This window comes from Chryseobacterium salviniae, from assembly GCF_035819015.1.
In the GTDB taxonomy this organism is placed as follows: domain Bacteria; phylum Bacteroidota; class Bacteroidia; order Flavobacteriales; family Weeksellaceae; genus Chryseobacterium; species Chryseobacterium salviniae.
Map to the genome: position 1 here is coordinate 1 of NZ_JAYLAA010000034.1, position 57,671 is coordinate 57,671.

Genomic DNA, 57,671 nt, shown 5'->3' on the forward strand with positions numbered 1-57,671 from the left:
GGGCACCAATAGCAAAGGCATTGGTCGATACATTCTGAGTATACACCGTACTCAACACTTCTGTCGCTGCATTATGGGAAAGATAAGCCCTTGTTCCGTCATATCCTGTTCTGGTTATGCTCGGAATATTTACCGTATATGCATTGGTTTGGGATGCAAAAGCAGAACCTCCTCCCTGTTTGGTAGTAAAGGTTCCCGCAGGTCCTGCCTGGAAGCTTGCCGTACCCGAAGTCGCCCCATATCCAAACGCATATCTTGAAGTATTGGATGCGGTAGGGCGATCTACAAAATAGAACGTTGAGGCGGTTGCTCCCTGAGGCAACCCTGAAATATTGTTTAACAAATCATCATTTGATCCGTCAAATGTAATGGTTGAGTTAAAATTAATAAGATTAGCCGTGGTGTTATATACAGGCTGGTTGGCTGCCGTAGCCTGGCTGATGGTCGTTGCCGAACTCTGGTCTACCCAGGCGGAAACACCCGTAGCGGTAGTAACTCCTGCATCTGCTTTGTGCCAACGGGTTAAGCCATTTAATACTCCACCCGGAGCGGCACATCCTGAAATAGACGCCGTTTGAGAAGCCCCTATTCCCTGTCCTGTAGTATTGCTGTAATTATACGGTACGGAGACCAGCTGAGGAATACCATTCGCATTCACAGTATTACCCAGATTCTGGTTAGATGCTGTTGAACCTGTTCCTACTGTTACCGTACCTACTGCTGTTACCAGCTGTGAAGCAATTACTGAAGCATCCCCGTCTATGGCATCTAAACAGCCGTCGTTGTCGCTATCCAGATCCAGACGGTTTGGTACCCCATCGCTATCGGTATCGCAGAAATCGTTTACGATGTACATGTTTTTAATGTAAACATCATCTCCATCTGCTCCATTGGTATTGGAAGATACGGAAACAAGCATGTTTCCTGAAATCCCTGAAGAAGGAATAGTGAATATGAGTTTCTGGAAAGTCGTTGTGCTTGGCCCAGGTGGAAATGAAGTTACATTAACAGTTGCCCCGTTATAAGTAGTTACATCAACAGTAGTACCTGCTGCACTTGTTACCAAGGCATACAATACGCCGTTGATTCTGAATTCATTTTCCTGAAAAGCTCCAAAATTTACATTGGTATAATCCAGGCTCCAGATAAAGTTGGATCCTGAGACCGGAGTACCGAAGTTTACGGTCTGGCTAACCGTTTGACCTGTTGAAGCTGTTCCCTGTAATATTGTATTTGGAATGCTGGCTCTGTATTCCCAAGGAGAATTTATAGTCCACCCTGTGGTTCCTCCATTAAATGTACCATTGGTAAACAAGTTGGCGCAGGTTACTTCATCTACATCCTGTATCCCATCATTGTCATCATCCAGGTCATCAACATTTAGTACCCCATCTCCGTCACTGTCGATACCAACCGCCTGTAGTGATAAGAACCCTGACCCCGGTGCTGATGCTAAGGTAATCTGCCCATTGCTGTTCAGTGTTCCCAGCGTGGTAGAACCGGCAGTAAAATTGGCATCTGCCGCTTTGTACACCAGATTCCAGGTAAAGTTAGAAGTATCTAGCCCATTGAATTGAAGGCTTACCGCCTGGGTATAGTTGGTTGCCTGCACCCTCCAGATGCGGGTTATTCTTGTATTGAACCCAGATGCCAGATTGGTAGTAACCCTTGTTACAGTACCATTATCATCCCCGATCACCAAAGAACTTAAGTCGTTGGTGATATTGGTTCTGGTACCTGCACTGTTCGCAGAAGCAAAATCTGCATTGGTAGCAATGGTTAAGATGGTACCACTGTTAACAGAACGAGAAACTTTTTGGTGTAATGCTGAAGCATTATCCCTCATAATACCTGCGATATTATTGTTATACCCTGTATTAGCAGTGGCATCCCAGATAACAGCCGAAGAGGAGTTTTGATAGTCTCCTGTTTTGGTTATACCATATTTGATGGCTAAATAAGATTCTATCCGAATCAGCTCTGAAGCAGTGCTTTTACCTCCGTAGGCAATAACTTCCGGAATGTCTCCCGTAAAGAAATTGGCGGCACCGTCTGAACGGGCACCAATAGCAAAGGCATTGGTCGATACATTCTGAGTATACACCGTACTCAACACTTCTGTCGCTGCATTATGGGAAAGATAAGCCCTTGTTCCGTCATATCCTGTTCTGGTTATGCTCGGAATATTTACCGTATATGCATTGGTTTGGGATGCAAAAGCAGAACCTCCTCCCTGTTTGGTAGTAAAGGTTCCCGCAGGACCTGCCTGGAAGCTGGCCGTACCCGAAGTCGCTCCATATCCAAACGCATATCTTGAAGTATTGGATGCGGTAGGGCGATCTACAAAATAGAAGGTAGAAGCTGCTGCTCCCTGAGGTAAGCCGGTAATGCTATTCGTTAAATTATCATTTGATCCGTCAAATGTAATGGTTGAGTTAAAATTAATAAGATTAGCCGTGGTGTTATATACAGGCTGGTTGGCTGCCGTAGCCTGGCTGATGGTCGTTGCCGAGCTCTGGTCTACCCAGACGGAAACACCCGTAGCGGTAGTAACTCCTGCATCTGCTTTGTGCCAACGGGTTAAGCCATTTAATACTCCACCCGGTGATGCTACGAAACCGGCAAAGGTAAAATACTGACCGGAAGTAAAATTTACTGTAGCGGTATAATACTGCACGCTGCCTAAGGTCTCCAGTGTCATCAGAGTTCTTGTATCGGAGCCGTCAAATATGGCATCGGCACTCACCACTAGATTAAGCGGTGAAATATTTCCACTAATCTGGCTTGCCGGTATAGCAACTTTTACAATTCCTACCGTTCCGGTTTGCTGTACTCTCCAGATGCGGGTCATCCTGTTATTCAGCCCTCCGAAAACAAAAGATGTTGCGAAGTTTGTGCTTCCGGTGTCGGAACCCCAAACCAAGGCAGATTTGTCAACCGTAAAATTATTGGTGTTATTGGCATTCGTATCGGTAATATTAATGTTTCCGATTACCGGCTGAATACCACTGTTCACACTCTGCGACTGCTTCTGGTTCAATGCCGAAGCATCATCCTTAGCAATCCCTGCAATGTTGTTATTGTATCCTGCGTTGGTAGCAGAATCCCACCAAATGGTAGTTCCATCACTTGCAAGGTAATTCTGGGGATCTAATGTAACCCCATACTTAATGGCAAGGTAGCTGTTCACCCGTTGCTGCTGAAGAGCAGTAAGGGATGCATTGCCGTATACAATCAATTCGTTGATGTTTCCGTTGAAAGGCAGGGCATTGTTAGAAGTATTCCCTACATAAGCCGTGGTTCCGGTAGCAAAACTTACTGAATTTGTTGAAGAGCCATCTGATCCGCCATCAAAATTATTAGCAAACGCAGTACCTGCCCTATTAGTTCCTAAAATATGTATTTTGCCATCGGTTACTGTTTTAGTTCCCGTGACTATAGCGCTTGCCGCAAAAGTTGATAAGGTATGCACTGCCCCGTTATTCCAGAACTGCGGTGCACTTCCACTGTTAGCAGCCTGAAGATAAGTCCTGCCATTCGTTGATGTTTTGGTCGTGGCAAACACATTAAAGCTGTTAGTACCGCCCATACCAAACGAGGTAGTGGTAGGATACTGGAATGAATTGGTTCCGCTGCCGCCAAATAAAATTCCCGGGTTGAAATTGTCTCCCAACGATTGGTACGTTGCACCGGTACCGCTGGAAGAGGCAAGCCCGTTGGCATCCGTCCAGCTTGTTACGGAAGCGTTATTGGTAGTGGTATTTGTGCCTGCATCTGCCTTGAGCCATAAGCTTGTTCCCAAAACCCCACCCGGAGCTGTTTGCGTACCCGTAAATGAGAAGAACTGCATATTGGCAATCTGCCCTGCAGGAACGGTAAAGATGTAATGAACGACTCCGTTGATGCTTGTAGTTCCGCTTTGGGCGATGGTCAAAGCTGTACCGTTGCTGAGCGAAGCAGCTGAGCTGCCGTATAATAAACTTACGGTGGAAGCCTGTGCGTTACCGAAGGCGCTTACCGGGTAATATACCGTGATGTCTTGCGCAAAGCTGTTTGTGTTCTGCGTTTTCCACACGCGGGTAAAGCGGTATGGATAGTTGCTATTGCCTGTCGAAGCCAAGGTAGTTAACGAGCCGTTGTTATCGCTCCAGATAAAGAATTGCTTATCCGAAGCGAAGGTGTTGGCATTGGCCTGGTTGGTGGCCGCTGCCGTACCCAGAGCCATGACCACTTGTGACGTACTTGCATTTACACTGCAGCTTTGTTTTTGATTAAGCGCCGTGAGATTATCACGTCCTATACCGGCTATGTTGTTTGCATAGCCGCTGTTAGTGGTGGCATTCCACGTAACTGTAGTTCCATCTGATGCCAGATAATTTTGTGCAGTGGTTTGATCTAATGTAATACCGTATTTAATCGCCAGGTAGCTATTTACCTGTTGCAACTGAACGGAAGTAAGGTTGGTGGTATAAGCGATTACCTCGGGTATATTGCCTGCAGTTGTAGCCTCGTTACCTCCAGCCCACAGAACAGATCCGATGACCATTGGCCCCAAGTTAGTTTCATAGTCGTTGGTGAGCATATTGTACGCACTACCATTTTGTGCAATTCCGTATGATGTACCACCTACCAGGGTACCGGAAGCTATCCGAGAAGTTCCAAATGGTGCTGTTGGAACCGGAAGGCCTGGCACCAAAGTTGTACCCCCTACTTTTCTGGCGGCAAGTCCAACAGGCAATAAGGCAGGATAATTATACTTCTGGGAATTGAACGGCTCTGCGTTATTACTTACCCTTAATAAGTAACCATTTGTCTGGTCTGTGAGCCCGAACAATGTAGCACCTGATGCGCCAGCCCCGGAAAACAACGAACTGGCTGAACTTAATGCCGTTGTACTGGTACTGATATACAAGGATGGATTAAAATTAAATTTGCTATTGCCTACCGCAGTCTGGTAAATTGTAGTACCACTGGCATTAGCGAAATTTTTGTTATTGCCACTTTGATCGTTCCATGCAGTGATGGTTCCGCCGTTGGTTGTAGTGTTGGTACCCGCATCGGCTCTGAGCCATAGAGAAGCTCCGGTTACCCCGCCGGGGCTTTGTGCCCATACCCAAGAAATGGATAATAAACTTAATAAAATTAAATAAATATATTTTTTCATTGTTGTTATGTATATTGTAAGAATTTGTTTTCTTCACTTGCTTTTATTCAGAATTGAATAGTATGTATTTAATACATTGTACTGTCTGATCAGTATGGCGACTCCCCCTTATGACACAGGATATTACTATCTTGCACACCGGGGAAAAGCACCGTAGATCGTGAGTTTCTGATAAAAGTTTTAACAATGAAAAGGTGGCGGCCTTATGCCTCCTGCGCCTATGCAGTTTGATGAAAACGCAGAGAAGAGAAAGTAATAATTTTCAGGAATATATTCATCAGGCTGCCCTGCTGACATATGCCGTATTTGCTGATAATATATTAAATTCTGATGATGATTTCCCGGAGCTGCGCATACAGCCTGCCCTGATACAGAAATATAATGTACCGCATTTTGTTCGGGAAAAGCAGAGATAGATTTACGGGAAGTTAAAGAATTGCCGGTAACATTTTTTTTGCGGACTGATTTATTTTCGGCGATAGATCTTTTTTGCGGAAGAGAAGCAGCCGTTTCTTTTTTTACTGATGTATTAACCGGAGCCTTATCCAATGTGTATACAACAGTTCCTTCTGCAATATACAGGTATTCTTCACCAGTTAGAATTAGAGATTCAGAAGTGTCTTTCTGCTTCTCTCCTGCTGCCATAGCTTCTGATTCGTAGTTTGTTGCAACCAGGGTTCCTTCTTTTATATATATTGCAGGGCTATCTGTAGAAAAGGATTGGCCGGAGTAAAGAACTGAAGCAATGACCATGATAAAGCACAGCAGTCTTTCGGAAAAACGAAAGACCTGCGGCATCACAGATTTCATCACTTTTTGTTTCATCATTTGTATTTCCTAATCAAATTAGGTAGCAGTAAAGTAGACATATTAGAAATAAGTCTACTATCTGTGTATTTTTTTATCAGTTAAATGCACTAATGCATCACCTTTATTTTTGTAAAAAATTTTATAATCTGAATACTGCAGATTTATTTATTACAAAATGGTTTAAACAAATCTATTCCAATTTTCTTTTTTGGAATTATCTTTATTATTTTATCATATCCGGTTATTTCGTGATATAATAACTCTAATAAATAGCATTTATATTTATATTGCAAATTTAAACCCAAATAACTGATATACAATCTGATAAATTGTAATAAAATAATTATACAATTGTAATTTTTTAATTACAAAATAATGGAAAATCTTCGCTATCCGGATGACAATCATGATTGTTAAACGCCATGAGAATGTTTATTGGAACAAATAATTCAGCTAAATTTGATAAGCTAATCATGATAGTAGTTGCGTACACTAAAAAAGCCATGGGATTAGTATGAATTTAAAATATATTTTTTAATTTTACTGTTATTTTGTTTACACCGAAAGCGCACAGGAAGGTATGGGAAACACACTCTTTTAAAGCTAACTTTCCAATGTAAGCAGAACTGAAGTCATTCTGTTTAAGTATGATATAAGTCTGCATAGTTCTCATCATGAGCTATTGCACAAAAGAAACACAATATAAAACCAAATGTATGAACAAAAGAATACTTATTGCTGATGATTATTCCGTCATTAGGACAGGCATTAAAATGATTCTGAAAAATTACTTTAAAAACCTTACTATCGAATACGCTGAAAGTTACGATGAGATTGCAGAAAAATTATCCCAAAATCAGGAGTACACATTGCTTATTTTAGATACAAATATTCAGGGAAACAAACAGGGAATGATTTCTGAATTTAAGAATAAATCCCCTGAAATGAAGATCCTTGTGTTTTCGGTATACCAGCCGTTCGGAGTAATACAGAGTATCAAGGGAGGAGCAGACGGTTACCTCAATAAACTTTCTCGCGAAGATGAAATTGCCAGAGCCGTTTCAGAAGTTTTAAATACTGGTAAATATTATTCGCCAGAAACTACCGATGCGCTGATTCAGCATTCTATTTTCAGAAAAAAAACCAATCCGCTGGAAAATCTTTCCGAAAGAGAAAAAACGGTTTATCATTTTTTGATTAAGGGTTATGGTAATCTGGAAATTGCCAACGAACTCAAAATACATGTAGCTACCATCAGTACCTATAAAAGGCGGATTTTCCAGAAACTGGGAACCAGCAATCTTATTGATATTTTAGAAATAGACAGAAGGTACTCAATGGAGTGAATACCCTTATACCATGAATAACCTGATTTCAAATAAATCAGCCCTGTTATATTAGCTAAACTTTATCGGAAATCAGGTCAAAAAAATTAAAATCTTAATTTTAAAACTCCAAAGCAATTTATTTCCACTTGATATTGCAGCCCATGCTTGGCCTCTGAATTTCTTCCTGAGGCTCTCCTGCCAGAAGGTTTTCGAAAGCAATAATCAAATCTTCCCCTGTTACATCCTTATTATTTCCCGGCCTTGAATCATCCATCTGCCCCCGGTAGATAAGATCCAGCTTATCATCAAAGAAAAAGAAATCCGGTGTACATGCTGCATTATAGGCTTTCGCAATAGCCTGGCTTTCATCATATAAATAAGGAAAATCAAAATTCTTTTCAATCTGGAATTCGATCATCTTTTCAGGAGAATCTGCAGGATACTTTTTTACATCATTCGAATTGATGGCTATAAACTCAATTCCCCTTTCGTAATAATCTTCATACAGTTCATTTAATTTATCTATGATATGAAGAACAAACGGACAATGGTTGCACATGAAAATCACCAAAGTGCCTTTTTCTCCTTTCAGATCATCCAGCGACTGAATTTCATTACTTTTTGACGGATTCGGCAGTTCAAAAAAAGGTGCTTTGGTTCCGAGTTCAATCATATTTGATGGCGTATTCATAACTATTTATTTAGCCACAAAGATAAAGATTTTCTTGAGTAAAACGTGTCAGTAAGAAGTTAAAGGCTTGATCATTGCATTAAAATTGAATTGAACAATTCACTTCATTCATTTTTACAATAATCGGGAAAATTCCTAAGCTAAATCTCCTCCAGCTCCCATGCATCCGGTCTCCGTCCGATTTTAATATTATTTAAAGAAGGTATGTTAAAAGTTAAACTCTAAAATTTGTTTGGAAGTAATATCAAAAAGTTTGTAGTTTTGCTAACACTGTTAGTAATATAAAATCATGGGGTTACATGAACGCCGACAAAGAGAAAAGGAAAATATACGTGCCAGTATTCTGGATGCGGCTTTTTCTTTGGCTAAAACCGAAGGCTGGGCTTCACTTTCCATGAGAAAAATTGCCGATGCGATTGAGTATAGCGCACCGGTAGTTTACGATCACTTTGAAAACAAAGAAGCGATTCTGTATGAAATTTCATTGAATGGTTTCCACTGTTTACATATTGAATTGCTTAAAGCTCAGAGAGAACATGACAATCCCGAAGATCAGTTGAAAGCTATTGTTGATGCTTACTGGAAGTTTGCATTCAGGAACAAAGAGTATTACCAGCTGATGTTTGGTTTGGGGATGCAATGCAGCGGAAAAGGAATGATGAAAGAAGAATTTTCTTCCTTTCAGGATATGCTGTACGACTGCACGTATGAAATTATTAAGAAAAACGGATCAAAAACGGAAAATGCCTGTCACATGTCTCACGCATTATTTTCTGCGGTGCACGGACTGATTTCCATCATGATGATGCGTAATGACGATATCCCTTCAACGATGAACAAAACGACTTTAGATGAAACTGTATCAGCTTTCATTAAGTCATTGTAATTTTTTTTTGAATTAAAAATTAACACCGTTAGGAATATTAACACCTAATTAATAAATTATTCATTTAAAAACATTTAAAAATTAAAAACATCATGTAAAATTAAGAATTAACCTAAAGCTATTTACCCTTCTGTATTAACGCCGTTAGAAAAATTAACACTTAAATTCCAGATAAACTTATAGTATTATGGAAACATCTATTTAGACCCAATATTAAAAATTCTGTATATTTTTTTAAACAAATTGTTAACACCGTTAGGAAATATAACAGATATTAAATTAAAACAATATTATTTTATTTAACACTTCATTAAAAATTTAAACTCAAAATGAAAATATTTGGAAAAACGAGAATCGTCGTACTTATCGCAAGTATTATTCTTTTACAAAACTGCACCAAAGCAGCAGAAGGATCCAACGCAGCTCCGCCGCCTCCGCAACTTCCTGTTTACACGGTTATCACTTCACCAGCTACTGTTTATCAGGAATTTCCGACAGCCCTGGAAGGAAAGAACAATGTAGAAATCAGATCCCAGGTTGATGGATATTTAGATAAGATCTACGTGGAAGAAGGTGCTTACGTAAGAGCCGGACAGCCATTATTTAAAATAGATTCAAGAAGCTACGGCGAACAGATGAACATGGCAACAGCCAATTTACAGGTTGCCAATGCCAATATCCAGAAAGCAAAAGTTGAGGTAGACCGCCTTGAACCTCTTGTTGCCGCAAAAGTAGTTTCTGAAGTACAGCTGAGAACCGCAAAAGCCAACTACGCAGCCGCAGTGGCAGCCGCTTCACAGGCAAGAGCATCCGTCGGAAGCGCAAAAATTAACGTAGGATTCACCACGATTACAGCTCCGGTAAGCGGGTACATCGGAAGAATTCCTTACAAAAAAGGAAGCCTGATCTCAAGAACAGATCCCAATCCATTAACCTTATTGTCTGACATCAGCGAAATTTATGCCTACTTTTCTTTAAGCGAGCTGGATTTCATTGCTTTTCAAAATAAATATCCGGGTGCTACTTTAAATGAAAAACTGAAAAATATGCCGCTGGTAGATTTGGTAATCGCCGATAACAGCATCTATACAGAAAAAGGCAGAATGAGCATTGTTGACGGACAGTTCGACAAAACTACAGGAGCCATTAGTGTTCGTGCCGTATTCCCGAATCCAAACGGGGTATTACGGACAGGGAATACCGGTAGGGTGCGTATGCCGCAATTATTTGATAAAACATTGGTGATTCCGCAGGAGTCTACTTTTGAAATTCAGGATAAAACGTATGTTTATGTAGTTGGGAAGGATAAAAAAGTTACGGGAAAACCGGTAACCATATCCGGAAAAACAGACAATTACTATTTTATTTCTGAAGGATTATCTAAAGGAGACAAAATCGTATACACCGGAATCGGCGTCTTGAAAGATGGTGTTGCCATACAACCGAAAGCTATTTCTTCTGATAGCTTATTGAAAGCAAGACCATTATAACTGTTTGGAGTCAGATAATATTCTGATTTAAACATTAAGGGATTCTAAGTTAGTAAGATTAATTAAAAAATATCAAAGATACATTGTAAGGCATAAGATCAATTATTTAACCTGTCAAATCTTATAATTCTTTGTTTAAAAGTTTAGTTATTAAATCCTTAATGTTAAAAAATCAGTTTAGAAATTAGCTCAGACAACATTAAAAAATAAACTTCTTATGTTAAAACAATTTATAGAAAGACCGGTACTTTCAACGGTCATCTCCATCATACTTCTATTATTGGGTGCCTTGTCGCTCTTTAATTTACCCATTGCCCTCTTTCCGGATATTGCGCCGCCAAGTGTTCAGGTGACGGCTTTCTATCCGGGAGCCAACGCGGAAGTAGTCGCCCGTTCGGTAGCAACTCCTATAGAAGAAGCGGTAAACGGAGTGGAAAATATGACCTACATGACCTCCAACTCCAGTAACGACGGTACCATGACCCTGAGCGTATTTTTCAAGCAGGGTTCCGATCCCGATAACGCTGCCGTAAACGTTCAGAACCGTGTATCGAAAGCCATGAGCCAGCTTCCGCAGGAGGTAGTACAGGCGGGAATTTCCACGCAGAAAGTTCAGAACAGTATGATTATGTTCATGGGATTAACCAGTAATGACCCCAAACAATATGATGAACTTTTCTTACAGAATTATTTAAAAATCAACATTATTCCGCAAATCCAGCGTATTCCGGGTGTTGCCCAGGCGCAGGTTTTCGGAACAAGGGATTATTCCATGAGGCTCTGGCTGAAGCCGGATCGATTAGCTGCCAACGGACTTTCTCCACAGGAAGTTTTGAATGCCGTAAAAGATCACAACTTAGAGGCTGCGCCGGGACGTTTGGGACAGGGAAGCAAGGAAACGTATGAATATATTTTAAAGTATAAAGGTAAATTAAACAAGAATGAAGACTACGAAAACATTGCCATCAAAGCCAACAGCGACGGCTCGTTCCTGAGACTGAAAGATGTGGCAAGAGTAGAATTCGGTTCATATACGTATACAGCAGCCAACAGAGTGGATGGTAAGCCGGTTTCAGGTTTTGCAATTATGCAGACGGCAGGATCGAACGCCAATGAAATTTTAACTGAAATTGAAAAGCAGGTTGATCAGTTTAAAACGACCCTTCCAAAAGGCGTTGAACCCATCATCATGTACAATTCCAAAGACTTTTTGGATGCGTCAATTCATCAGGTAGTTGAGACATTGATAATAGCATTCATCCTGGTATTTATTGTCGTATATATTTTCCTTCAGGATTTCAGATCAACGTTAATTCCTGCGATTGCCGTTCCGGTGGCGATTATTGGTACATTCTTTTTCCTGCAATTATTTGGGTTCAGTATCAATATGTTAACATTATTCGCATTGGTACTCGCCATTGGTATTGTGGTGGATGATGCCATCGTGGTGGTAGAAGCCGTCCATTCCAAAATGGAACATACGGGAATGCCTGTAGAACAAGCTACGATGAACTCCATGAATGAGATTTCAGGTGCAATTATTTCCATTACCCTGGTGATGTGTGCCGTGTTTATTCCGGTTGGTTTCATGCAGGGTCCGGCGGGAGTTTTCTACAGACAGTTTGCCTTCACATTGGCAATTGCAATTATGATTTCTGCGGTGAATGCATTAACGTTAAGTCCGGCTTTATGCGCCATGTTCTTAAATGATCCTCAGGGTGACCACGGAGAACACGGCAAAAAAACAGGCTTTGGCGCAAGATTTTTCAATGCATTTAATGTAAGCTTTAATAATTTAACTAAAAAATACATTTACAGCCTTAAATTTTTAATTAAAAATAAATGGGTTGCCGTAGGAGGATTGGTCTTAATTACTGCCGCAAGCATTTTCTTAATTAAAAAAGCACCATCCGGATTTATTCCTACAGAAGACCAAGGGTTTATTTTATACGCAGTGAATACGCCTCCCGGAAGTTCATTAGACAGAACCCACAGAGCAACTGAGCAGATTGACCAGATCATCAACGGCGAAAAAGCCAAAAATCACCTTTGGGTGGCAGATGGTCTGAACTTCATCAGTAACGCCAACGCATCGCCTTATTCTGCCGGCTTCATTAAATTAAAAGACCACGACCAGCGTGGCGAAGTAACCGATCCGGATCAGATTGCCGCAGGATTAACGGGAAAAGTGTCACAGGTAAAAGATGCGAACGCATTCTTCTTTAACTTCCCAACCGTACAGGGATTTGGGAACGTTTCCGGTTTTGAATTCATGCTTCAGGATAAAACCAACGGTTCCCTGGAAAATTTAGGAACAACAACGCAGGCTTTCATCGGGGAATTGATGAAACGTCCGGAAATTGCTTTTGCTTTCACGACCTATGCAGCCGGAAATCCACAATTTACGATTGAGGTTGATAATGATAAAGCCAATCAGCTTGGCGTTTCCATCACAGAATTGATGCAGACCATGCAGATTTATTATGGAAGTAGTTTTGTTTCAGATTTCAACAGATTCGGAAAATACTACCGGGTAATGGCTCAGGCAGATATTCCTTACAGAACAGATGCCAATTCTCTGGAAGGAATTTACGTTAAAAATAAATCAGGCGAAATGGTTCCTGTAAAAACATTGGTAACGCTGAAAAGAGCCTTCGGGCCTGAAACAGTGACCAGAAACAACCTCTTCAACGCAGTAACGATCAACGGAACACCGAAACCGGGATACAGTACCGGAGACGCCATCAAAGCAGTGGAAGAAGTGGCTGAAAAATCACTTCCGAGAGGTTTCGGCTATGAATGGACAGGGATTACCCGTGAAGAGATCAAAACAAGCGGCCAGACTGCATTTATCTTTATGCTAAGCATTTTGTTTGTGTATTTCCTTTTAGCAGCTCAGTATGAAAGTTATATCCTGCCGTTTGCGGTAATCTTAACGATTCCGACGGGGATTTTCGGGGTATTTGCTTTCACAGGACTTGCAGGGATTGATAATAACATTTACGTTCAGGTCGGATTGATCATGCTCGTCGGATTACTCGCGAAAAACGCGATTTTGATCGTAGAATTCGCCGTACAGCGGAGAAATGCAGGAAGATCATTACTGGAAGCAGCGCTTCAGGCTTCAAGACTGCGTTTAAGACCGATCTTAATGACCTCCTTTGCATTCATTGTCGGGATGTTACCGCTGGTATTCACGCAGGGAGCTTCCGCAAAAGGAAATCATTCGATAGGATACAGTACGGTTGGCGGAATGTTGACGGGAGTTGTCTTCGGGATTTTCATTATTCCGGTAATGTTTGTAATCTTCCAGTATTTACATGAAAAAATGCCGAGCAGAAAAAAGAAAAGACTTCAAAGACAAAAACTGGAAGCAGAACTTTTAGCTACAACTCATTAATAAAAATGAATTACAAAGCTTTGAGAGATTTGGCTTAAAAATTTAAATCATTAAGGTTTTTATTAAGAAGTTTAGAATATAAGATGCGCTTCGCTTTAGAATGATGCTTAATATAAAATCTATTCGATTTTCTTGATTAACTTAACTTCTTAAATAATTCTTAATGGTTTAAATCAAAACCGAAAGATTAATAAAATCATCTGGGAAAGTCCGTGAAATCTGTGGGAACAAAAAAGCAAAGTATTTCCTATTAAAACCCACTTTGTATAAGGAATTCTTAAAGTTTTGCATTCAATTAAAAGTTTAAAAATTATGAAAAGAGTAAAAAATATTATCATCACTTTTGGACTGGCTTTGGCTTCGGTCTCCTGTGTATCGAAACTGGCATACACGGAGCCTGAGTTAGACCTTCCCGAAACGTTTAAATATACTGCAACAGCAGATACAGCAAGCGTTGCCAACCTGGAATGGAGACAGTTTTTCAGCGACCCGATTTTACAGAGCCTGATTGAAAAAGGAATTAAAAACAACTACGACCTGCAGATTGCTTTAAAGCAGGTGGCTTCATCACAGGAAAAGCTGAAACAGGCAAAATACCTGCAGTATCCTGATGTAGGTTTCGGGGTTTCTGCGCAGATTTCCAGGCCTTCAAAAAACAGCATGAACGGACAAAGCCTGAATTTATTTTTAGGGCAAAGCCATGTTGAAGATTATAACGCTGCGTTTAATTTATCTTGGGAAGCAGATATCTGGGGTAAAATAAAAAACCAGCAGGAAGTTTCAAGAATGCAGTATCTCCAGACTTACGAAGCGACAAAAGCCATTCAGACGCAGGTGGTTGCAGCGATTGCGCAGGGATATTACAATTTATTGATGCTTGATAAACAAATGCAGATTGCCCAATCTAATTTAGAATTAAGCAAAAATACACTGGCTCTTACAGAAAAATTGTGGCAAAGCGGAGATACAACTTCTCTGGGTGTTCAACAGGCCACTGCACAAAAGCAATCAACAGAATTATTGATTACACAACTGGAACAAAACATTGCCATCCAGGAAAATGCACTGAGTATTCTGGTGGGTGAAAATCCGGGGAAAATCAGCAGGACTATTGAAATGTCTGAAACCTCTTTGCCACAGGAAATTTCTGCAGGGCTTCCGGCAGCAATGGTGAGCCGCCGTCCGGATGTCCGTCAGCAGGAACTGGTGTTGCTGGAATCAAACTCAGTAGTAGGAATTGCCCAGGCGAATATGTATCCTTCATTAAAAATTACAGCCAACGGAGGTGTCAATTCATTTAAAATTGATAACTGGTTTCAGATCCCGGCTTCACTGTTCGGTTCTGTGTTAGGAGGAATAACCCAGCCTATCTTTCAGAAAAGACAATTGAAAACAGATCTAAATGTTGCTAAAATCCAGAGAGAGAAAAATGTACTGGCTTTCCGTCAATCTGTATTGAACGCAGTGGGTGAAGTTTCCGATGCATTGGTTTCCAACGAAAGCTTAAAAGTTCAGGAACAGAAAGCTGCCGAACAGGCTGCGACTTTAAAAAACGGAATTAAAAGTGCCGAAATGCTCTATAAAGGCGGAATGGCCAACTATTTAGAAGTGATAACTGCCCAGGGAAATTCTCTGCAGGCAGAACTTAATCTGGCGTCCGTAAAAAGACAAAGGTTAAGCAGCATTGTAGACTTGTACCGGGCGTTAGGAGGCGGTTGGAAGTAGTAAATTTAAATTATATTGTTATGGAATGCAGTCTTTCGGGGCTGCATTTTTTTGTTTTGAATTAAATCTTTAAACGAATGCTTTTTCCGTTCTGTCATTCTGAATGAATGACAATGCTGAATTAACTTTTTTAAACCATTAAGATTAATTAAGTCGTTAAGTTTAAGTAAGAAAAATCAAATAGATATTAATAAGCATTATTATACTAAAAGCGAAGCTCATCTTAAATATTCTAAACTTCTTAATTAATCTTAATGGTTAAAATAAACGCAAAGTTCTCCATAATAACCTGTGCAAATCTGTGAAATCCGTGGGTAATAAAAACTTATTTTAAAACTTCTCCATTTATATACCCAATCAACCCATCAAAATCCTCCTGCGAATATCCCAACGGCAAATAATGAATATCATCTGCTTTTCTGTACCAGGTCAATTGGCGTTTGGCGTATCTCCGGCTGTTTTTCTTAATTTCAGAAACGGCAAAATCCAAGTCCCATTCTCCATCAAAATATTTGAATAATTCAGCGTATCCAACCGTATTCAAAGCTGTTAAATGTTTAAATTTTTCCAGACTTTTTGCTTCATCCAGTAAGCCTTTCTCCATCATAATATCCACTCTCCTGTTAATTCTGTCATACAATTCTTCCCTTGGTGCTTCGATTCCGATTCGGGTGGTATTAAAATCTCTTGAATCCTGTGAAACAGCAATTAATTCGGAATACTTTTTATCCGTCTGCCAGATGACATCAATAGCACGCAAAAGCCTTCTGTGATTATGAATATCTACAATAGAAAAATATTCGGGATCCAGATCTTTCAATATTTCCTGAAGTTTTTCAATACCTTCATTTTCAAAAATATCCTGCAGTTTTTTTTGATTTTCTTCATCCGCTTCCGGCAAATCATTTAGACCTTCAATTACTGCTTTTTCGTACATCATGCTGCCGCCCACCAAAATAACCGTATCATATTTTTCAAAAAGTTCATTGAGCTTCTTTAAAGCATCTTCTTCATACTGCCCGATGGAATAATACTCTTCAACGGAAAGATTTCCGATAAAATGATGAGGCGCTTCCGCCAACTCTTCTTCGGATGGCGAAGCGGTCCCGATTTTCATTTCTTTAAAAAACTGCCGGGAATCGCAGGAAATAATTTCCGTATTGAAATAGTTAGCAAGATCGATTGCCAATCTTGTTTTTCCAATTCCGGTAGGCCCTACAACAGAAATTACATTTTTATTTTTCACGATGCTAATTTACAAAAATGGGTGAATTGTATTTAACCGTAAAAGACTTAAAAGAATGGTGATTTAATTAAACCATTAAAAACATTTAAGAAGTTAAGTTTATTTAAGAAAATCAATTTGATTTTAAGAAGTATTATTTAAAGAGCTAAGCTTCAACTTAATAACCTTAACTACTTAATCAAAATCTTAATGGTTTAAAATAAATTTTTAATGATAATTAATCTTCATTTTACCAAAGATGGAAATTTGCATTGATGTCAACAATAATGATCTATATCCAAAACAATCTTCACGCTTCCTGCATCCAACTTCCAGCCTTACTACTTTAGCTAAACTATACACTTAAATGTTTATCTTTGTACAACAATAAAAAACTATGATTTTATCAATGACCGGCTTCGGTAGAGCCGAAGATGTTTTTGAAGGAAAAAAGATTACCATCGATATTAAGTCACTGAATAGCAAAAGCTTTGATTTGAATATCAAAATTCCTTTACGGTATAAAGAAAAAGAATTCGAGATCAGAAAAATTCTCAACGACAGGATTATTCGCGGAAAAGTAGACTGCTACATCAACCTTGAAAATCTTGAAGAATCTACAGATGTAAAAATTAATAAAAATTTAATTGATTCTTACATCAGCGAACTTCGTCACATTGCTTCAGACGGCCCCGATTTCGAATATCTTAAAATGGCAGTACGGATGCCGGATGCCATTACTTCAAGGCCAGACGAGCTGTCGGAAGGAGAATGGGAAGCATTGGCTAAAATTGTACATGCTGCGGTAGACCGGTTTGAAGAATTCAGGAAAACGGAAGGTAAAATCTTACACGAAGAGCTGGAAAGAAATTTACAGAATATTGAAAAAAGCCTTTCCGGAGTAATTCCTTTTGAGGAAGAGCGAATCACTGCCGTAAAAGAACGCTACCAAAAATCTTTAAAGGAATTTGAAAATGTAGACGAAACACGTTTTTACCAGGAAATGGCATATTTCACGGAAAAGCTGGATATTTCTGAAGAGAAAGTACGGCTTTCCCAACACCTGAAATATTATAAGGAAGTAATGGACAACGAAGATTTCAACGGTAAAAAACTGGGATTCATCTCTCAGGAAATCGGCCGGGAAATCAACACATTAGGTTCAAAAGCCAATCATTCTGAAATTCAGAAGCTGGTGGTTATGATGAAAGATGATTTAGAGAAAATTAAAGAACAAACGTTAAATGTGCTTTAAATTCAAAGTTCAATGTTTAAAATTCAAGGTTTTTGACGAACTCTGAATGAAAAACATATTTTGAATTATCTAATAAACTTTAAACCCAAATCTAAAAACTTTGAACAATAAAGTTATCATATTTTCGGCACCGTCTGGAAGCGGAAAAACAACATTGGTAAAGCATTCGCTGGAAGCATTTAACGAACTGCAGTTCTCTATTTCATGCACAACAAGGCAACCGAGAGGAACTGAAGTTCATGCGGTAGACTATCATTTTTTAACGCCCGATGAATTCAGGCAAAAAATTGCGGAACAAGCCTTTGTAGAATTTGAAGAAGTTTATACCGACAAATACTACGGAACATTAAAATCCGAAGTGGAGAAAATCTGGGATCAGGGGAAAGTGGTCATTTTTGATGTTGACGTAAAAGGCGGTATTTCCCTTAAAAAATATTTTGGCGAACAGGCATTGTCGATTTTCATTGAACCGCCGTCCGTTAAAGAACTGGAACGAAGATTGATCTCCAGAAACACGGATGATGCGGAAACCATCAGAACCCGCATTGCAAAAGCAGAGGAAGAGATGACTTATGCCAACGAATTTGATAAAATTGTGATCAATAATGATCTCGACGAAGCAAAAAGAGAAATAGAAAGTTTAATAAAAAATTTTATTGGGAGTTGAAAGAGTTTGATGATGGAAGCTGGAAGTTTAAGATGTAACATTCCAATTTCCACATTCCGATTTTAATTTCCATCTAAACACTGAGGTAAATATGAGTACCGAAACATTAGAAAAAGCCAAATCTGCAATCCCGGTAAGAGGATTTTTGGATATAAAAGACATTGCAATTCCTCAGGGAGAAGAGCTTGTAAAAGCAATTCTTGCGTTGAAAGAAGAGAAAAATGCGGTGATCTTAGCACACTATTATCAGCCGGGAGAAATTCAGGATATTGCTGATTTCCTGGGAGATTCGCTACAGCTGGCCAGACAGGCAAAAGATACCGATGCAGACATGATCGTTTTCTGTGGGGTACATTTTATGGCAGAAGCTGCAAAAATCCTTAATCCTACAAAAAAAGTGGTTCTCCCGGACACAATGGCAGGATGTTCTTTAGCTGATGGCTGTTCAGGAGAAGGTCTGCGAAAAATGCGCGAGCAGCATCCGAATGCTTTGGTGGCAACCTACATCAATTGTAACGCCGAAACAAAGGCAGAAAGTGACATTATCGTAACCAGCTCCAATGCAGAGACGGTAATTGAAGCGCTTCCGAAAGACCGCCCCATTATTTTCGCACCCGATAAAAATCTGGGAAGATATTTATCCCAGAAAACAGGCCGCGATATGATCCTTTGGGACGGAAGCTGCATTGTACACGAAGCTTTTTCCATGGAAAGAATTGCGAAGCAGCTGTCCGAAAATCCTGATGCCAAGCTTATTGCCCACCCGGAAAGTGAAGAAGCCGTTTTAAAACTGGCCCATTTTATAGGTTCTACTTCTGCCCTGCTGAATTATGTGGAACAGGACGATTGCCAGAAATTCATTATTGCAACAGAAGAAGGTATTCTTCACGAAATGAAAAAACGTGCGCCTCACAAAGAGCTGATTCCGGCATTGGTTTTCGACGAAACCTGCAATTGTTCAGAATGTTTCTACATGAAACGAAATACCATGGAAAAACTGTATTTGTGCATGAAATACGAGCTTCCGGAAATTATTATCGACGAAGAATTACGATTAAAGGCATTAAAGCCCATCGAAGCCATGCTTGATCTTTCTAAAAGTATAAAGTAAAATAGAATGCCCCGGAAGTCAGGCTTTTGGGGCATTTATCCTATTTTTTTTACTTAAAGATCATTCGGACCGGGAACATAACATTCCGAATTGATAAGGACACAGTTTCTGCAAAAATCCGAAAGTGCCCAATATTCATCACAAGTAAAAGTAGAGCTTTGAGGACATTCATTACAGCTTTTAGGGCCGGCTCCCCCATTAATTTGTTCTAAATTTCTCCGGTTTAATTTTTTCAAATTTTTCATAATAAATTGATTTGGTTAATTTTATAAATTTAATATTATTTCCGAATAAATCATAAAAATATTGAAAATAATAATTAAGATAAATATTTACGGTTAAAAATTTCGAATATAATTAAGAAAATCATTAGCTGTAATTTAGCTTAAAGTTTTAAAGAAATAAAAATATCTAAAACACATTCTGAAGAATAAAAACGATTTTTGCCTAAAATTTTAAGAAGATGAGTAAAATATATCTTGAAGACGTAAAAATTTATGCCTATCACGGGGTTTTACCGGAAGAAAGCATTATCGGCACATATTATCTCCTCAATGTTGAAATTCACACAGATTTGTGGAAAGCCGCAGAATCGGATCATCTTGAGGACACCATCAGCTATGCAGATGTTAATGAAATTATTCATGATGAAATGAAAATTAAATCCAAACTGCTGGAACATGTTGCCGGAAGAATCATTTCAAAAATCCATGAAAAATTTCCGGAAATTTCCTACATCCGGCTGAAAATCACCAAAACCGCCCCTCCTATGATGGGCGAAATGAAAGGAGCAAGCATTGAACTCGAAAAGAGTTTTAAACCTGATCATTAAAAAATTATTATTTTCGTTTAAAAATTATACAAAGATTGAAATTCATAAAAATATTATTTCTTTTAGCTTTTATAAGCATTTCCGGACAGACAAGCACTGCCAGCCAGACGCCTGTTTATAATTTTCCGAAGCTAAAATCGAGCATCACGATGCCGGTAACGATTCCACTTTCTGAGATCAGCAATATGATCAATGCTTCCGTAAAAGATCTCATTTATCAGGATGATTCTTATACCGACAATAATAACGACCAGTTTAAGGTAAAAGTCTGGAAAACACGCCCCATACGGCTTGTTGGCGGCACCAATCAGAACGTCCTGATTGAAGTCCCTTTAAAAATATGGGCAGAAAAAGGAATTGGCACCCTGGGATTGTACACATACCAAAGCACGACTTTTGAAACAGTGATGTCTTTCAATACTTCCATCAGTTTAAAAAATAACTGGACGATTCTTACACAAACCCGTCCCAACGGTTTCAGATGGGTAACAAAACCTGTTCTTGATTTTGGAAAGCTAGAAATTCCCATCACCTCGCTGGTAGAAAAAAGCCTTGTGGAACAGCAGAAGAAATTCTGCACCACGATTGACCAGCAAATGGCGGCACAATTGAATTTTCAGAATTATGCCGTTACGGCCTGGAATGTTTTTGCGAATCCTTTTCATATTTCTGAAGAATATAATACCTGGCTGAAAATTACGCCGATCAGTGTTCATATTACACCCCTGCAGTTTTACGGCAATCAGATCAACACCAGCCTGGGAATAGATATTTATTCTGAAACTTTTACCGGCAGTAAGCCGGAGCCCTCATCTCCTGTAAAATCAGCTTCTGATTTTGCTTTTGTTACTTCGCTTACAGATCAGTTTCTGCTTCAGACCACTGCGAATGTTCATTTTACGGAAGCAACGGCTATTGCCCGGAGCATGTTTCTGAATAAAGAATACGACATCAGAGGTTCTTCAGTAAAAATTAAAGATATAAAAGTATATGGTGAAAACAACCGTGTGGTGGTAGAAGCACAGACAGAAGGATATGTCAATGGAACTGCTTTCATATCCGGAGTTCCGGTATATGATGAAATCAAAAAGAAAATTGTGCTGTCTGAAACCAAATTCAGATTAAAAACTTCCAATATATTACAGAAAACAGCGACTCTTCTTTTCCGGGGAAAGATTGTAAAAATGATTGAGGAAGAATATGGGATTCCTACCCGGGACCTGGAAAACAGCTCGAAGAAAAGCATTGAAGAAGCATTTAACAAAGAATATTATAAAGGGCTGAAGATTTCCGGAAAAGTATTTACTTTGCAACCGGGGAAAATCCTGATGAATCCTTCGGGAATTACAGTCGTAATTGATACAAAAGCTAATTTAAAACTTATATTAAACGGAATTTAAAAACTAATATTTAACTATGAAAAAAATACTAAGGATTGTGGAAAATAACAGAGCAGATTCGTGGGCTCGATTTGGGAATTTTATTATTGACCGAGTTGTCATTTATATCCTGTTTATGGCATTTGGCTTTTTTGCCTCTTTAGTTTATGAACTTTTCGGTGTCGTGTATTTTGTTAATATATTGAATGAATTATCATCTGTCAACCGATTTTGGGATATTGTGATTACTTCAACCATATATTTTCTTTATGTTTTTTTGATGGAATATTTTACAAGAGGAAGAACAGTAGGAAAATATATTACCGGAACCAAAGCCATTTCAACAGACGGAACGGAACCGACATTGTATGATTATTTCATCCGCAATATCTCACGTTTTGTACCTTTCGATGCATTTTCATTTTTAGGCGGCGGAAACGGATGGCACGACAGCTGGAGCGATACCCGTGTAATTAATATCAAAAAATATAAGGCTGAAACCCAGATGAAAAGCGATATTGAAAACATCGGGGCAAAAGAAATCGCCTAAAAAATTTTTGTTGAATCATATATTTTGTTATATTTGCACACCTAAAAATGGTAAAGATCTGGTACTTTGGCCGAGCGGCTAGGCAGTGGTCTGCAACACCATCTACAGCGGTTCGAATCCGCTAGGTACCTCCAACCTCTCTAATCTTAGAGAGGTTTTTTTTGTTTATTTTCTAATATTTTGTCACAAAGAATCCATAAAAAAACCCCGGATCAATCCGGGGACTAAAAACTAATAACCATGAAAAACTCAAATTGATGAGCTATATTTTAATATGTAAATCAATATTATAAAATTGTATATTTCTTATGCAATTTTATATACGAAGATTTGATGAGAGTGGTTTTCAATAAGTAAAAAAAATTTAATTAAAAAATCCCCGGCAAAGCAGAGGATTAAATGAAAAAATTAATATTTAAGTGATGGTGTTGCTTTAAAAATATCCCGGATCTCTCCGGGAATATTGTAAGTTCCTTTAAGATTTTTTAATAGTTGCGGTTAAGTATTCAAGTACTGTGCCAGGAATGGGAGTAAAAGTTAAAATTTTAAGATTCATCTATTTTAACTCTAAATAGAAAAGCCCCTGAATAAACAGGGGCTAAAAAACTAATAACCATGAAAACTCAATTAAACATGAGAATCAATTGCAAAGGTATAGATTATTTTCATTAAAAATGATGATTATACTCTATAAATTATTTTTTTCTGTAAATCATTATTATTATTAAATTCTTAAAAACATAAAATCTTACCGTTTGATACTGAAAAATAAAAATAAATAGGTTTTTATTGCAAAGACCATGATAAAAAGCAATGTTATTTATTAATAAAAAAATCCCCGTATTTCTACGAGGATAAAAACTAATAACCATGAAAACTCAAATTAAACATGAGTGACTGCAAATTTAAGAAATGTATATCTTTATAGAAGATTTTTAAACCAGCTTATTCTATCAATTAACAAATTTTATAATTCATTTAAAAAAAATTAAGATTTTAAATTTCAATAAAACCTCATGTTTGAAGGCATATAAGACAACTTCACAGAAAATCAAAGGAATAAAAAATTAAACAATCATTTAAAAAATGTTAAAATTTAAAAAAGGAAAAACCTCATTTCTGAGGGTTTTAGTAATTATATTTGGTTTTATCTTATTCCTTGATAAATTTCTTTTGGGCAGTACCTTTTACATCATCAATATCAATTACATACACTCCGTTAATAAGCATATGAACGTCAATCTTATTGTTAAGAATAATACCTGTTGATACAATTTGTCCTGTAGCATTATAAATTTTATAATTGGCCCTGCCGCTGATGTTTTTCACATTCAGCACTGTTTTTACCGGGTTTGGATAAATCAGGATTTCATCCTGGTTTACCGGATTCGGTACAATTTGCTTAGAAATTCTTACCGTATAGTCTTCTACTTCGCCATTAGGAACATTGGTACAATTCACAGGAATGCCGTCTTTCTGAAGTGCAACACGCATTACAACATATTTAAAATCTGTAAGGCTTATGAATGCATCCACAGGCACAGAGAAGGTTCCGGTTACTGTCTCCTCGTTATTTGGGCCTGAAACAAAAACTCTTTCATTAATATCAAAATATCCGTTCCTGTTGAAGTCGATCCAAACAGCAACTCCTGCATTGGTATTTCCTGATATTTTCTTCTCAATAGTTACTTTATTATCAGAAGACCCCTGGATTAATTCGATGAATTTGTTATTCACTCCCGTATAATCCGTGTAGTTAGACGCTAAAGATTCATTTACCATTTCCGGTTTACCGTTTGGCGTTACTGTAACTTTTGAAATATATTCAGAAGATGAAGCGGTAGCAGCCATCTGGCAATACACCACTGTAGGTGTTGTGAAAAGATATGGCAGAGTATAATTTCCGGCAGTTCCGCTGCAGATATTCGCTACCTGCATTTCATATTGAGTAAGTTCCAGAAGACCTGTAAGGGTAATTGTATTGGTATTGGAAGCTACGCTTGTCCAGCTCGGAATACCAACTTTTCTGTATCTCAATACATATGTTGCACCCGGGAAAGATTCCCATGTAACCTGAGCCGTAGTGGTCGTAATATTGGTGATCGTTAAACCGGGAGGAGCAATTTCGCATGTTCTTTCCGTGGTAAATACTTTAGGGTTAGACCATGGATTCATCGTATTTTCATTATCACACATATTGGCAACCTGCACTTCATATGTAGTATATACATTCAGCCCTGTAAGAGGGAATGTATTGACAGGAGCTGCAGGTAAAGGAACATTCGCACTCCAACCAGCGTTTCCACTTCCCACGATCCTGTATCTCATGAAATAATGCGAACTTGCTGCTAAAGGCGACCATGTGATTAAAGCCGAATTTGTTGTAATATTACTGATGGTAACATTCGGAGGCGTAGGATCACATCTCGTCGTGAATGTATTGTTGGAAGGCGCGCCCTGATTTCCGTTACAAACCGCAATTACCTGTACTTCGTATAATGTTGCAGATGAAAGATTCGTTAACGTTGTTGTATTCGTAGGCTGCGGATAAGGAGCCGCTGCCACACTTGTCGTCTGCCAAGGCGCACCGGTACCCTGTGGTCTGTAATTAATAATATAGCTTGCACCACCAGTATCCTGCGGCCATGTTAGTACTATTGAATTATGGGTAGGAGCTCCCAACGTTACAACCGGAGTTGCCGTACTGCATACACGCAGATTGATATTGTCAATTGCTACAGGAGGCTGTGTTCCTGCTGAAGAGTCGTTTCTCCATTCAAAAACAAGACGCATCGTAGTTCCTGCAAAGCTTGAAATATTCAGAGCAGGATTAAGAACAGTCTGCCAGGTCGACTGCTGATTATAATTCGCTCCCACCTGTATTCTTCCTGCTCCTGCAGTAATCTGAGTTCCGGAAACAGGCATAAAAGTTGTTGGCACCAGCCAGACTCTCAAATAATCATAGGTTGATTCTCCCTGTGCTTTCCAATCGAAAGAGAAAGTAGCGGTTGTTGTTGCCGCAGGAATAATAATATCCCTGTACGCGTGAACCACACTCGTAGATCCTGTATTGTAGGCATTAGTTGTTCCGTTTGTATTGGAAATATAAATGGAATTTCCGGTATTTCCCGTTGCAGAACCATACACCCACTTGTTTACCTGGGTTCCGTTAGTATATCCCAAGTCGCTTCCTGAAGTAAACTGTTGTATATAAGGAAGTGTTGCCGGAATTTGCGAGGTAGTAAAGCTTGGCCCAGTCACCCAGAAACTTCTGTCAGACCCTGCACACACAGAGCGCACCCAGAAATAATAGGTTGTGTTTGCCGTTAAAGGAGACAGTGTTGCTGAAGTTGTCGTTGAAGTTGATGTAGGTACCGTAGAAGCTACCGGAGGTACGTTTGTTGTCGTAAGGTAAATCTGATACCCTCCTACAGGTGCAGGTGACGGAGCCGTCCAGCTTATTGACGCAGTATTGCTGCCCACACTTGTTACCTGAACGTTTGTAGGAACTTTACACGTAGGAATACTCAAATTAATATTATCAATTGCAGCAGGAGGCTGTGTACCGCCTGATGAGTCATTTCTCCATTCAAATACAAGCCGCATGGTTGATCCCGCAAAAGAACTGAGATTAAGCGATGTATTTAAATAATTTTGCCATGCGGTTTGCTGATTCATGTTACCACCAATCTGGATTCTTCCCCCACCGGCAGTAATTTGAGTTCCTGGTGTCGGTACAAAACTTACCGGAACCATCCATACTCTTAAATAATCATATGTAGATTCTCCATCTGCCTTCCAGTCAAACATCAATGTAGCATCTGTTGTTCCAGCAGGAACAATTATATCTCTGAACGCATGTACTACACTTGAAGATCCAGTAGTGTATGTATTGGTAGTTCCGTTATTGTCTGAAATATATAATGAATTGGCAGGATTTCCTGTCGCAGCACCATACGCCCATTTGTTAGTCTGATTTCCGTTTGAAAGCTGAAGATCGTTTGCTGAAGAAAAATTCTGTGTGTAAGGAAGCGTAGCCGGAATCTGATTCGTGGTGAATGAAGGTCCTGCGATCCAAAAACTTTTATCATTAGAACTGCAAACCGAACGAACCCACCAGTAATAAGTGGTGGAAGCCAATAATCCCGGGAGACTCACCGAAGTTCCTGCATTGGCAACTCCCGGCGTAGCAGCAGTAGGAGGTGTACTGTTTGTACTTAGGTAATATTCGTATCCCGATGCCGGAACCGGGTTAGGAGCATTCCATGCTAAAGTCGCGTTATTAGTTCCTATGTTAGAAACAGCCATAGCTGTAGGTATAAAGCAGGTAGGTATGCTAAAATTAACATTATCTACAGCAACCGGTGGCTGTACGCCTCCTGATGAATCATTTCTCCATTCAAATACCAGCCTCATGGTTGCCCCCGCAAAAGACGATATATTCAGATTGGAATTACTGTATGTTTGCCACGTCGACTGCAAATTATAATTCCCTCCAACCTGTATTCTCCCTCCTCCGGCAGTGATCTGAGTTCCGGAAGCGGGCACGAAGGTACTTGGCACCAGCCAGACTCTCAAATAATCATAGATAGACTCTCCTCCCGCTTTCCAGTCAAATAAAAAGCTGGCAACAGAAGAGCCTGCAGGGATTGCAATATCTCTGTACGCATGCACAACACTTGACGAACTGATATTGTAAGTATTAGCGCTTCCATTATTATCTGAGATATAAATAGAATTGCCGGCATTCCCGGTAGCAGAACCGTAAAACCACTTATTCGTTGCAGTCCCGTTAGGAAACGTAAAGTCGTTGGCAGTATTAAAATCCTGTGAATAGGGTAATGTTGCAGGTGCCTGTCCATAGGCATTCTGTATGAAGCCTAAATTTAACAAACACAGAAGAAGCACTAGAAAAGTAGAAATTTTCTTCATTAGTTATCATTTAATATTAATCATTGCAAATCTAATTCGTTTTTTGATAAAACTAAGCACATAACAGCATGTTTTTTATAAAAAATGCAGACTATGCACACAAAAAATTTATTAAAAATAATTTTATCTTACTTTACAAGTAACGCCCTGCTCTCATTTTTATTATTGTCAGGCAAAAATCAATTTATTATTGAATGACAGAATTCACATTAAAATATAATAAAAAAGGATCCCGAAACCGAGATCCTAAAAACACAAATGATGAAAAAAAATTTTTATAGAATCAATTAATTGATTCTATGATAAAATTAACTCTGAAAGAATTAAATTTTTATGACTGGGATCACAACGCTTTAATTGATATTTTTTTAAAATATAAAAGCAAAACTCCTCAAGGGTCGTGAGGAGTTTTTAAAAGGGTATATGGGGTCTAAAAAAGTGTCTTATCTTGCAGAATCAGTTCCGGTACCTGAAGTGTTCTGAGTCCCTCCGTTCTGATTAGGGCTTGTGGCCTGGTTGTTTGTTCCGCTCCCCTGGTTCATCATACTGTCTCTTACACTGGCTGTGGAGTCCATGCCTCCGGTGGCTGTATTATCAGGAGCCATTGTTCCTGTGGCAGCAGAATCACTCACAGCGTTGTTTTCATTTTCCGTTTGCTGTTTTTTACAGCTTACAGCAAAAAGACTGATTCCCAGCATTAATAGCATTACTTTTTTCATATAAAATTTTTTTGGTGTTTGATATGGTTCAAAATTATATACAAATCATGAACAATTATATGAGCGAGATCATAATGTCCTGAATTTTCATATAATTTTAAAATATTTTTCGGCAATGCTTGCATTTAACCGTTATTCATCCCATGCTAAAAGAATTTGTATTAATTCAAAATATAAAAGAAAATTAGACAAACACTATATCTATAATCTCTTTATTAATATGAATACTTAACAACTATATAAGACTATTTTTAATATTTTTTTTAAAATTTTAACATTACTTAACTTACTATTGGCGTCATAATTGAAAATATCATATTGTAAATCTGGTCTTTTAGACCTATTAAAATTTGAATTATGAAAAGTATAGTGTTAACAGGATTATTATCAGTATTTGCGCTGACAGCCTGTAAAAAAGATGATCAGATAGCCGAAAAATCTCTGGAACAGCAAAAAATGGAATTCCAGATGAGACAATTGGAAATAGAAAAACAAAAATTAGCTATTGAGAAAGAAAAAATAGCTTACGAAGCACAAAAAAAAGCAGACAGTATCGCTGAAGTTGAAAAAGCTAAAACAGCTGCCACCTCAAAGCCTCAGATAATAAGGGAAACAAATACTATTTACAGAGACAGGCCGAGCTCTGGTTCAGGAAGCAGCTCATCCGGCAATAGCGGAAGCACAGCTTCTCAGGGTACAACCCAGAAAAAAGGAATGAGTGAAGCTGCTAAAGGGACCATCATTGGTGCTGTGGGAGGAGCCGCTTTAGGAGCAATTGTTAACAAGAAAAGTCCGGGTGCCGGTGCTGCTATTGGTGGTGTAGTGGGTGGTGCTACAGGATATACCTTGGGTAGAGCACAGGATAGAAAAAGCGGAAGAGTACAGCCACGTAACTAATTATTCTTATAATACATAAAAAAGATTGCTTATTTTTAAGCAATCTTTTTTATGCTGTCAATTCTCCTATCTTGTTTTATTCTGATTCCTGTTCTGATGGGCTGGGGAAAGATAATACATTGCTCGTCGGCAACTTATATTAAAGGAACAGCTGGTAATATTTTTTTCGGGATAATAGGAATAAGCATTACTTTTACAATACTTGCATTTTTTTTCCCGCTAAATCTTTATATAGAAATTCTTGCCCTATCCATAGGATTGTTATTCTTTTTTAAGAACCGTTTGCATAAAGAATTTAAGGCTTTTTCTAAAAAAGATTTTGTCATCATCATTTCAATTTCAATCATTATTTCTTTCTGCGGATCTTTTTACCCATTTATTTTAGATCATTTCGGATATTATGTCCCCACGATAAAATGGCTCACAGAATACGGAATGATAAAAGGCATTTCAAACCTTGATCTTACATTAGGACAAATGTCGGTATGGCACATATTTCAGGCTGGATTTTCCAATTTTTCAGATCCTTTTTTAAGAATGAATTCAGTATTGCTCATTGTTTATGTTTTGTATATCGTTGAAAAAAAGAGTTGGATTCAGTTGTGCTTCATACCGGTTCTGCTGTTATTTTCACAATCGCCAAGCCCGGATTTGCCAGTACTAATTTTTTCTTTGGTTATTTTGAATGAAATCCTGAAAGGAAACCGTTCAACAGATTCATTATTTCTGTTTTCAGCTTTTGTTTTTATTATAAAACCTACGATGATCTGGCTTCCTGTTCTGAGTTTTTTTTATTCAATTTTTATAGTTAAATCAAGATTTACAAAACTACTTCCCGGATTTTTAATCGTTCTACTGTTTTTTATTAAAAACATATACACTTTCGGATATCCGGTGTTTCCGGTTTCCTTACCTGATTTGGAAATTAGCTGGAAACCCAATCCTGAAATTTTAAAAACATCTTCACAATTTGCTATTCAGAAAACTTATGACATGAAGTATTCTTATGAAGAAATCAGGCATTTTTCAACCGCAGATTATATAAAAAACTGGCTTTATTTAGACGGAATTAAAGGTAAAATCAATATTCTTTTTGCATTAAGTTTAACCATACTCATTTTCTTCACCATCATTAAAAAGAACAGGATTATAACCCTGCTCTGCATCTCCATTATTATTAAAAGCATTTTAGTTCTTCTCTTTTCAGCCCAGTACCGGTTTTTTATTGATGTTTTTTTTGTGATTTTCTTTGTACTGCTTGCCCATTATTTTAACCGGAAAAAATCGATCGCCATATTTTCTGTTCTAAGTTTAATCATCATCTGCTTTTTAGCAATGCCCAATATCCTTCAGACTTACCTTCCAAGCTTCAGACCCGGAACTTTTATGGGGAAATTTGAGATAAAGCAGCTGTACCAGCCTTCAACATATCAATATCATCAATCCAATTCTTACAAAATCGGGAATTTAGTATTTAATGTTTCCAAAAAATATCCGTATAATTTTGACACCCAGCTGCCTGCCATTTCAGAAAGCTATGTTTACAGTAATATTAAAGCCGGTATTTTCCCGCAGCTGGCAGATGAAAAAAATATGCGTGAAGGTTTTATCTGGAAAAAATTATCACTAAAACAAAAAACAGAAGCGGAAAAAGTAATATATTCCACAAAAAACACCTATCCACAGAACAGGTAGCCAACATTTAAAATCTGGATAAAAAGCCGTAAATTTGTATCATGTTAAATACTTTAGGTAATCTTCTCAGCCTTACAACATTCGGAGAAAGCCATGGTCCCGCATACGGCGGAATCATTAATAATTTTCCCGCAGGACTTCAGGTTGATTTTGATAAAATACAATATGAACTGAACCGCAGAAAACCGGGACAGTCTGCCATCGTAACCCAACGGAAAGAAAGCGATACCGTACAGTTTCTTTCAGGTATTTTTGAAGGAAAAACAACCGGAACACCCATTGGCTTTATCATCGAAAATGAAAATCAAAAATCAAAAGATTACGATCATATTGCCCAATCGTATCGTCCGAGCCACGCAGATTTCACATATGACCAAAAGTACGGATTGAGAGATTATCGCGGCGGCGGAAAATCTTCTGCAAGAGAAACCATGAACTGGGTGGTTGCCGGAGCTTTAGCAAAACAATTATTATCCGGCATTGAAATCAATGCCTACGTTTCTTCCGTAGGTGAAATTTTCTGTGAGAAACCTTATCAGGCGCTCGACTTTTCAAAAACGGAAAGCAACGAAGTGCGGTGTCCCGATCCGGAAACGGCAGAAAAAATGATCGAAAGAATTAAAGAAATTAAAAAAGAAGGAAACACCATTGGCGGAACCATTACCTGCGTAATCAAAAATGTTCCGGTGGGAATCGGCGAGCCGGTTTTTTCGAAACTTCAGGCTGAATTGGGAAAAGCTATGCTTAACATCAACGCTGCAAAAGGATTTGAATACGGAAGCGGTTTCTGCGGTGCTAAAATGACAGGAAAAGAGCACAATGATCTTTTCAATGAAGATTTCACCACAAAATCTAATCTTTCAGGCGGAATTCAGGGTGGAATTTCAAATGGAATGGACATCTATTTCCGGGTAGCTTTTAAACCGGTGGCAACGATTCTGAGACCTCAGGAAAGTGTAGATAAAAACGGAAACGCGGTAATTGTAGAGGGAAAAGGACGCCACGATCCCTGTGTGGTTCCAAGAGCGGTTCCTGTGATGGAAAGCCTTGCCGCTTTTGTCCTTGCAGATCTGTTTCTGATTAACAAAACAAGAAATATCAACAATTTTTAATACAATAGTAATGGAAAATTACTGGCAACAAAGCATCTCTTTTGAAGAGTATGTGAAAATAGGAAGAGAAAGATTAGAAAATCCTGCCAATCAGCAGGAAGCCGAGTATAAACAATATTACGAGCTCGGTTTGCAGCGAATTGAAAGAACATTGAAAAAATATATTCCGGATGAAGGCCAGCTGAAAGAGCTTGAAGCCAAAAATTTCGACGGCAAAATACTCATCATCTCCGAAGTTTGGTGTGGGGATGCAAGCGCTACCGTTCCGGCTTTGGTTAAATTTTTCGAAGGCAGAAATGAAGTGCGTATTTTCCTGAGAGACCGCGACAAAAGTTTAATCAATCAATTCCTTACAAACGGAACGGAATCTATTCCGAAAGTGATTATCCTGGATCGAGATTTTCAGGTTAAAAAATGCTGGGGCCCGCGTCCGAAATTCGGGACAGCGTTATTAATGAAATATAAAGCTGATCCTGAGGCATATCCGAAAGATCTTTTTTACAATGACCTGCAGGTTTATTACGCCAAAAACAGGGGAAAGGATGCAGTTCAGGAAATTTTGGAATTGTTGTAATTTAATCGTTAATTTACCTGTTCATATTTTTTAAAATTTGAAATGAAAAAAAATATAATTTATTTTGTATTAATCGCTATCATTGCGGTAATCGCTTTTGTTCCGGGCGTGAAGGAAAAACTTCAGGATACTTTTTTCCCTATTGCAACGATTGAAAATGCAGTACACGTAACGGAAGAAGATTATGATATCGACCTCCAGGGAATCAATGTTCCAAGCACAAATCTTAAAACGTTTAAAAACAAAGCTGTATTCCTGAATTTCTGGGGAACCTGGTGCCCGCCGTGCAGAAAAGAATGGCCTTCAATTCAGAAGCTTTATGACACCCGAAAGGACAACGTGGATTTTGTACTGATTGCCATGAATGATCAGGAAGATGCCGTAAGAAAGTTTTTAAAAGAAAATAATTACACGGCTCCTGTTTACATCGCACAAAGCCCGATTTCCGAAAAAATACTTCCAAAAGTATTTCCTACCACTTACCTTCTTGATAAAAACGGAAGAATCATCATTAAAGAAGATGCCTCAAGAGACTGGAATACAGAAACCGTACATCAGTTTATCGATAATATTATTAAATAATTTTTTAACGTTCCATAAGATCCTATTGGTACAGAATTTGCGAATTACGTACTGTTGTAGAATTTTAAAATTAAACACAAAATGAAATATTCAAAATTAAGCCTGGCAAAAGAAGCCATCAATCACAAAGGTTTTGTGAAAAAAATCCCGGACATTTTCAGAATGGTAAGAATGTGGAGAAAAGGAGAATACCCGATGAGATCCATCGATATTATTTTACCGCTGTTGGGAGTACTGTACATTATCTCGCCGATTGACCTTCTGCCGGAAGTTGCCGTTCCCGTAATCGGAGTGTTGGATGATCTTGCCGTTTTATCGCTTACCATCCCGAAACTGATTAAGGAAGTAGACAAATTCCTTCTTTGGGAAGCCGAGCAACAATACAGTAAAGACACAACGAAAGTAATCAATGCCGAAATCGTAAAATAAAAAACATCCTTCCGGGTGTTTTTTTGTGAATAAACAAGCCTGCTTTACGATAATTGAACGATAAAAACACTCAATTCATCTACGAAGCAAAATTCACAATGGACTTTCAACATCATTTCCTTAAATTTGCAAACATTAAAAAAAAATAATGGAAAGTAAAAAAGAATTCTTTTTAGAGTGCTATAAACTGGGCATCATCAAATTCGGAAGATTTACATTAAAAAGTGGTATTGAAAGCCCTTTTTATGTAGACTTAAGACCGCTGGCTTCAGATCCTAAAATCCTGAAAAACTTAGCCAATTATTTACTGGATATGCTTCCTCTGGATAATTTTGACCTGATCTGCGGAGTTCCTTACGCTGCCCTTCCGATGGCTACAGCAATGTCTCTTGAAAGCTATATTCCATTAATTATAAAAAGAAAAGAAGCTAAGAACTACGGCACCAAAAAACTGATCGAAGGAATTTACCAGAAAGGACAAAACTGCCTTTTGGTGGAAGATGTGATTACCTCCGGAAAATCTTTAATCGAAACCATTGCGGAAGTTGAGCAGGAAGACATTAAAGTGGCCGATATCGTAGTTGTGCTGGACAGGGAACAAGGCGGAAAAGAGCTTCTTGAAAGCAAAGGCTACAGAGTTCACACCCTTTTCAATATTTCGGAAGTATGTTCAATCCTTTGGGAAAACGGAGAATTATCGGATGACGAAGTGAAAAGAATTCAGGATTTTTTACAGGGAAATCATATTCAGTTTGAAGAAGTAACAAGAGCTTCTTACGAACAGAAACTCAGTACAGCGCAACATTCTGTTTCTAAAAAATTATTGGAAACAGCAATTGCCAAACAATCCAACCTTATCGCTTCTGCCGATGTTACCACCACTCAGGAATTACTGGATCTTGCAGAAAAAGTAGGCCCTCATGTGATTGCGTTGAAGACACACATCGATATTATATCTGATTTCGAATACGAAAAAACAATTACTCCTTTAAAAGCTTTGGCAGCAAAACATAACTTCCTGCTCATGGAAGACCGAAAATTTGCAGACATCGGAAATACCCAGGAACTGCAGTTTACAAGCGGTGTATTTAAAATTACAGACTGGGCAGATTTTGTAACGTCTCAGGTGATCGGAGGATTTGAATCTTTAGACTGCTTTAAAAATGTAGGCGTTGTTGCCATCATCGGGATGTCTTCCAAAGGTACTTTAACCACAAGCGCTTACCGGGATGAAGCTTTAAAAATTGCAGCTTCCCATCCCAATGTAATCGGAGGAGTTTCCCAAAACCCGCTTCCCGAAGAGATGCTTCTGTTCACTCCGGGTGTAAATCTGGCAGATTCCGGCGACGGTAAAGGACAGCAGTACAATACTCCGGAACACGTTTTCCAAACGCTTCACACCGATTTTATCATCGTCGGAAGAGGAATTTACAAATCTGAAAACCCTGCCGAAGCAGCCATGATCTATCAAAATGAAGGATGGAAAGCGTATTTAAATTCCTTGATGAAAAACTAACTTAAAGTTAATCTAAATTTTTATAGATTTTCTTTAAAATAAACTATATTTGAAACATATCACAGTTAATTGAGAAATATTTGCATTGGACTTTTTTTGTTTCTGGGTGTTGTAGAAGTATCTGCACAGAAGGATAGTATTTATATTGAAGCAAAACTTTCTTCAGACAAAAAGCTGCTGCAGGTAAATCAGGAGCTGGTCTACCACAACAATTCTAAAAATGTTCTTGATACGATAAAGCTCTTAAACTGGGTATCTGCTTACAATAAGAGAGGTACTTCCCTTGTCTACCGGAAGCTGGAAGACCGGAATATCGATCTTCACTTTGCTGAAAAAAAAGAGCTCGGCAAAGTACTCAGTTTAAAAATTCAGGATTCTGATCAGGAAATTCCGGTAAATAGCATTTCTGAGGAGAATTTATTTCTGCCCCTGAAAAAAACATTACAGCCAGGAGAACAGGTAAAGCTAAAACTGCAATATGAAATTCAGCTTCCCGACAAAAAGTTTACAGGGTACGGAACTTCGGATAAAAATGTAGCATTAAAATATTTCTTTATTGTTCCGGATCGTTTTGATCCTGAAAATACTTCCAAAAGAGATTATCACGATATTGAGGAATCGGTAAGTTTCAACACGCATTGGATTATTAATTTCGACCTGCCGGTCAATTATTTTGTTGAAAGTAATCTTCAGCAGCTTCAGATGAATTCGTTCAGAGGGTACCTGGATTCTGATCCGGAATTTCTTATTTCACAGAATGAATATCCGTCAATCACCATCAACAATGACGATATTAAAACTGAAATAAAATTCGGCTATGATTTAACTCCGGAACAAAAACAAAACCTTGAGTTTTATCTGCCGCTTCACCTGAAATTTATTAAAGACAGGATCGGTGCCGTTCCTCAAAGAATTTTCATCTCTGATAAGTTCAGGGCGAAAGAAGATTTTTTCGGAAATAATGATATTGCATTCTGGAAATTCAGGTTTCAGCTTTTTACCGATGCCCAGAAGACCGATCTTGATTACTTCGGGATAGTGGCCAAAAAAGTTCTGGATGAAAGCATTATTACCGACAAACAGGATAATCACTGGTTTAAAAACGGTTTAAAATCTTACCTTGAAATTCAATATCTGAAGAAATTTTATGGCGACACCAAACTCTTGGGCAGCTTACCCGAAACCAAAATTTTCGGAATTAAACCTTTAAAGCTGTTCTATGCTTCGGATGTAAAGCTCATTGAGAGGTACGGACTTACGTATCAGTATATCATGTCCCAGAATCTTGATCAGAAAATCGATGAAAAATATACTGTCCTGAGCAATTTTAATGATACGGCTATCAGCAGCTTTGAAATGGGAACCTTATTCAATTATTCGGCAGATAAGATGGGCTATGAAAAATTCGATAGCCTGGTACAGAATTTTATTGCTAAAAATACCGATAAGCAGGTTAATCCGGATGATTTCATTAAAGAATTGGCGGAACAGGACAAAAGAACTTCTTATCTTGCTGACTTTTTACAGCATAAAAACAGGGTTAATTTTAAGCTTAAAAGATTTCAGAAAGAAGGAGATTCTCTTCATATAAAAATTAATAAAAATACATTCTCTAATATTCCGGTAAAACTGCAAACCGAATCCAAAGACGGCGACACCAAAGAATATTGGATAGAAACGGAAGAAAATAAAAAAACAACAACGTTTTCTATTCCTTCCGAAAATATCAATAAAATCACCTTAAATGACGACTACATCTTCCCGGAAGCCAATTATAGAGATAATTTCCTCTATGCTAAAGGTTTCTTTTCTAATATGAGAAAGATCAAGCTGAAGCTTATTAAAGACATCCCGAATCCGGAATTCAATGAAGTTTATATCAGTCCGAGAGTTCGTTTCAGCAACACGTATGATAAATTTTTGATCGGATTTAATTTTAAAAACCAGTCGTTTTTCGATCAGAAATTTTTGTATTCTTTCACTCCTACTTACAGTACGGGAACAGGAAAGCTTACCGGTTCCGGAGCAGTGGCCTACTCTCTTCTCCCGGCAGAAAGTATTTTCAGAAGCATTACTTTCGGGGTTTCAGGATCTTATTTCCATTATGATTTTGATTTGGCTTACCGAAAGGGTTCTGTTTATTCTAATTTCAGCTTTAGAAAAAACCCGAGAAGCACCGTAGGAAGGAGCCTTGGGATTTCTTACAACTATTTTGAAAGAGATCTCAGCCCATTGATGATTGCCAATAATGATTATGACAAGTACCACTTGTGGAGCATCGGCTACGGATACAACGACAGCCAGAGCATCCACGAGAAAAGCATTGGTGTGAATACTCAATGGATGGAAGATTTTCATAAAGTAAATGCAGAAGCTTTTTACCGTTGGGAATTTGCACCGAGACAAAAGCTTAGCGTGAGGCTCTTTGCAGGATATTTCATCAAAAATAATACAAGAAACAACACGTTTAATTATGGAATTTCCAGAGTTTCGGATTACTCTTTTTCCTATAATTTGTTAGGGCAAAGCGCAACCGGAGGAATTCTTTCGCAACAATATATTCTGGCAGACGGAGGGTTCAAATCGTTCATACCGGGAACTGTCAACAAATGGATTACTTCCGTGAATGTAGACACCAGTGTCTGGAAAATCTTCCATGTTTATGCAGATGCAGGAGTGTATGATAACAAAAACCGGTCTACGAAATTCATTTGGGATAGTGGTATAAAAGTACGTGTCATTCCGGATTTCCTTGAAATCTATTTTCCGGTACAGTCATCTTTAGGATTTGAACCAGGATTCAAAGATTATGGAAAACGTATCCGATATACGCTGATTCTAAATTTAAACTCCATTATCAACGCAGCTCGCCGAGGCTGGTATTAATTTAATTGTGCAATCGTATCAAAAAATTGCCCCAGAAAAATTCTGAGGCATTGGTATTTAAGATTGTAATAAATTATCCATACTAATCTTTCAGGATTTTTTGCGAAACCGGTTCATTATTAATAGTACCTGTTACGATGTAATTTCCTTTTTGCAGTTCGTCAACATTTAATGATCCATTTTCTTTTACGGAAGCTGTTTTCACAACCTGTCCCATCATGTTGTATACTTTCACATCTTTTACGTCCGCTCCAAAAACAATTTCGCTGTTTTTCACAAAAGTGTTTTTGATGAAATTAGGGCGTACAGCGTTAGCAGAAATATCACTCACCGCCAAAGTTCCTCCCTGCGGAGTAGGCAATCCGATAGTGAAATCTACACTGTTGTTGTTGGTATCGCCGGTAATTCTGGTGATGGAATTAAGAATCGTTGGGGAAGGAGCAGCTCCGGTACCTTCATATTGATTAGCCAAACCGTATCCTACAAAATCTAAAACATTGGATGCTGTTGGCCCCGTCACCTGTGTAGCATTGCTGGCAAGCGCAACCTTTCCGGAAGTAAGCCCTATGCCTAATCCGGCACCAACAACCGGACCGGAACCATCGAAATTCAGTACGACATTAACTATTAAATTCGGGTTAACAAGGTTGATCAACCCACCGCCATCGCTACCTTCCTGAATCAAATAGGTCTGTCCCGGATTTAAAGTGATCGTCGGTAAGGTATGATACTGGGTAAATGCTCCTGAAGCAGAGCCGTACTGAATCGTTGCACCCGTTAAGGTTGCCGTTGAATTGCCAATGTTTTTCAACTCTATGAAGTCATTTGTTAAGGTTGCCCCTAAAAGGCCTCCTCCGGTATACACTTCATTAATTACAATCTGGGCATTAGAAAACGCCATCATCGAGATAAGCCCGATAAAAGTAAATGCTTTTTTCATAATTAAGTGATTTATGTTGTACTAATGATTCAGCAAAAAAAATGCCAAATAACTAATCATATACCACATATTTTGCGAAAAATTCATCTTATTTAGATTATTTAAAATAAAAAAGCCACTTTAAAAAAGTGGCTTACATTTATGATATTGCTGATTAATATTAATCTTTCAAGATCTTTTGAGAAACAGGCTTATTGTTTACTGTACCAGTAACAATATAGTTTCCTTTTTGTAATTCAGCGACATTTAAAGATTCGTTTTCCTTTACAGAAGCTGTTTTTACAACCTGACCATACATATTGTATACTTTTACATCTTGAGCCTGAGCTCCGAAAGTAATTTCTTCATTCTTAACAAAAGTGTTTTTAATAAAGTTTCCTTTTGTTTTAGATAAATCAGAAACAGCTAAAGTTCCTCCATTTGGAGTTAGAGAAAAATCATCTACAGCAAACATACCATCGCTTCCCGTTTCATTGGTATCAACCCATTTGATAAAAACACTACCTCCATTAGCAATATTAAGGCCAGTGATTGTAAAAGATTTAGCAACTCTATTGGCAGGAAGATTCCCGTCAACAGCTGTATTTGTATTATCTGATGTCAGTATTTCCATCATGTCAAGGTTAGTCACCGGAATCCATGTTCCGTTATCCAAAGCAGTAGCATCGGTACTGTATGAAAAAGCAATTGTCTCAACGACTGAGTTACTACCTGTTCTCCACTGCTCTTCATTGAAAGAGATCACCAAGCTTGTAACAGCAGCCCCTGTATTGTTTGTAAATTGAGCACCAAAAGCAGGAACTGTAGAACCAGATGCGATTGTTCCCAATGCCCTATCACTTGAACCTACACTTCCGACATTAAATACCGCTCCGGTATTAGACGTTCCGTCGTTTACAATCGGAGATAAAGCCTGCCCCACTGTTCCTGATCCTGATGAACGTAATGCGCTCCATCCTGAAGGTAAAACAGTAGTAGTCCCCATCCCATCAAAATTTTGTGAATATGCAACTCCAGAAGTAGTAAGGCTAATTTGCGAAAATGCAACGCTTGACATTAAAACTACAGCTAATGAGTAAATTTTTTTCATGACTTTAAATTTAATTATTAATAATTTACAGGCCAAAATTACACCATTTTTTTCTCAATAGACAATAATAGGGTTAATTTTTTGTTAATAATACTAAACCCCTTTCCATAAACATTTTTTAAGTATTTTTACGGATTATTTTAAAGGCTTGCGGAATTATATTCTGATATTTGTGATATTTTTTATGGGCATATTCTCCGGAAATGCACAGATATTCACGTGGAAAAACCCTAACCTCCCACAGGATAGTATAAAACAGGATAGCCTAAGACAAGACAGTATTCTCGCTGCAAGATTCGAGCAGGATATTTTCGCAAAAGATACTCTGGATTTTGTGAAAACCAGCAACAGAATTATTGTGGATGAAGCCGTTCTTGCCCGAAATGATAAAAAAAGATTCTTAGGAGAGCTTAATTCAAAGGGTTCCATTATCCGGGGAATTACTTTCGGGAACAACCAGGGACAGTCGGTACAAAGCTCTATGGATCTGCAGATTTCCGGGAGGCTTTCTAAAGATGTTACGATTCTCGCAAGTATTTCAGATCATAATTTACCGATTCAGGCAGACGGATACACGCAAACCCTTGAAGAATTCGACAAGATATATATGCAGCTTAATATTAAGGATAAATCCATCCTTAGGGCGGGGCACCTTGATCTTGTGGAAGCCAAAAATTATTTTGCAAAATTCCAGAGAAGAAGCATGGGCCTTGAATTTCAGACAGAATTCGGGAAAGAAAATAAAACATTCATGGATGTCTCGATGGGAGTTGCACGAAGCGAATTTCACAGAATCCGCTTTCAGGGGGTTGAAGGAAACCAGGGACCTTACCGCCTAACCGGAAAAAACGGCGAGCAGTTTATCACACTGATATCAGGATCGGAACAGGTTTTTATCGACGGTATTTTGATGAAGCGCGGGGAAAACCAGGATTATATTATTAATTACAATACAGGTGAGGTAACATTCACCAGTTTCCGCCCTATTTTCCAGCAGAATTTCATTACGATTTCTTACAATTATACCAACAGGAATTATTCCCGATATTTATTCACCGGAAAAGTTGAACACAAGAGAGAAAAGCTAAGGCTGGGGCTGAATTGGTTCATGGAAAATGATAATAAAAATGCGCCGCTGGCTTTAAATCTTTCTCAGGAAGACCAACAGATTCTCGCTGATGCAGGAAACGATCCGAATTTAATGTACGCTCCTTCCGGTGTGGTTGCCGAATATGATGTTAACAAAATCCTTTACCGCCTGGTACAAAATCCTTCCGGGAACTATTATGAATTTTCAACGGATGCCACACAGACTCTTTACACCGTTTCGTTTACGTATTTCGGAGCCAATCTTGGAGATTACAAAATAACACAAACTACGAACAACGGGAGGGTTTTTGAGTATGTCGGTCCAAATATGGGAGATTACCGTGCCGTAAGAAAGCTTCCTTCTCCGGAAAAATCACAGGTATATTCTGTAAATTCCGAATATCTTTTAAAAGACGGAAAAATCGGAGCAGATATTTCACTAAGCAATTATGATGTCAATCTCTTTTCGTCCAGAGATTCCAACCAGAATATTGGTTACGCGTGGAGAATTTTTGGAAATAAAACTTTTACCAAAAATAACTGGAAAGGGACCCCGAATTTTGAATATCAGTATATTGATAAACAGTTTCATATTTTAGACAGAATCAATGATGTAGAATTCTCAAGAGACTTTAACCTTGCCCAGGAATTCAGCGGAAGAACACAGAATAGGTTTATCTTTAGCTTTTTAAACAAATGGAATAATAAATCCACCTTAAATTACAGAATCAATTACCTCGATGAGCAGGATTCTTATAAAGGGATAAAAAATGATCTTGATTTTGGCTGGATCAGCGGTAAGTTTTTCACTAAAGGAAGCTTATCTTACCTTAATACAAATGCCATTCTTCAGGATACAAAATTCATAAGAGGAGGTGTTTCTACAGAATATACCGGTAAAAAGGGAAGCTGGGCCATCGGCGGAAGCATGGAACACAATGAAAAGAAATATAACGACACCCAGCTCATGGATGTCACCAGTTTCAGCTGGAGAGAAATTTTTGTACAGAAAAAGATTGGCGACAGCGCCCGTACAAAATTGCTGACAAAAGTTTACATGCGGGACAATGACTCGGTGCGCGACAACAGGCTCCAGAGCATGAATAATATATTGGGATTCATGACCGAAAGCCAAATCATAAAGACAGAAAAAACAACGTTAAATGCGCTTCTTCATTACCGGAAGTTTTTCTACCAGAATCAGGATATTGATGCTTCCAGAAACAATGATTTCGTGGTAGGGAATATTCTTTACAACCAGCAGCTTTTCAGAAACGGGATGAGGCTTCAGGCTTTCTATGAATTGGGAAACGGACAGGAAGCGCAGAGAGAATTCCAATATATAAAAGTAACTGACGGACAGGGAGTTTATAAATGGACGGATTACAATGGCGACGGCATTCAGCAGCTTGATGAATTTGAGATTGCAGAATATTCTGATCTTGCACAATATATCAGGATTTATACCAATTCTGTAAGATATGTACCTTCCAACAAAAACAAAATACAGCTGGCTTTATTTGTGAACCCTTCTGTTGTTTTTAATTCTGAAAATAAATTTCTCAAGCGGTGGAATTTTAATATTTCACTAAATTCCCAGAACTCTTTCTACAAGCGGGATAAAGTTTTGGTGTTGAATCCTTTCGAAAAAAATGATGATCAAATATTGAAAAATCAGAATATTCTGGCTTCGGCACAGTTCAGCCCTACTGAAAAATCCGGCTGGAACGGAAACTATCGTTTTATATCCAATGACAACCTTATCAATGCCAACTTCAGTAATGAAGAACGTGAACAGATATCCCATTTTTTAAACATTGGGTACTGGTTTAATAAAGAATTCAGAATCGACTGGGAAAATTCCGTACATGATATTCGGAACTCTTCCCAGTTATTCGCAACCAGAGATTACCGTCTGAATAATTTTGAAACAAAACCGAAAGCAACTTATAAATTTACGGATGCTATTCAGGCAGAGCTTTCTTCCGCATTCCGGCAGAAAGACAGAGTTGATGGGGAGGAACTTCTAAAAGCGTTTGACATTACCGGAACCATACAATGGGAACGAAGAAAAACTTCCATCAGAGGAAATTTTTCATTCATCAATAACAATTTTACAGGAAACAATTTCAGTATTGTTGGAAACCAGATGCTGGATGGGCTGAAGCCCGGAAAAAACCAGGTGTGGAGCGTATTTATTCAACAGGCTATCAATTCTTTTCTTCAGCTAAATTTAAATTATGAGGGAAGAAATTCCGGAGACCGGACCATTCATATCGGAAGCATGCAGGTGAAGGCAAGTTTTTAATAAAAAGAAGATTTGTTATTTTTAATTCAAATTAAGATTTTATTTAAAAAAATTACTTTATTAATTATTCAAAATAATAAAAAGTTAACGTTAACAACCATTACAATTAATTCTTTAAACGCATTTATTCCTAAACAAAATCATATAAAAATAAAAATTATTCATTTTTTTCATTTCATATACAATTAATTTATAATTTCGCAGAATAATAATTAAAAAAACATAGATGAAAAAAATTTTATTACTTATCGGCTGCGTTTTTATACAAAATGTAAGCGCTCAGTTACTTTTAAATGATGATCTTAGTGCACTTTCAGCAACACAGCTAAGCGGACAGGGAAGCTGGACGAATAACTCCAGCACTTACGGCGGAGGAGCATGCGCAGGATTTGGATGTACCAATACGCAGGTAGCGGCTTTTACCCAAAGTTATTCTAACTACAGCTCTGCTGTAAATTCTGCAAAAACAGTTCCTAACCAGGATTCCGTAGGTAGAAACTTCACTCCTATGGCTATGCCTGCAGATGGCAATACATTTTATTTTTCTTTCTTAGTAAATGCGAGTACCGTACCTTCAACAACGCCAGGGGATTTCATCAGAATCCTGAGTAACGGCCCTTTTAATACTGCGATCAGAATTCTTTTCCAGAATGCCACAGGAGGTTTTAAGGTAGGCGGGTCTAAAAACAGCGGCACCAACACTTTTTCAGCTACGGTTTTGCCGCTTAATACCACGCATTTAATTGTCGTTAAATATACCCACAATACAGGAAGCACAACAGATGACGTGATGTCAATCTACCTCAACCCTTCTTCCGCAGCAGAACCTTCAACGGCTGACGTTACCATCTCAAGCGGGAATGATTATGCAAGCACTTTAAATCTTGACCGGTTTTTTATCCGAACCAATACAACCAGTATCCCGACAACGAACATTACATCATTTAAGGCAGCCAAAGCTTACAGCGCTCTCTTTACAACAGTTTTGGGAATATCTGAACCTGTAAAGCGTAAAAATGAAGTAATAATTCTTGAAAATCCGGTAAACAATACCCTGAAAATAAGACTATCGGAAAGCTACAGCACTGAGAAAACCATTATTACGATTTTCGATACTGCCGGGAGAAAAATTCTTACCAAAAATTATACGGAAAATATGAATGTTTCAGATTTACAAAAGGGCAATTATATAGTGGAAGTATCAGACGGTGAACGAAGATTTTCTTCTAAGATCATCAAAAAATAATAGTTTAAAGACACAATAAAACTTGATAATAAATCCTTTAGCCGAATAAAGGATTTATTTTTTTGAAAAGTTGTAAATTTGCAGCATGATTAAAATTGGCAATATAGAACTGCCGGAATTTCCGCTTTTACTGGCTCCGATGGAAGATGTAAGCGATCCGCCTTTCAGGAGATTATGCAAAATGCATGGTGCAGACCTAATGTACTCTGAATTTATTTCTTCGGAAGGGTTAATCCGTGATGCCATTAAAAGCAGAAAAAAACTGGATATTTTCGATTATGAAAGACCTGTAGGAATCCAGATTTTTGGCGGAGATGAAGAAGCAATGGCCATGTCGGCAAGAATTGTAGAAACGGTGAACCCTGATCTCGTTGATATTAATTTCGGATGCCCTGTAAAAAAAGTAGTTTGCAAAGGTGCGGGAGCAGGCGTTTTAAAAGATATTGATTTAATGGTGCGCCTTACAAAAGCGGTTGTAAGATCAACAAGTTTACCGGTAACCGTTAAAACACGTTTAGGCTGGGACAGCACTTCCATCAACATTGATGAGGTAGCAGAACGCCTGCAGGAAACGGGAATTAAAGCATTAACCATTCACGCAAGAACGCGTGCACAAATGTATAAAGGCGAAGCAGACTGGGAGCATATTTCAAGAATCAAGCAAAATCCTAATATTGAGATTCCGATCTTTGGAAACGGTGATATCGATTCCCCTGAAAAAGCTTTAGAATATAAACAAAAGTATGCCTGCGACGGAATCATGATCGGAAGAGCAGCCATCGGATATCCATGGATTTTTAATGAAATTAAACATTTCTTTAACACCGGAGAACATCTTCCGGCACCAACGATTGAAGACCGCTTACTGGCAGTTCGCCAGCATGCGGAATGGAGCGCAGATTGGAAGGGTGAAAGATTAGGCCTGGTTGAAATGAGACAGCATTACAGCAATTATTTCCGCGGTGTTCCTCATTTTAAGGATTTCAGAAAGAAATTCCTGGAAGTATTTACTTTATCAGAAATGGATGCTTTGATTAAAGAAACCCAGGAGTTTTATACAGAATATTTAGCGCAACAGGCTTAAATAAAAAACCATCAATACAAAGTTGATGGTTTTTTATTTACTGTTTTATTTAAATTAATACCCTTCCGAAGCTGATTGATTTTTGATTAGTGCTGATGCAGAAGAAGTTCCTATACGTTTTACTCCCATAGTGATCATTTTTTCGGCATCTTCGGGAGTTCTTACTCCACCGGCAGCTTTCACCGGAAGTTTTCCTGCGTTATCAAGCATTATTTTTATCCCTTCAAAAGTTGCTCCGTTTGGCTTTCCGGCTTTAGTTTCATAAAAACCTGTGGAAGACTTTACGAAAATCTTAGGCCATTCATTTTCCGGGAAATTATCTTCTGCCCAATTGGAAATATTTTGGGTAAGATCAGCGATTTGTTCATCCGTTAAAGCAGCAATTTCAATAATCCATTTTACAACTTTATGATTTTGGAGACACAGCTGGGTACATTTTATAAATTCATCTTTTACCATGTTTACATCTCCATTAAGATAAGCGTTGTAATTGATGACAAAATCCAATTCATCTGCTCCTTCTGCGATTGCTTTCTCTGCCTCCGCAAGTTTTTCATCCACAGAATAGGTTCCTTCATGAAAACCGATAACCGTTCCCACTACAACATCCGAATTTCTTTCCTGAATATATTTTTTGATTTCAGAAACATAATCCGGGCGGATCATTACGGCAAAAATTCCGTTATCAATTGCTTCCTGCGCCAGATCTTTATCTTTTTGTAATGTTTCGTGTTCCGAGATCCCCGACTGTTCAGGAGTTTTCAGGTAGGTTGAATCCAAATATTGAGCGATGTTCATGATGTTTATACTTTCAGTTGTCTGTAAATACCCTGCTCCAAAGATATGAAAGTTTCTGTTCTTGTCACCCCTTTTAGTTTCTGAAGTTTGCTGAGTATCTGCATCAGGTGGTCGTTATCTTTGCAAAGAACTTTCAGGAAAATAGTGTAATTCCCGGTGGTATAATGTGCTTCTACGACTTCATTAATTTCCTTTAAGGCTTTAACCATATCGGGATAATGACTTGGTTTATCAAGGAATACTCCTATGTAGGAAATAACTTTATATCCTATTTTTTTAGGATTAAGAAATGAAATTGAATTTTCAATAACCCCTGCCTGCTCCAGTTTTTTAATTCTCTGGTGAACGGCAGTGGTAGAAATCCCTACTCCTTTGGAAATATGAGCGAGAGATGTTTTGGAATTATCCATCAGCATGTAAATAATTTCCTTGTCGATTGAATCCAATTGATAGATTGTGTTGTCTGAATTTTTCATTCTCTACTTAAATTTATGTTTTCACATTTGTTTTGCATTTTACCGAGGGTTACAAAGACCGGAAAATGGTCGCTGTAACCACCCAGATATCTTGTTCCGGAATAGGTGCGTAAAGGCCTTCCTCCGGATTTTTTGTCGCGGCTGCTGATTTTTTCGTGCCTAAAGATTTCAGCACCCTGAAAAGAAAGCATATTATCTTTTTTAAAAAAAGATTCCGACAATATGATCTGATCAAACAACAGCCCGGATTTGTAATGAAAAGTAGAGTAATTTCCTGTAGAAAACAATTGCTGAAAAGGGTTTTCAAAAGCCTTCCCCTGCGCATTGCCATAGAGAATTTTCACTAAATTTTCATCATCTGGGTTTTCATTAAAATCTCCACACAGAATTACATGTTCTTCAGCTTGTGTAAGATCCAGCATCCTTTTTTGGATTTCATTCAGTATAAAGATTCTTTTAGGCTTGTTAATATCTTTATCTCGCTTGGAGGGAAGATGAGCGATAAAGACATTAATAACCATTTCTTCATACTTCACTACTGCATAGAGCACATCTCTTGTGGTTTTATATTCTGTGTTTTTATTTTCATTTTCAAAGAAGAAAGCAATAGCTTCAGAATCTATTATTTCAACTTTTTTTTTATCGTACAGCATCGCCACATCAACTTTTCTGTCATCCATGGAGTTGTAATGCACAATGCCATATTCTGAATTGAATGGCTGCAGCTGCACGAGATCTTCCAGCACTTTCTTCCCGGAAACCTCCGAAAGACCGACAATAAAAGGCAGCATTCCATTCTGTTCCTTGATCAGCTGAAAAACGTGTGCTATTTTTTGAAGTTTGTTTTTATATTTCCGTTCATCCCAACTCCTCAATCCTGAAATTGTGGGATCCAGCTTATGCCTGGGTTTAGGATCCGGAAGGAATAAATTCTCAACATTATAAAAACTTAACAACTCCATCACTGCACTTTTCTAATTATTAAAATTTACATTTTAACTTTCAGGATGTAAATTTATCATTTTATTTAATAAATCATTAATTATTTAATAAAATTTTTACACGAATTTTATATTTACATAAATAAAATACAATAAAAAATTTAAATTTAAAAACAATTAAAAATTAAAATTATTAACATTGGTCTATTGAACGTTACAATTTTGAAAAAAAATTAATACACAACATTACACTAAATACGAATTAAATACTCCAAAAATTTAAATATAATTATTTTTTTAAACTTTAATTAAATTTAAAACAAATAATATTCCGATATTAAGTTTTGAAACTATTATTCAACAATTAAACCGTAAGAAATTCTATAATTCTGATTTTTTAAAGTAAATCCGGACGCTTTTCTTTGGTAATTCTTACAGCTTCATCGTGGCGCCATTCTTCAATCTTTGCAAAATTTCCGCTTAGAAGAATTTTTGGCACTTCCAGGCCTTTATAAACTTCAGGCCTTGTGTAAATGGGAGGAGAAAGAAGATCATCCTGAAAACTGTCTGTAAGGGCACTTTGCTCATCATTCAAAACACCGGGAAGCAGGCGGATTACAGAATCCGCAAGAACACAAGCAGCAAGTTCGCCACCGGTAAGCACATAATCTCCAATAGAAATTTCTTTGGTGATATGAAGATCTCTTACACGCTGGTCGATTCCCTTATAATGGCCACATAAAAAGATAAGATTCTTTTTGATGGAAAGCGTATTGGCAATTTTCTGGTTTAAGGTAACGCCGTCCGGCGTAAGATAGATCACTTCATCATATTCTCTTTGAGATTTTAATTCAGAAATACATTGATCCAGCGGTTCTACCATCATTACCATTCCGGCTCCGCCGCCATATGGCTCATCATCAATTTGTCTGTGTTTATTGATTGCCCAGTCTCTAAGGTGGTGAAAATGTACTTCCACCAGACCTTTATCCATGGCTCTTTTTAAAATAGATGTTTTAAAAGGGCTTTCCATGAGTTCCGGAAGCACACTTATGATATCAATTCTCATTGTAATGTTTCGTTTTTCTTATTGGGCGAAATGATTAATCGCAAGGAAGAATCTTTGTTGAAATAGCTCCACATCCAGTTGAAGAATACAGCGAGCTTATTTCTGACGCTCAAAATTAACATTAAATGTAGAAACATCCAGAAAAACCAGGCCAGAAATCCCTGAAATTTTATGAAAGGAAGATCTACAACCGCTCTGTGCTTTCCAATTGTAGCCAGAGATCCTTTATCTTCATATTCGTATTCTTTCCAGTCGGCGGCATTTTTTCTGAGAAGGTTTTTACCTAAATTTTTCGCCTGGGTAATTGCTACATTTGCCACCTGAGGATGTCCCTGAGGATATTTCGGAGTTTCCATATAAGCAATATCCCCTATAGCAAAGATATTGTCGTAACCTTTTATTTTATTGTACCGGTCGGTAATATATCTGTTCCGGATTAATTTTTCCTGTGGAAAGCCATTAACAACATTTCCTGTGACGCCGGCTGCCCAGATTACATTATTGGAAGGAATTGTTTTTCCACTTTTCATGTAGACTTTATCGCCATCATAATCGGTAACGTATTCCTGACTTAAAAATGTAACGCCGAGATCTTTCAAATATTCTTCAGATTTATTTTGTGCTTCGGTGCTCATTACGGCAAGAGGTTTTTCCGTAGAGCTTACTAAAATAATCTCAAGATGGTTGAAGTTCATGTACGGATAATCTCTCGGAAGAATTTCTTTCTTCATTTCGGCAAAAGCCCCTGCAAGCTCCACCCCGGTCGGTCCGCTACCTACAATGACGATATTCCAGTTTCCATCGTCACTACGGCTTTTTTCCAGAATCAGCTTTTCAAATGTCATCAAAACATGATTCCTGATACTGATGGCTTCCTGGGTATTTTTCATTCCGAAAGCCTTACTTTCAAGATCTTTATTTCCAAAGAAGTTGGTTTTACATCCTGTAGCGATTACAAGTTTATCATAGCTAAATTCTGCTTCGTCTGTAATCACTTTATTGTTGGCGGTATCAATTTCTTTCACCTCTGTAAGCCGGAACTGTGTATTTCTGGAACGCTGGAAAATTTTCCTGAACGGAAAGGAAATATTGGAAGGCTCAATCCTTCCGCACGCTACCTGATAGAAAAGAGGCTGGAACATATGATGGTTTACCCGGTCTAAAACAAGTACTTTTTTATTTTTATTATTTAATGCTTTTGCAAGTTGCAGCCCCGCAAAACCTCCTCCTATGATGATGATCTTTTCGCGTGTTTCCATAGTACACAAATTTACTGATTTTATTTTAGCATTTGGCAGTGAAAAAAGTTAGTTTTGTAAAACTTTATGCCACATCAAAAGTACAGCAAAAAAACCGCCAAAAAGATTCATGCATCTCGCCGGAAGAATTATTCTTTCCGACGAAAAGTGTTGTTGGCCATTCTCTTTATTGCTTTGGTAGGGACTGGTTTTTATCTAAAAAAGACGGTAAGCTATTATTATGCTATGTACTTTAGTAAATCTGTACACCGAAAGCTTCGCAATACGGAGACAGAAACGGCAAGAATACAGAAAATCATTTCTGACAACCTCGACAAAACATACGGTTTCGACATCTCCCATTATCAGAATAAGGAAGATATTAACTGGGACAGCCTGAGCATCGCCAACAGGACAATTCCTTTGGAATTTGTCGTGATGCGCGCAACGATGGGAAACCGCAATGCAGATAAACATTTTGATTATTTTTGGGAAATGGCGAAAAAACGGGAACTTATCCGTGGTGCGTATCATTTTTACAGAGCTGATGAAGATCCTGTACGGCAGGCTAATAATTTTCTCGAAAATGTAAAACTGGAAAGCGGCGACCTCCCTCCTATTCTTGATATTGAAAAAATCCCAAAACGTAAAACCAATGAAAAACTCGTTGAAGATCTTAAAGTCTGGTGCAGGATTGTAGAGAAAGCTTATGGAAAAAAACCTATTATCTATACATATTATCATTATTATAAAGATTTTCTGAAAGGTGAGTTTGAGGGCTATCCGCTTTGGCTGGCGAATTACAATGATGTTCCTGCTCCTTCACCCGATCCGGAATGGGATTTCTGGCAGTTTACTGAAAACGGAATCGTTCACGGAATCAAAACCAAAGTGGATCTGGATATTTACAATGGAAGCTCGTGGTCTTTAAAAAGGCTTACCCTGGATTAATTTTATTTTTAAACTTGGGCTAAAGCCAACTGGAAAAATTATATTTTGTAAACGGGCTAAAGCCCGTCCCTATTGATACAAAAATTGAGGTGATTGTGAAAACCAGATTTAAGAATCGCTTAAACGGCCTCCTTTGAATCCATTCTGTTTTTGGAGAAATGAAAGGGAAAAGAAATTTAATGAAAGGATTAATCATGAAATGATGATGCTTAATCAGACCGAAAATTTCAGTCGGCTCAGCTCCGATGGTAGATTTAATTTCTAAGGCTGTTCTTCCGAAAACAATGTTTTCAAATTGGTGGATAATACCAAATTCAACCATATCCAACAGCATATTGAGATAGATCTGCTTTTCTTTCTGAAGCTCTTTGTGATATCCTAAAAAATAAGTATCAACATCATTATTATTGATAAGCAAAGTATAGAACCCTACGAGTGCTTCTCCTGAAAAATAGCCAAAAATTTTAAATTTTTCCGCCATGTTTTCCTTCATTTTTTCGAAATGATTTTCAGCCAGGAAAAATGTGTTGAATGAGGCGTTATCTGCTATATGATGATAGAGGTCGTTCATTTCCTGCTGGTATTTTTTTACCGAATCTAAATCCAGCTCCCGTTTTTCAATGCTTTGGAGTCTCTTTTTTGCTGTTCGTACTCTTGATCTGTATTTTTTTGTAAAATCGTTAACATAATCATCAAACATTTTCCAGCTTTCTCTTATCTTCAATTTCATGTTTGGCTGTACGGCAAACCGGAAGTAGGATTTATATTCCTTCCCTGTAAATTGTTCTGCAAAATCTTTACGGTAATCTTTAAAAATAATTAAAGATGTTTTCCTGACTTCGCACTGCATTGTATCAACAGCTTGATGTAAAAGCATCAGAATATCTTCAACTGAAACTTTAGATAAATCAAAATAAAATCCGTTCTGCCCGGTGAGCATATTATTTCCAAGAATCATAACATCCTTAATAAGAATGGCTGCAAATAAGTTTTTAATATTCAATCCCGATGCATTGTTTATTAACTTTTTAAATCCAATGAAATCGATATACTGAAATAAAGCACCGCCTACCAGTTCGTTTTTTTTAAAAAAACCTACCACGAAACATTCCATATTGGAAGGCAACGAAGCAAGTAGTGCACGAAAATATTCTTCAGAAAGCATGACATTATGCTTCCCGACCGTTGAAGGCCAGCTTTCCGGAAAATCTTTGTCTGATTTGTATATTTTTAAATGATATAACATAAAAAAGGCTACGCAAAAGTAGCCTTATATTTCAATCCCTTTGCAATTATTTTTGTGTTACCCAATAAAAGCCGTCTAGGGCGTACCATCCGCAGATAATTCCGCCCATAATGGTAATTGTAAGTGTCCAGTATCCCGTATTAATCATGGTGTACTTCCAGGATTTTCTTTCGAACATCGCATTAATGGCAACAACAGGAAATACAAACATCAAACCGGTCATAAAAGAATGCAAAGCACCGTGGCCAAAAGATCTGTAAGCCATTCCGTAATCTTTCATAAAAGCATGGTAAGATTCATTGGCATTCATTTCATCACCACCAATCATGCCGAGAGCACCAAACTGGTGAATGATTACAAAGTGAAGAAAATAGGCTGCAAATAATGACAAAATAATGGTAAAGATAAATACACCTACCATTTGTCCTTTCAATTTTTCCTGAGACAATCCGGCTTCTTTCATCCAGACGGTTCCGAAAACTTTCGGATGATACCAAATAAAACCTGTAAGAAGAGGAATAAGTGAAGCGGCTAAAACTGCCCAAAAGTTGATTTCCACCATCGTTATATTTTTTTATAGTTACAATCATGAATTTACAATAAAAATCAATTCAAAGCACATTACCATTAAAAAAAATATCGATTTAAATCAAACACAATAAAAAACCACCCGTTTTATGAAAAATATTATAAAAATTACACTTATTAATTATTAATTTAAATTTTATGAAACTTTAAGGCTCATAAAAAAATTATCTCGCTTCAAGGTAAAAGTTTTATGCTTTTAATTTTTGTACTTTTGCTGCTCATTTTTTAGCTAATTAAAGTATTACTTCATGAATTACGTTTCTGCAGAGAACCTCACTAAATCTTACGGGATTAAAGTTTTGTTTGAAAATATTTCCTTTCACATTAATGAAGGCGACAAAATTGCCATTGTTGCCAAAAACGGAAGCGGAAAATCTACGCTGTTGAAAATTTTAATGGGGAAAGAGATTGCGGACAGCGGAACAGTAATCATCAACAAAGATATTCAGGTGGTTCTCTTTGACCAGGAGATTGACTTCAACCCGGATCTTACGATAGATGAATTCATGATGACACTGGATTCTGAACCTATTTTAGCATTAAAAGATTATCATAAATCCCTTCATTCCACCGACCACGATTTTATTGAAAAAGCACTGGCAGGAATGGAAGCTCATAAAGCATGGGATCTGGAAAACGAAATGAAGCAGATTCTTTCCCAGCTTAAAATCACCGATCTTGATGCCAAAATGGGAACGCTTTCCGGAGGACAGATTAAAAGAGTTGCGCTGGCAAAACTTTTAACAGAAACACGTGCAGAACACCGCCATACTTTATTAATCATGGATGAGCCTACCAACCACCTCGATGTGGAAATGGTAGAATGGCTCGAAAACTATTTAAATAAGGCAAAAATCACCCTTCTTTTGGTAACCCACGACAGGTATTTCCTGGACGGCGTATGCGATATGATCTGGGAAATGGAAGATAAAAACCTGTATGTTCACAATGGTTCTTATGCTACTTATCTGGAAAATAAGATGATCCGGGAAGACAATCTTAATGCGACCATCGACAAGGCCAATAACCTTTACCGAAAAGAATTGGAATGGATGCGCCGCCAGCCGAAAGCCAGAACCACAAAATCAAAATCCAGAATTGATGCCTTTTTTGAAACCGAAAAGGTTGCCAAAACAGATACCAGAAAACAAGGCCTTGAGCTTGATTTTGAGATGAAAAGGCTCGGCAATAAAATTCTCGAACTTAAACATATTGATAAAAGTTTCGGGAACAAAGTGTTGTTAAAAGATTTCAGTTATTCCTTTCAGCGAGGCGAAAAAATAGGAATTGTAGGAAAAAACGGAGCAGGAAAATCTACGCTTTTAAATATTATCCAGGGATTCGAAAAAGCGGACAAAGGCGAAATTGAAACCGGAGAAACCATTCATTTCGGATATTTTTCGCAAAAAGGACTTACTTATAAAGAGGATGAAAGAGTGATTGACTTCATTAAAGAAGTTGCTGAATATTATCCTCTTGCTAATGGAAAAAGCCTCTCAGCATCGCAATTTTTGAGGTTGTTTTTATTTGACGATCAAACGCAGTATTCTCCTATTTCAAAGCTTTCAGGTGGTGAAAAAAGGAGACTTCACCTGATGTATATTTTATATCAAAATCCCAATTTCCTGATTTTTGATGAGCCTACCAATGATCTTGATCTTCCTACTTTAACCGTTCTTGAAAACTTCCTGCAGCAGTTTCAGGGCTCTTTAATCATTGTTTCTCACGACAGATATTTTATGGACCGGATCGTAGATCACATCCTTGCATTTGAAGGAGAAGGAAAAATTAAAGATTTTATAGGAAATTTTTCGGAATACAGAGAAGCTAAGGATAAAGAAGATTCTGGGGAAAAGATGGTGCAAAAGCCAGAGCCTTCAAAAGAAAACATTTCAACAATTTCTGATTCATCAAATACGAAAAAGAAAAAGCTTTCCTTCAAAGAACAGCGCGAACTCGAAACTATCGAAAAAGAAATACCCGGACTTGAAGAACAGCGCAAAAAAATTCTTGATGAGCTTAATAATGAATCTGATTATGAGAAAATTTCAAAACTGTCTGCTGATCTCGAAAATATTTCTGAAAGACTAGAGAATCATGAAATGAGATGGCTTGAACTGCAGGAAATCCTGGGAGAAGGGTTATAGATCTGAGAGTGAGAGCGTTTTAGAGTAAAAGTGTTTACAAAACAAGACACTTCCACTCTAAAACACTACAACTCTAAAACTTTCTATAAGTAAACTATTTTTTCCGTATTTGAACTCTCCAGTGCGGCGTCAATAATTTTCATATTTCTGATGATTTCTTCTGCCGGTGAAGGCAATGCATATCCAAAAACCATGAATTCATAAATCTGCTGATAATAATTCATATAATTTCCGGGCTCGCTGGAAGTAAGAATTCTTTCGGTTTTCTTTTTTTCATTTACAACATTGAGAATTCCGTCCGGTTCTTTGAGAGGTTGCGCCCAATCATTGCCATATTCAGGAACGGCTCCTGCTGCCAGTTCATTTTCCTGGTTATCCGTTCTTTCCTGCAGGAAGCTTCCTTTTTCTCCGTGTAAGGAATAAGCATAATGCGCCTCTTTTGTAAATACTGAAGATTTCAATCTTACTCTCAAGTCATTCTGATAGAATAAAATAATTTCAAAATAATCATTGGCAAATTCTTTTCCTTTCATGGAAAATACATCGGCAAATAATTTTTCCGGCATTCCAAAATATTGGGTTGCCTGATCTATCAGATGCGATCCGAGATCATGCAGCGCACCCGAACCTGTAGCATCAGGATTTTCTTTATGCGCTTTTCCGCTGGGTTCTGTACGGAACCTGTCGAAACGAATTTCTGCTTCTTTAATATTTCCCAGTTTCCCTTCATTCATAATTTTCTGCACCTGCAGATAATCGCGGTCAAACCTTCTGTTTTGGTACACGCTCAGGAAGAGGCTTTTTTCTTCGGCAAGTGTTACCAGCGTTTCAGCTTCCTTAACATTTACCGTAAAAGGCTTTTCAACAATTACATTTTTTCCGGCTTCCAAAGCCATTTTTACATATTCAAAATGAGTCTGCACCGGTGTGTTCACTACAACCAATTCTATATCCGCATCTTTCAGCATTTCTTCTACCGAACGATAAATGGTTGCGTCCGGATATTTTTCTTTAGATTCTTCTCTGTTTCTTTCTACGATAGCTGACAGAAAAAATCCGGGATGTTCTTTTAAAAAAGGTGCATGAAATATTTTTCCGCTCATTCCGAACGCACAAAGTCCTGTTTTTACCAATTGCATAATTTATTTTTTACCAAAGTTATTGATAAACGTTCAATTTGTTTATTAAATGATGAATCATAATATTTAAAAAAATGATAAAAATCACTTCTTAATTTTTATTAATTCTAAATAATAATATACTTTTGCACTTATTTAAATTCAATATAAATAAGCATCTACTATAATGAAAAAACAGCTGGTAACTTTGGGGATATTATTCACAGCCGTATCTCTGAATGCACAAATGAAAAACACTGAAGCTGACACCGTTAGGATCCAGACTATTGAGGATGTGAATCTTCATAAAACAGGAAACCCTAACAAAGCCAGACCATTATCTACAAAGTCTAATCTTACGATAATGGAAACACCACAACCTATTGCCATTGTAACGCATGAAATTATTGAGCAGCAACAGGCAAAGCAATTGAGTGATGTGCTTCAAAACGTTAATGGTATTTACATCACTTCTTCTAGAGGAAATTCCCAAGATAGTTTTGGTGGCCGCGGATTCATATTGGGAAATGACAATATTTTCAAGAATGGCTCCCGAATAAACAGCGGTATTTTTCCTGAAGTAAGCGGTCTTGAAAGAGTTGAAGTTCTTAAAGGCGCAAATGCCATGCTGTACGGAAATACAGCAGCCGGTGGCGTTATCAACATGATTACAAAAAAACCAAAATTTAATTTCGGCGGAAGCGTAGGAATGAATGCCGGAAGCTGGAACTCTTATAAGCCTTTAGTTGATATTTACGGACCACTTTCAAAGAATATTGCTTTCAGAGTAAACGGAACTTATGAATATGCAGAAAGCTTCAGAGATGTTGTACAATCTGAAAAGTATTATTTTAATCCATCATTTTTATTCAATCTGAGTGACAAATCACAATTGATTGTTGAAGCAGATTATCTTAAAAATGATTTCACTCCTGATTTCGGTCTTGGTTCAATTACTAATAAAGATCAGAGCTACCGATTAAATGACTCTGTTTCCAGAAACGTTTTCTTTGGAACAGACTGGCAATATCAAAATGTAGAGCAGGTATCAACAAACGTAACTTTCAACCATCAATTCAATGAAAAATGGTCTTTGAATGCCACTGCAGCTTATCAAAATTATACAAGAGATTATTTTTCTTCAGAAAGAGTTCAGTGGATATATGATAAAGCGGTAGATCCTGACAGATTATCCTGGAAAAGACCTTTCGGTAAAACATATAATGAGCAGAATTATACCTCTGCGCAGGTAAATCTGAACGGAGAATTTAATACCGGAAAAATTAACCATAAAGTATTGATTGGCTCAGACGCAGATTACAATCAGGCAGATTCTTATAGTTATAATGTAACTGCACCTATAAATATTTTGTTTTTAGACGATCCGTCTACATGGGGAAGTATTGATATGCCGGCTTCAACACTTACTACAAAAAACAGAATCAATACAAGAAGAATTGGATTATATGCTCAGGATTTCATCAGCC

Annotated in this window: 42 protein-coding genes and 1 tRNA gene (1 of these 43 running past the window's edge); 26 read left to right on the plus strand and 17 right to left on the minus strand. The window is 37.8% G+C overall.

The features are described 5' to 3' along the window. Both SOP96_RS08030 and SOP96_RS08035 read right to left on the minus strand, forming a co-directional pair. Positions 1 to 5,164 (minus strand): beta strand repeat-containing protein (locus SOP96_RS08030; RefSeq protein ID WP_411911983.1); only part of this gene is annotated, 5,164 nt, incomplete at its 3' end. Positions 5,165 to 5,344: 180 nt separating this feature from the next. Continuing rightward, positions 5,345 to 5,992: a hypothetical protein gene (locus SOP96_RS08035; RefSeq protein WP_326320468.1), complete on the minus strand. Its 648-nt coding sequence runs from the start codon at positions 5,990 to 5,992 to the stop codon at positions 5,345 to 5,347. Between the two features lie 698 nt (positions 5,993 to 6,690). Between SOP96_RS08035 and SOP96_RS08040 the strand changes: the two genes are divergently transcribed. Then, positions 6,691 to 7,320: a response regulator transcription factor gene (locus SOP96_RS08040; protein ID WP_326320469.1), complete on the plus strand. Its 630-nt coding sequence runs from the start codon at positions 6,691 to 6,693 to the stop codon at positions 7,318 to 7,320. Between the two features lie 118 nt (positions 7,321 to 7,438). Here SOP96_RS08040 and SOP96_RS08045 read toward each other — a convergent pair whose 3' ends face one another. Then, positions 7,439 to 7,993, minus strand: a complete 555-nt coding sequence (locus tag SOP96_RS08045; protein WP_326320470.1) for a thioredoxin family protein — start codon at positions 7,991 to 7,993, stop codon at positions 7,439 to 7,441. 289 nt (positions 7,994 to 8,282) lie between these two features. On the opposite strand from SOP96_RS08045, the gene SOP96_RS08050 reads away from it, so the two are divergent. The 4 genes from SOP96_RS08050 (at position 8,283) to SOP96_RS08065 (ending at position 15,494) form a co-directional block, all read left to right on the plus strand. Beyond that, positions 8,283 to 8,879 (plus strand): TetR/AcrR family transcriptional regulator, encoded by a 597-nt coding sequence (locus SOP96_RS08050; RefSeq protein WP_326320471.1) that lies wholly within the window; start codon positions 8,283 to 8,285, stop codon positions 8,877 to 8,879. Between the two features lie 329 nt (positions 8,880 to 9,208). Continuing rightward, a complete protein-coding gene (locus tag SOP96_RS08055; RefSeq protein WP_326320472.1) occupies positions 9,209 to 10,369 on the plus strand; it encodes an efflux RND transporter periplasmic adaptor subunit in 1,161 nt (386 codons plus the stop codon). A gap of 217 nt (positions 10,370 to 10,586) precedes the next feature. Continuing rightward, complete coding sequence (locus SOP96_RS08060; RefSeq protein ID WP_326320473.1) at positions 10,587 to 13,769, plus strand: efflux RND transporter permease subunit; 3,183 nt, start codon at positions 10,587 to 10,589, stop codon at positions 13,767 to 13,769. Positions 13,770 to 14,081: 312 nt separating this feature from the next. Continuing rightward, positions 14,082 to 15,494, plus strand: coding sequence for an efflux transporter outer membrane subunit (locus SOP96_RS08065; RefSeq protein ID WP_326320474.1), 1,413 nt, complete (start codon positions 14,082 to 14,084; stop codon positions 15,492 to 15,494). Positions 15,495 to 15,819: 325 nt separating this feature from the next. On the opposite strand, the gene miaA is transcribed toward SOP96_RS08065, so the two are convergent. Beyond that, positions 15,820 to 16,740: a tRNA (adenosine(37)-N6)-dimethylallyltransferase MiaA gene (gene miaA, locus SOP96_RS08070; RefSeq protein ID WP_326320475.1), complete on the minus strand. Its 921-nt coding sequence runs from the start codon at positions 16,738 to 16,740 to the stop codon at positions 15,820 to 15,822. Positions 16,741 to 17,116: 376 nt separating this feature from the next. Here miaA and SOP96_RS08075 point away from each other — a divergent pair, with 376 nt between their 5' ends. From SOP96_RS08075 to nadA, 3 genes are all read left to right on the plus strand, one after another. Beyond that, complete coding sequence (locus SOP96_RS08075; protein ID WP_326320476.1) at positions 17,117 to 17,974, plus strand: YicC family protein; 858 nt, start codon at positions 17,117 to 17,119, stop codon at positions 17,972 to 17,974. Positions 17,975 to 18,074: 100 nt separating this feature from the next. Beyond that, positions 18,075 to 18,641 (plus strand): guanylate kinase, encoded by a 567-nt coding sequence (gene gmk, locus SOP96_RS08080; RefSeq protein WP_326320477.1) that lies wholly within the window; start codon positions 18,075 to 18,077, stop codon positions 18,639 to 18,641. Between the two features lie 91 nt (positions 18,642 to 18,732). Further along, positions 18,733 to 19,752 carry a quinolinate synthase NadA gene (gene nadA / locus SOP96_RS08085; protein WP_326320478.1) on the plus strand — a complete coding sequence of 340 codons (1,020 nt, stop codon included), beginning with the start codon at positions 18,733 to 18,735 and terminating at the stop codon, positions 19,750 to 19,752. A gap of 53 nt (positions 19,753 to 19,805) precedes the next feature. Here nadA and SOP96_RS20015 read toward each other — a convergent pair whose 3' ends face one another. Then, complete coding sequence (locus SOP96_RS20015) at positions 19,806 to 19,997, minus strand: bacteriocin-like protein (RefSeq protein ID WP_411911984.1); 192 nt, start codon at positions 19,995 to 19,997, stop codon at positions 19,806 to 19,808. A gap of 218 nt (positions 19,998 to 20,215) precedes the next feature. Between SOP96_RS20015 and folB the strand changes: the two genes are divergently transcribed. The 4 genes from folB to SOP96_RS08105 all read left to right on the plus strand — a co-directional run bounded on the left by folB (position 20,216) and on the right by SOP96_RS08105 (position 22,647). Continuing rightward, a complete protein-coding gene (gene folB / locus SOP96_RS08090) occupies positions 20,216 to 20,584 on the plus strand; it encodes a dihydroneopterin aldolase (RefSeq protein ID WP_326320479.1) in 369 nt (122 codons plus the stop codon). Positions 20,585 to 20,619: 35 nt separating this feature from the next. Next, positions 20,620 to 21,984, plus strand: coding sequence for a DUF4403 family protein (locus SOP96_RS08095; RefSeq protein ID WP_326320480.1), 1,365 nt, complete (start codon positions 20,620 to 20,622; stop codon positions 21,982 to 21,984). A 16-nt stretch (positions 21,985 to 22,000) separates the two neighbouring features. Beyond that, entirely contained in the window at positions 22,001 to 22,513 is a 513-nt protein-coding gene (locus tag SOP96_RS08100) for an RDD family protein (RefSeq protein ID WP_326320481.1), read from the plus strand. A 60-nt stretch (positions 22,514 to 22,573) separates the two neighbouring features. Next, positions 22,574 to 22,647 (plus strand) — tRNA-Cys (locus SOP96_RS08105). A gap of 1,018 nt (positions 22,648 to 23,665) precedes the next feature. On the opposite strand, the gene SOP96_RS08110 is transcribed toward SOP96_RS08105, so the two are convergent. After that, positions 23,666 to 27,445: a fibronectin type III domain-containing protein gene (locus tag SOP96_RS08110; protein ID WP_326320482.1), complete on the minus strand. Its 3,780-nt coding sequence runs from the start codon at positions 27,443 to 27,445 to the stop codon at positions 23,666 to 23,668. Positions 27,446 to 27,888: 443 nt separating this feature from the next. After that, a complete protein-coding gene (locus SOP96_RS08115) occupies positions 27,889 to 28,164 on the minus strand; it encodes a hypothetical protein (protein ID WP_326320483.1) in 276 nt (91 codons plus the stop codon). A gap of 357 nt (positions 28,165 to 28,521) precedes the next feature. On the opposite strand from SOP96_RS08115, the gene SOP96_RS08120 reads away from it, so the two are divergent. The 8 genes from SOP96_RS08120 (at position 28,522) to SOP96_RS08155 (ending at position 37,855) form a co-directional block, all read left to right on the plus strand. Beyond that, entirely contained in the window at positions 28,522 to 29,061 is a 540-nt protein-coding gene (locus SOP96_RS08120; RefSeq protein WP_326320484.1) for a YMGG-like glycine zipper-containing protein, read from the plus strand. Between the two features lie 51 nt (positions 29,062 to 29,112). Beyond that, positions 29,113 to 30,756: an LIC_10190 family membrane protein gene (locus SOP96_RS08125; RefSeq protein ID WP_326320485.1), complete on the plus strand. Its 1,644-nt coding sequence runs from the start codon at positions 29,113 to 29,115 to the stop codon at positions 30,754 to 30,756. Between the two features lie 41 nt (positions 30,757 to 30,797). Continuing rightward, positions 30,798 to 31,868 carry a chorismate synthase gene (gene aroC, locus SOP96_RS08130; protein WP_326320486.1) on the plus strand — a complete coding sequence of 357 codons (1,071 nt, stop codon included), beginning with the start codon at positions 30,798 to 30,800 and terminating at the stop codon, positions 31,866 to 31,868. Between the two features lie 10 nt (positions 31,869 to 31,878). Next, positions 31,879 to 32,442, plus strand: a complete 564-nt coding sequence (locus SOP96_RS08135) for a thioredoxin family protein (RefSeq protein WP_326320487.1) — start codon at positions 31,879 to 31,881, stop codon at positions 32,440 to 32,442. Between the two features lie 42 nt (positions 32,443 to 32,484). After that, complete coding sequence (locus tag SOP96_RS08140) at positions 32,485 to 33,024, plus strand: TlpA family protein disulfide reductase (protein WP_326320488.1); 540 nt, start codon at positions 32,485 to 32,487, stop codon at positions 33,022 to 33,024. 81 nt (positions 33,025 to 33,105) lie between these two features. Then, positions 33,106 to 33,453 carry a YkvA family protein gene (locus SOP96_RS08145; RefSeq protein ID WP_326320489.1) on the plus strand — a complete coding sequence of 116 codons (348 nt, stop codon included), beginning with the start codon at positions 33,106 to 33,108 and terminating at the stop codon, positions 33,451 to 33,453. A 148-nt stretch (positions 33,454 to 33,601) separates the two neighbouring features. Next, a complete protein-coding gene (gene pyrF, locus SOP96_RS08150; protein ID WP_326320490.1) occupies positions 33,602 to 34,969 on the plus strand; it encodes an orotidine-5'-phosphate decarboxylase in 1,368 nt (455 codons plus the stop codon). Positions 34,970 to 35,038: 69 nt separating this feature from the next. Continuing rightward, a complete protein-coding gene (locus SOP96_RS08155) occupies positions 35,039 to 37,855 on the plus strand; it encodes a gluzincin family metallopeptidase (RefSeq protein ID WP_326320491.1) in 2,817 nt (938 codons plus the stop codon). An 82-nt stretch (positions 37,856 to 37,937) separates the two neighbouring features. On the opposite strand, the gene SOP96_RS08160 is transcribed toward SOP96_RS08155, so the two are convergent. Together SOP96_RS08160 and SOP96_RS08165 are read right to left on the minus strand one after the other, a co-directional pair. Beyond that, entirely contained in the window at positions 37,938 to 38,795 is an 858-nt protein-coding gene (locus SOP96_RS08160) for a lamin tail domain-containing protein (protein WP_326320492.1), read from the minus strand. A gap of 160 nt (positions 38,796 to 38,955) precedes the next feature. After that, positions 38,956 to 39,885, minus strand: a complete 930-nt coding sequence (locus SOP96_RS08165; protein WP_326320493.1) for a T9SS type A sorting domain-containing protein — start codon at positions 39,883 to 39,885, stop codon at positions 38,956 to 38,958. 184 nt (positions 39,886 to 40,069) lie between these two features. Between SOP96_RS08165 and SOP96_RS08170 the strand changes: the two genes are divergently transcribed. The 3 genes from SOP96_RS08170 to dusB all read left to right on the plus strand — a co-directional run bounded on the left by SOP96_RS08170 (position 40,070) and on the right by dusB (position 45,612). Next, the gene (locus tag SOP96_RS08170; protein ID WP_326320494.1) at positions 40,070 to 43,282 is read left to right on the plus strand and encodes a hypothetical protein; all 3,213 of its coding nucleotides are present in this window, start codon (positions 40,070 to 40,072) and stop codon (positions 43,280 to 43,282) included. Between the two features lie 226 nt (positions 43,283 to 43,508). After that, entirely contained in the window at positions 43,509 to 44,528 is a 1,020-nt protein-coding gene (locus SOP96_RS08175) for a T9SS type A sorting domain-containing protein (RefSeq protein ID WP_326320495.1), read from the plus strand. Positions 44,529 to 44,613: 85 nt separating this feature from the next. Beyond that, positions 44,614 to 45,612, plus strand: coding sequence for a tRNA dihydrouridine synthase DusB (gene dusB / locus SOP96_RS08180; RefSeq protein WP_326320496.1), 999 nt, complete (start codon positions 44,614 to 44,616; stop codon positions 45,610 to 45,612). Positions 45,613 to 45,666: 54 nt separating this feature from the next. Here the strand turns inward: dusB and deoC are convergent, their stop codons facing one another. The 5 genes from deoC to SOP96_RS08205 form a co-directional block, all read right to left on the minus strand. Further along, a complete protein-coding gene (gene deoC / locus SOP96_RS08185; RefSeq protein WP_326320591.1) occupies positions 45,667 to 46,413 on the minus strand; it encodes a deoxyribose-phosphate aldolase in 747 nt (248 codons plus the stop codon). Positions 46,414 to 46,415: 2 nt separating this feature from the next. Next, positions 46,416 to 46,886, minus strand: coding sequence for an Lrp/AsnC ligand binding domain-containing protein (locus SOP96_RS08190; protein WP_326320497.1), 471 nt, complete (start codon positions 46,884 to 46,886; stop codon positions 46,416 to 46,418). Beyond that, positions 46,883 to 47,848, minus strand: coding sequence for an endonuclease/exonuclease/phosphatase family protein (locus tag SOP96_RS08195; RefSeq protein ID WP_326320498.1), 966 nt, complete (start codon positions 47,846 to 47,848; stop codon positions 46,883 to 46,885). The genes SOP96_RS08190 and SOP96_RS08195 overlap by 4 nt, the downstream gene beginning before the upstream one ends. A 376-nt stretch (positions 47,849 to 48,224) precedes the next feature. Next, positions 48,225 to 48,896 carry a tRNA (guanosine(37)-N1)-methyltransferase TrmD gene (gene trmD / locus SOP96_RS08200; protein WP_326320499.1) on the minus strand — a complete coding sequence of 224 codons (672 nt, stop codon included), beginning with the start codon at positions 48,894 to 48,896 and terminating at the stop codon, positions 48,225 to 48,227. Beyond that, positions 48,893 to 50,155, minus strand: a complete 1,263-nt coding sequence (locus SOP96_RS08205) for an NAD(P)/FAD-dependent oxidoreductase (RefSeq protein ID WP_326320500.1) — start codon at positions 50,153 to 50,155, stop codon at positions 48,893 to 48,895. The genes trmD and SOP96_RS08205 overlap by 4 nt, the downstream gene beginning before the upstream one ends. Before the next feature lie 66 nt (positions 50,156 to 50,221). Between SOP96_RS08205 and SOP96_RS08210 the strand changes: the two genes are divergently transcribed. Then, positions 50,222 to 51,085: a GH25 family lysozyme gene (locus tag SOP96_RS08210; protein ID WP_326320501.1), complete on the plus strand. Its 864-nt coding sequence runs from the start codon at positions 50,222 to 50,224 to the stop codon at positions 51,083 to 51,085. Between the two features lie 19 nt (positions 51,086 to 51,104). Here SOP96_RS08210 and SOP96_RS08215 read toward each other — a convergent pair whose 3' ends face one another. After that, positions 51,105 to 52,331 carry an 8-amino-7-oxononanoate synthase gene (locus tag SOP96_RS08215; RefSeq protein WP_326320502.1) on the minus strand — a complete coding sequence of 409 codons (1,227 nt, stop codon included), beginning with the start codon at positions 52,329 to 52,331 and terminating at the stop codon, positions 51,105 to 51,107. A 46-nt stretch (positions 52,332 to 52,377) separates the two neighbouring features. Next, the gene (locus tag SOP96_RS08220; protein WP_326320503.1) at positions 52,378 to 52,893 is read right to left on the minus strand and encodes a DUF1761 domain-containing protein; all 516 of its coding nucleotides are present in this window, start codon (positions 52,891 to 52,893) and stop codon (positions 52,378 to 52,380) included. Between the two features lie 274 nt (positions 52,894 to 53,167). Here SOP96_RS08220 and SOP96_RS08225 point away from each other — a divergent pair, with 274 nt between their 5' ends. Next, positions 53,168 to 55,066 (plus strand): ABC-F family ATP-binding cassette domain-containing protein, encoded by a 1,899-nt coding sequence (locus SOP96_RS08225; protein ID WP_326320504.1) that lies wholly within the window; start codon positions 53,168 to 53,170, stop codon positions 55,064 to 55,066. A gap of 83 nt (positions 55,067 to 55,149) precedes the next feature. Here the strand turns inward: SOP96_RS08225 and SOP96_RS08230 are convergent, their stop codons facing one another. Continuing rightward, positions 55,150 to 56,205 carry a Gfo/Idh/MocA family oxidoreductase gene (locus SOP96_RS08230; protein ID WP_326320505.1) on the minus strand — a complete coding sequence of 352 codons (1,056 nt, stop codon included), beginning with the start codon at positions 56,203 to 56,205 and terminating at the stop codon, positions 55,150 to 55,152. Between the two features lie 166 nt (positions 56,206 to 56,371). Here SOP96_RS08230 and SOP96_RS08235 point away from each other — a divergent pair, with 166 nt between their 5' ends. Continuing rightward, on the plus strand, positions 56,372 to 57,671 hold the 5' portion of the coding sequence (locus SOP96_RS08235) for a TonB-dependent siderophore receptor (protein WP_326320506.1). 974 nt of this gene lie beyond the right edge of the window; the window shows 1,300 of its 2,274 coding nt (coding positions 1–1,300); its start codon is at positions 56,372 to 56,374; the stop codon falls past the right edge of the window.

Bases quoted from the DNA above. Each gene is read 5' to 3' on its own strand.
- SOP96_RS08035 (WP_326320468.1), bottom strand. From the start codon at position 5,992: ATGATGAAACAAAAAGTGATGAAATCTGTGATGCCGCAGGTCTTTCGT.
- SOP96_RS08040 (WP_326320469.1), top strand. From the start codon at position 6,691: ATGAACAAAAGAATACTTATTGCTGATGATTATTCCGTCATTAGGACA.
- SOP96_RS08045 (WP_326320470.1), bottom strand. From the start codon at position 7,993: ATGAATACGCCATCAAATATGATTGAACTCGGAACCAAAGCACCTTTT.
- SOP96_RS08050 (WP_326320471.1), top strand. From the start codon at position 8,283: ATGGGGTTACATGAACGCCGACAAAGAGAAAAGGAAAATATACGTGCC.
- SOP96_RS08055 (WP_326320472.1), top strand. From the start codon at position 9,209: ATGAAAATATTTGGAAAAACGAGAATCGTCGTACTTATCGCAAGTATT.
- SOP96_RS08060 (WP_326320473.1), top strand. From the start codon at position 10,587: ATGTTAAAACAATTTATAGAAAGACCGGTACTTTCAACGGTCATCTCC.
- SOP96_RS08065 (WP_326320474.1), top strand. From the start codon at position 14,082: ATGAAAAGAGTAAAAAATATTATCATCACTTTTGGACTGGCTTTGGCT.
- SOP96_RS08075 (WP_326320476.1), top strand. From the start codon at position 17,117: ATGATTTTATCAATGACCGGCTTCGGTAGAGCCGAAGATGTTTTTGAA.
- nadA (WP_326320478.1), top strand. From the start codon at position 18,733: ATGAGTACCGAAACATTAGAAAAAGCCAAATCTGCAATCCCGGTAAGA.
- SOP96_RS20015 (WP_411911984.1), bottom strand. From the start codon at position 19,997: ATGAAAAATTTGAAAAAATTAAACCGGAGAAATTTAGAACAAATTAAT.
- folB (WP_326320479.1), top strand. From the start codon at position 20,216: ATGAGTAAAATATATCTTGAAGACGTAAAAATTTATGCCTATCACGGG.
- SOP96_RS08100 (WP_326320481.1), top strand. From the start codon at position 22,001: ATGAAAAAAATACTAAGGATTGTGGAAAATAACAGAGCAGATTCGTGG.
- SOP96_RS08110 (WP_326320482.1), bottom strand. From the start codon at position 27,445: ATGAAGAAAATTTCTACTTTTCTAGTGCTTCTTCTGTGTTTGTTAAAT.
- SOP96_RS08115 (WP_326320483.1), bottom strand. From the start codon at position 28,164: ATGAAAAAAGTAATGCTATTAATGCTGGGAATCAGTCTTTTTGCTGTA.
- SOP96_RS08120 (WP_326320484.1), top strand. From the start codon at position 28,522: ATGAAAAGTATAGTGTTAACAGGATTATTATCAGTATTTGCGCTGACA.
- SOP96_RS08125 (WP_326320485.1), top strand. From the start codon at position 29,113: ATGCTGTCAATTCTCCTATCTTGTTTTATTCTGATTCCTGTTCTGATG.
- aroC (WP_326320486.1), top strand. From the start codon at position 30,798: ATGTTAAATACTTTAGGTAATCTTCTCAGCCTTACAACATTCGGAGAA.
- SOP96_RS08135 (WP_326320487.1), top strand. From the start codon at position 31,879: ATGGAAAATTACTGGCAACAAAGCATCTCTTTTGAAGAGTATGTGAAA.
- SOP96_RS08140 (WP_326320488.1), top strand. From the start codon at position 32,485: ATGAAAAAAAATATAATTTATTTTGTATTAATCGCTATCATTGCGGTA.
- SOP96_RS08145 (WP_326320489.1), top strand. From the start codon at position 33,106: ATGAAATATTCAAAATTAAGCCTGGCAAAAGAAGCCATCAATCACAAA.
- pyrF (WP_326320490.1), top strand. From the start codon at position 33,602: ATGGAAAGTAAAAAAGAATTCTTTTTAGAGTGCTATAAACTGGGCATC.
- SOP96_RS08160 (WP_326320492.1), bottom strand. From the start codon at position 38,795: ATGAAAAAAGCATTTACTTTTATCGGGCTTATCTCGATGATGGCGTTT.
- SOP96_RS08165 (WP_326320493.1), bottom strand. From the start codon at position 39,885: ATGAAAAAAATTTACTCATTAGCTGTAGTTTTAATGTCAAGCGTTGCA.
- SOP96_RS08170 (WP_326320494.1), top strand. From the start codon at position 40,070: ATGGGCATATTCTCCGGAAATGCACAGATATTCACGTGGAAAAACCCT.
- SOP96_RS08175 (WP_326320495.1), top strand. From the start codon at position 43,509: ATGAAAAAAATTTTATTACTTATCGGCTGCGTTTTTATACAAAATGTA.
- dusB (WP_326320496.1), top strand. From the start codon at position 44,614: ATGATTAAAATTGGCAATATAGAACTGCCGGAATTTCCGCTTTTACTG.
- SOP96_RS08190 (WP_326320497.1), bottom strand. From the start codon at position 46,886: ATGAAAAATTCAGACAACACAATCTATCAATTGGATTCAATCGACAAG.
- SOP96_RS08195 (WP_326320498.1), bottom strand. From the start codon at position 47,848: ATGGAGTTGTTAAGTTTTTATAATGTTGAGAATTTATTCCTTCCGGAT.
- trmD (WP_326320499.1), bottom strand. From the start codon at position 48,896: ATGAGAATTGATATCATAAGTGTGCTTCCGGAACTCATGGAAAGCCCT.
- SOP96_RS08205 (WP_326320500.1), bottom strand. From the start codon at position 50,155: ATGGAAACACGCGAAAAGATCATCATCATAGGAGGAGGTTTTGCGGGG.
- SOP96_RS08210 (WP_326320501.1), top strand. From the start codon at position 50,222: ATGCCACATCAAAAGTACAGCAAAAAAACCGCCAAAAAGATTCATGCA.
- SOP96_RS08215 (WP_326320502.1), bottom strand. From the start codon at position 52,331: ATGTTATATCATTTAAAAATATACAAATCAGACAAAGATTTTCCGGAA.
- SOP96_RS08220 (WP_326320503.1), bottom strand. From the start codon at position 52,893: ATGGTGGAAATCAACTTTTGGGCAGTTTTAGCCGCTTCACTTATTCCT.
- SOP96_RS08225 (WP_326320504.1), top strand. From the start codon at position 53,168: ATGAATTACGTTTCTGCAGAGAACCTCACTAAATCTTACGGGATTAAA.
- SOP96_RS08230 (WP_326320505.1), bottom strand. From the start codon at position 56,205: ATGCAATTGGTAAAAACAGGACTTTGTGCGTTCGGAATGAGCGGAAAA.